This is a genomic window from Mucilaginibacter sp. (assembly GCF_041660805.1).
Taxonomy (GTDB): domain Bacteria; phylum Bacteroidota; class Bacteroidia; order Sphingobacteriales; family Sphingobacteriaceae; genus Mucilaginibacter.
Window position 1 is genome coordinate 519,043 of record NZ_JBAZVP010000001.1, and the last position, 57,671, is coordinate 576,713.

Genomic DNA, 57,671 nt, shown 5'->3' on the forward strand with positions numbered 1-57,671 from the left:
TACCTACAAAAAAGCGACAGACAATTTTGACCGCACCCCAAAACCTGGTATTGGAGTAAACCCGGCTATAAAAGTCCCTGCTATATGGACAGCTACCACATCAAACGGCATAAAAATGATTGGTACGCAAAACAGCGAAATCCCGTCGGTATCAATATCTATATCAATTAAAGGAGGTGGTTTATATGCTGTAGCTAATCCTGCAAAAGCTGGCCTGGCCGGTATAGTTGGCCGTATGATGAACGAGGATACAAAAACCTACACAAGCGAGCAATTTACATCTGAGCTGGATAAACTGGGTAGCAACATCAGCGTGTTTGGCGGCAGCGAAGACATGATAATCAGCGTATCATCATTAACCAAAAACCTGCCTAAAACAATGACCTTGTTGCAAGAAAGGTTGCTGAGCCCTAAGTTTACACAAGATGCTTTGGATCGTATCAAGAAACAAACCATTGAAGGGCTTAAGCAAGCTAAAACACAGCCTGCTGGTGTAGCATCAACCGTGTATAGCAAAATACTTTACGGAACTGATAACGTACGCACTTATGCAACAGGCGGTAACGAAGAAACGGTAGCAAACATAACCCTGCAGGATGTTCAGGATTATTATGATAATTACTTTTCTCCGTCGGCAACCCGGATAGTTGTTGTGGGCGATGTTAATGAAGGTACGGTTAGGGGCAACCTGGCTTTCTTAAACACATGGAAAGATAAAAAAGTAACTATTCCAACCCCGGCAGAAGGTAAAATGTTTGATAAAACCACTTTGTACCTGGTTGATATCCCGGGCGCTGCACAGTCAGAGATCCGGATTGGTTATTTAGATAAGCTTAACTATGATGCAACTGGCGATTATTACAAATTGGGTATTGCCAACTACATTTTAGGCGGTGCGTTTAACAGCCACATTAACCTTAATCTTCGTGAGAAAAAAGGGTGGACCTATGGTGCACGTTCAGGCTTTAGCTCCGGCAAGAACGGCGGCGATTTTACTGCTTCTGCAGGTGTGTTAGCAACTGCTACAGATAGCTCTGTTGTTGAATTTATTAAAGAGATCCGCGATTATCAAAAAAGCGGTATCACACCTGATGAGCTAAAATTCACCCAAACCTCAATAGGCCAGAGTGATGCCCGCAGGTATGAAACCAACGGACAAAAAGCGGCATTTTTATCACGTATATTAGAATATGATCTTAAACCGACTTATGTTGATGAACAAAGCAGGATCTTATCAACCATTGCCCCGGCAGAGATAAACCAATTGGCTAATAAATACCTGAATACCGATAATATGGTGATACTGGTTGTTGGTGATAAGGCAAGAATATTGCCCGGCCTGCAAAAATTAGGTTACCCTATTACTGAGTTAGACAGCGACGGTAAAGCAAAATAATAAGCTTGCCGGTATTAAATATAAAATAAAGAGGCTGTCTCATAAGGGCAGCCTCTTTTTATGTGATCCCATTTGGACAACTTACGCATCAATTTCCTGACTATATGCCATTATATAAGAACTGACTTCAATTGCCCTAAAAGAGCGATACGAATATTTTTACTTGTTTGCGGTCTGGCGCTATCCAACTGGGCACCTATGCATTTTTTTTATAATTTGCGCCGGTTTTCATAGTCTGTATATCCAATTTTATTAATGAACAATAATGAGCTGGCCACCAAGCCACACTACCCCATATTAGACGGTCTTCGCGGTGTCGCAGCCATAATCGTTGTAACATTTCACCTAACCGAGCCATTAGGAACCGGGCACCTGGATATACTGGTCAATCACGGTTACCTGGCTGTCGACTTTTTCTATTTATTATCAGGTTTCGTGATCGGCTATGCTTATGACGACCGCTGGCATAAAATGACCGTCGGCAGTTTTTTCAAACGCCGTATCGAACGTCTTCAACCAATGGTGGTTTTGGGTATGACCCTCGGCGCTCTCGGATTCTATTTTACGGATTCTACGCTATGGCCGCTCATTCATACTATTCCTGTTTGGAAGATGCTGTTGGTGATGCTGATCGGTTACACTATCCTTCCTGTACCATTATCGCTTGATATACGTGGCTGGCAAGAGATGCACCCGCTGAATAGCGTGGGATGGTCATTGTTCTTTGAATACATTGCCAACATTCTTTATGCTGTCTGGATCAGGAAATTCTCCAAAACAGCATTAAGTATCCTGGTAGGCATAGCCGCTGTTGCACTCGCACACCTGGCAATCACAAACGGCGACGTAAGTGGTGGCTGGACACTGAATGTAGAACAGGTACGCATTGGGCTAACCCGTACCATGTACCCTTTCTTTGCCGGTCTGTTACTTTCACGTATAGCAAAACCAACTCAAATTAAAAACGCCTTTTTATGGTGCAGCCTTTTAGTAGCTATTGTACTTTATATGCCGCGCATTGGCGGCGCTGAGCACGTTTGGATGAACGGGATCTATGAATCTGTTTGTATTATCATCGTTTTCCCGCTTATAGTATACCTTGGCGCCAGCGGCGTGATGCAAACCCAAAGAGAGAACAGGATATGCAAATTCTTAGGCGATATATCCTATCCACTTTACCTGGTACATTACCCGCTGGTTTATTTTTACGTTGCCTGGATCAGCAACAATAAAGGCATAACGATTGCACAGGCGTGGCCTTACGCGTTACTTATTTTAACAGGCGGTATAGTTTTGGCCTATGCCACATTGAAATGGTATGATGAGCCGGTTCGCAAATGGTTGCGGAAAAAGCTTGCGTAGAACATCAAATCCTTTCGGAACATCGAACCTTATTTTGACCAGGACAGGCAGAGGCCATCCCTTTCGGGACAGCCTCTTTATTTTGTGTTAAATAATAACTTAATTTTTTATGAACGGGAGGGAGGCATTCTTGTATTCGGGTTTTTTAAGCTGAAGCTTTAGGGCCTTAAAGCTTTGTATTGGCCCCTCTGATGATACCAGGTTAACTACCCAGGCAGGTATGCTGCCTGCAGGGTCAACAGATAAAGTGTATTCTACTTTTATCTCATTATCTTTTAATGGTGATATGATCCATTTTCCTTTGGAGTTTGCTATCCTTACAATACCTTCTTTAATGGGCACCATACCGGCTACAGCAGGGCCATCAACTGTTACCACTTTGGTAACCGCATTCTGTGATGCCGTTAGGTGGGCCACAAAGTCGCGGTTTTTAACGGGCCATGGTAAGCTAACTTCAGAATAATAATAAAGCTCTGCCGGCGACACCTGTTTGAGCATTGTACATGATTTGGTATGATACACCCATTCTGTACAGGTTTTTACATCAAGCAATACCGTAACCATTTGCGATAAGTTTGCCTGAAAATTACACTCCACCCGTAAAGCTTTAACTTTTGAATCGGGTACGGGGCTTGTAAAAACCTTAATTCCGTCATGGTCACTTTTTAGTGTCCAGTTGGGTTGTGCAAAAACGTTTACAGTAGAAATACTGAACAGGAGTAAAAAGGCCAATATTTTAGTATGCATGAAAGTACAATTATGCGGCAAAAATAAATATTCAACTTTTGCCAGATGTCATCACTGCACCATAATCTACTTAAGCCGTGGCTACCAATCTACTTATGCTGCGATAAACATATTCGTTATAAATATGCCTGCGCGCAAACCTGCCCGGCGAATCTGCATTTACCAGCTTAACATAAACGGCTTTTGGCACATCAAAATATTCATATGTGTTGCCGTCGGTAAAGCTCACTTTCAATACTTGTGATTTGTATTCAAAATCAGCAATGGCTGCTGTTGTTGTGGTTAAAGTGTAATCCGCAAATGATTGGTTACGGGTTTCGGGGGCAATGCTTACCAAAAAATGGTATGCCTCTATAATGGTTTTGCTTTTTTCTTCAGCTTCCAGCTTGCTTTCTGCACTATCCTGAAATTTATCAGGGTGCCAGGCTTTCATCAGGCCACGGTAAACAAGTTTTAATTCCTGTAGTTCAGCGGCATCTGTAACCCCTAAAAGTTTGCGGTAATCAACGATTTTTTTCATTTTGTATGCTTATATTTATTGTCGTTGATCAAAGGCAGTGTTGTTATTGCACTTGCATCAGGAAAATAATTTGCAAAGGTACGCTTTTTAAGCCATATGATTTTTACAGCATTTATTAATAATTATTTGTTTATTTGTTGCAATAATTAACTTATGCAATAAATTTTATCCTAATAAATAAATTGAATAACATTCAGGCGGATATTGATGCTATATGCCAGATAGATGCTATAGCCTCAATTTTAGAAGTGATTTGTCGTACAACAAAAATGGGCTTTGCGGCGGTAGCGCGTGTTACCGATACAAAATGGGTAGCCTGCGCTGTACGGGACGAGATTAATTTTGGATTGAAACCGGGCGGCGAACTAAAATTGGAAACTACAATTTGTAATGAGATCCGTCAGCATCGCCAGGCGGTAATAATTGATAATGTTGCCGAAAGTAAATGCTTTGCTGATCATCATACACCGGCAATGTATGGGTTTAAGAGCTATATCTCTATACCCATCACTAAAAAGAATGGCGAATTTTTTGGTACGCTTTGTGCACTTGATCCAAAACCCGCACAATTGAACAATACTGAAATAATAGGTATGTTCAACCTCTTTGCCGACCTGATATCCTTACACCTGGATGCCCTTGAGCAATTGACAATATCAGAATCAAAGCTATTAGAAGAACGTAAAACAGCCGAACTGCGCGATCAGTTTATTGCCATACTCGGCCATGATTTGCGTAACCCGGTGGCGGCAGTGTTAAACGTTGCCCAGCTATTGTTACGCATGCCCCTTGATGACCGCACCAAACGACTGGCCAACATCCTGCAGGATGCATCATACCGCATGAAGGGTTTAATAGAGAACATTCTTGATTTTGCACGTGGCCGCCTGGGCGAGGGCATACAGTTAAACCGAAACGAGAACGAGCCTGTTGAGAAAATACTTAATCAAATTATTGATGAGCTAAAAGTGGCATGGCCCAACAAAGCTATTGAAGCAACCTTTGAACTAACTTGTAGTGTTAACTGCGATGGCCGGCGTATTGCCCAGCTGTTCTCCAATTTATTGGCAAACGCCTTATCCCACGGCACAAAAGACGAGCCGGTGAGTGTATTTGCACGCAGCGGTAACGGTGAGTTTAGCATATGTATAACTAATGCCGGTAAGCAGATCCCTGATGCTGTGATGAAAAGACTTTTCCAGCCTTTTTCCCGTGGAGAAATAGCGCCCGAACAACAGGGACTTGGCCTGGGGCTTTATATTGCCTCAGAAATTGCCCGTGTACATGAGGGCACCATTGTAGTAAACTCCACTGATAAAGAAACCTGCTTTACCTTCAAGATGCCGCTCAAAACGGAATAGTGATAAATAGCGCCGTTAGGTGCTAAAGCTTTGTAGAAATCATTGGTTAAACATTTTAGCGTGCCATCGGTACGCAACCTGACGTAGTTCCGTACCAATGGCACGGTGTTACTACCTGGTTGTTTTTCTACCGACCTTTAACCCCGATGGGGTTTTTCCTTAAATAATGACATTGCCCGGCGGAACACCCTATTTATAGAACTAAACAGAAAAGATTTAGCTCCGCAGGTGCTTCCTTATTGGCACTATTATTAATTTCTCAAGAGGGGAATTTTGTTGGCAATATCAATCTCCCGGACACCCATGATAAACAGACGGTTAATTTGATAAAGCTTTTTATGGATTTCTAAAAATTCAATGTAGTTTTAACTACCTATGAAAACAGAGAAAGAAAAAATGATTGCCGGCGAATATTATATTGCCAATGATGAAACCCTTGCCCGTGAAAGGGCCGAATGTAAAGCCCTGCTTAAACAGCTGAATATTACAGAATATATAGTGGGCGATGGTACTAAAGCTATTTTGGCCAGGTTAATACCCAATGCCCCAAAAAGCCTTTACATTGAGCCGCCTTTCCATTGCGATTATGGCTATAACATTACCTGTGGCGAAAACGTATATTTTAACGTTAACTGCGTGGTATTGGATGTTACGCATGTAAAATTGGGCAATAATGTTTTTTGCGCACCGGCCGTACAAATTTATACCGCCACACATCCTATTGATGCTGTATTGAGGCGAAGCCAGGAAAATGGCAAGCCTGTAACTATTGGTGATGATTGCTGGATAGGCGGCGGGGCAATTATTTGTCCGGGAGTAACTATTGGTAACCGCTGCGTGATAGGGGCAGGGTCTGTAGTAACAAAAGATATTCCAGATGATTCACTGGCGGCAGGCAACCCTGCAAAAGTAATAAGGAAGATAGAACCGCAGGAGAAATTTATATAATTAAAAAGCCCTTGCTTATATAAGCAAGGGCTTTTTTTATTATTGTTTCTTGATCTCCACACGTCGGTTTAAAGACCGGCCTTCTTCGGTGGTGTTATTAGCTATTGGTTTAGTTTCGCCAAAACCTTTGGCAGTTAAAGCATCAATACTAACACCGCTGTTTACCAGGTAGGTTTTCACCGCGTTTGCCCGTTCAAGGGATAGGGTCATGTTATGCTCATCTGTACCTTCGGCGCTTGAATTGCCATTTAACGCAAATTTAGCTGATGGGTCCTTCTTCATTTCGGCAGCAGCTTTATCCAGGATAGGATAGGCTTCTGTTTTTAATATCCCTGAATTAAATTCAAACTGGATGTTTTTAAAGTTATAGTCGGGTTTTTCAACAACAGGGGCCGGAGCTGGTTGTGGAGCCGGAGCGGCAGGTGTTTCTGCAACAGGAGCGGGTGCCGGAGCTGTTTCAACTACAGGAGCTGGTTTTTGAACTAACTTTTTTGATTTGCACGCCGGCAATACTGCAACTGCACATACAATTACAACCGGGAAAAAATATGATCTTAACTGTTTCATAATAAATATAGTTTGGGAGCAAATATAGATTTTTTTAACTCCCAACTGCTCTAATTGCCGCAAGAACTTGTCAAACGCCTGCCATATATGTCGTATTTCCCCCGTTATATTGCCGTTTTTGCCCCTGTAAACTGGCTTAGCCTGATAGTATATTTACATTAAATATTAAACTTAAAAAACATGGAAAAAAGAGCGATTGATCAGTATAAATCTACGATAGAGCTTTTGCTGGCCGTGCTTGGCGGCGTTAAGCAGGAACAGCTAAACCAGGTTCCGTTTGAAGGCAGCTGGACACCCGGACAGGTTGCCGATCATATCCTGAAGTCGCATGCCGGTGTGCCAGATCTACTTAACCAAAAAGCCGAACCTGCTAATCGTGAGCCCGGTGAAAAGGAAGTAGCTATTAAGAAAGTGTTTCTTGATTTTACCATAAAAATGAAATCGCCGGATTTTGTATTACCATCTGATGAGTCCCTGAATAAAGAAGAGCTTGTAAGCGGTATTAAAAACAAATCAAAAGAAATACTGAATGCAATACAGGTAAATGATCCATCGCAGGTATGTACCGGGTTTGAATTACCTGGTTTTGGGCCGTTTACAAGATTGGAGTGGTTGTATTTTATTACCTACCATACCCAAAGGCATGTTTGGCAGTTAGAAAAGATGTAAAGCCCAATGTCATTATTTAAGGAAAAGTAAAATACTCCATTAGAAGTAAAAGCCTTGTAGAAAATATAAATAGTGATTTGTAGCGTGCCGTACGCAACCTGACGTAGTTCCGTACCTACGGCACGGATCGGATAATTTAGAATTTATTCTACAAAGCTTTAACCCCGCTGGGGTTGAAATTAGTTAAGTTAAGACATATTTTTATAAATAGCGCCGTTAGGTGCTAAAGCTTTGTAGAAATCATTGGTTAAACATTTTAGCGTGCCATCGGTACGCAACCTGACGTAGTTCCGTACCTACGGCATGGATCGGATAATTTGGAATTTATTCTACAAAGCTTTAACCCCCGCTGGGGTTGAAATTAGTTAACTTAATAACATTGAGGTAAAGCCCGGCTCCGAATTCAGATGGGCTTCATATCATTTTATTGCCAATTCCATTTTTGCAGGCCTTTTTATTTTGCCTTTGGTTTTCTTTTTGCCAATGCGGTTTAGCCACATCATTACACCTGTTACCGGAAAGATACAGGCAAGGAGGCAAACTATAAAGCTGAGGATCTTTGTAGGAATGCCATATACTGATCCCGTATGCACCGGTTTTACATAGGAGCGTACACGCTGGCCCAGGCTTTTATCTGCAAACAGTTGCGAGGCTACAATTTTGCCATTGTACTGGTCAATACTGTAACTGTCTGACGCCGCTTCCATGGCGCCTTTTTGGAGTATGTTAATGGTATATGCACCGGCGGAATCTCGTGGTGCGCGGATATTATAGCTTTGCGCAGTGCTGATTTGGCCGGCAACCGATTCAAGCGCTGCATCAATTGATAACGGCTTTATACCTGCCTGATATACGGATTGCGGTGCCTTTGGCTCTTCTTTTTTTAACTCGGAACCTGTGATGGCATACAACGCTTTATTAGCCCAGTCAAAAGACATTACCAAGCCGGATAATACCGTAATAATAAGAAAAACAGAGGTATAAAAGCCTGTTACAATGTGCAGGTCATGGGTTAAGCGTTTGCCGCTGCCATTAAACTTAATTTTAAGGCGCTGCCGCATTATATTTTTAGTTTTTGGCCACCATAGTATTACGCCCGTAATTAATATGAACAGGAAGAACAGGGTTGATAACCCAACTATCATATCGCCTGCACTATCTTTACCAGCCAGTAAAAAACGGTGCAACATCTCAACTGTAAAAAGAAATGATTGCCTTTTGCTGAATTGATCAATTACCTGCCCGGTGTAGGGGTTCACATAAATTACTGTTGTGGCTTTTTCGTTTTCTTTGCCCTTGCCTTTTGGTTTGTCCTTACCATCTGCTTTACCGGCTTCTTTAGGCTGGCCTGCTTTTTCTTTATCACCCTTGCCTTTTTTTTCAGGGAATATGGCCCCCATTTCAACAGATCGTTGTGGGTCGGTATATACCATGATAGATACCAGTTTGGCTTTAGGCACTTGTTTTAAGGCAAGCTTTTTTAGCTCAGCTAAAGGCAATCTGGTACCCTGGGGCTTTACATCATATCTTTGCGGGTGCAGGGCATGGTTTATTTCCTTTTCAAAAACCAGCATGGTGCCGGTTATGCATGAGCACAAAATAACTATTCCGGCTGCAAGGCTCAGATAAAGGTGAATGGTACGGAAAAATACTTTCATAGCCTTGTTATTATAAAACCGGGCATGCTAAAAGCATGTCCGGTTGGTGTTGATAATAGGTAGGTGATAAGGTTTAGAACTTATATGTTAATGTTGTTAAAAACTGTCTTGGCGGAATTGGGTTAACACTGTAATTCTCGTGTACATTCCAATTAAGTACATTACCAATATTTGATAGCTTACCAATAATAGAAAGCTTTTTGTACATATAGCCCAGCGATGCATCAACAGTAGTAAAATCTGGTACAGGTAATAACCTTGATGCAGGTTGTGGCGTACCCACAGGCTGTATAACATTAGCGAAACCTGCAGAGCGGTTGCCCAGGTAATAAACTGATGCACCTATTTTGAAGCCTTGCAGCTTACTATCATAAAAATTGTAGAATACACTGGTATTGGCTGTATGCTTAGGTACATTAAGCAGCGGCTGCCCGGCTATAAAGCTACCTACCGAATTTGGGGTATTGGTGTAACGTGCATTGGTATAGCTGTAACCGGCCAATACATCCAGCCCTTTAACAGGGTGCCCTGCTATATCCAGTTCAACGCCATCACTTTTTGTTTGGCCTACTAATGCCTTAATATTTGTGTTGGTATTAGGTGTTACCCCATCTGCCTGGAAAATGGCTGTTTGCGCCAGGTTATTATTAGATATGCGGTAAGCGGTTATGTTTACAGATAAGTTACCATTCAGGAAATCGTTTTTGATACCTGCTTCAAATTGGTCAATTATCGATGGATCTAACGGGTTGTTGTTAACATCGGTACCTGTATTGGTTACAAATGAGTTTGAGTAACTGGCAAAAAGCGCGGTATTTGCAATTGGCTTATAAACTATACCAACACGCGGCGAAAAGGCTTTATCTTCTTTACTTTTAGCAGATAAGATAGTTGCATATGGAGAATAGTTTGTTACACCTGTTGGTGATATGTACTGGTACGACCAGCGGATCCCTGCTAATACCTTAAGTTTTTCTGATATGCTGATCAAATCATTAAAGTAAGCGCCAAACCTGTTGGTGGGTGTTCTTACATTGTAAAATGGGTTCATGGTTGGCATATCTGTACGGGCAGCATATTTGTTCAGATCAAAGATGTTTATCTTGTCATATATCGCGTTCTGTACATTGTTGTTCTGGTCAAGGTAACTTGACTGTGCTTTACCATTAACCGTTACATTGGTTACATAGGTATAATTGTTGTTTTTATATCTGTCGGCATCTAAACCTGCTAATATGTTGTGTTTAATAGGGCCGGTGTTAAACTGACCTGTTATATTAAACTGCCCGGTAAAATAATCTTCCAGTGTTTTAGTACGGTTTAACGGGCGCGACCAATCGCCGACAGCATCTGGCTGTACACGTTCTGTAGTTTGGTACCTGCGATCAAAGAACTGGTATGATATACCACCGCTTATTTGCCAAAGGCTGTTTATCTGGTGGTTGATTGTTGCGGTTGTGGTTGATTGCTTTGTTTTACCGGTTGACCATAGCGCGCCTAAATACCTGCTGCGTGGTACATCGGCAATAATGTTATTAACCTGCCCGGTACCAAAATCAGGGATGAAGTCGTAGTTAAGGTAATCGCCTTCAAGCACAATGTTAGTTTTATCGCTTATCTTGTACAATAAAGACGGGTTTACATAAAACCTTTCAGATTTTACATTGTCGCGGTAGCTTTTAGCGTTTTCATAAGTTCCGTTAACACGGTAAGCTAATTTTGATGAGATTGGCCCATAAATATCAACTGTGGGTTTGTACAGGTCATAGCTGCCATACGTCATAGATACCTGGCCGCCTTGTTCAAACTTTGGTTTTTTGGTAACCATATTTAATACACCACCCGGTGCAACGTTCCCGTAAAGTAAGGCTGCGCTGCCTTTTAAGATCTCAACCCGTTCCAGTGAGCTAATCTCCGGCATAGCGCCCGAATTTACCCTGAAACCATTTTTAAACATATTAGTGCTCGAGAAGTTGTAACCCCTTGCAGCAAAGGTTTCTTGTGTATTGCCACGTGCACTGTACAAGTACAAGCCGTTCACGTTTTTTATAACATCACTTAAGCGTAATGATTGTTGCTGATCAAGCACATCACGGCCTATTACACTAATGCTTTGCGGCAAATCAATAGGGGCAACGTTCATTTTGCCAATGCTCAGGTTTTTACGGTTAATGGTTTTGGTTGATGATACCACCACCTCGTTTAACTGTGTGGAGCTTTCGGTAAGTATGAATTCTACTTTGGTAGTTTCCCTGGCAGTAACCGTAACTGTCTTTTCTTCGCTTTGTGTGCCGGTGTACGAGGTTTTTAGGGTATAGGTACCCGGTTTTATATTGTTAAAGATAAAAGAGCCATTGTCAACAGTAATTGTACTTTTATTTAAGCCTTTTATAGCAACATTTACAAAAGACACCGGTTTGCCATCGCTGGTTTTTACATAACCGGTAATTTTGCCATTATTGCCTTCTTCGTCATCAGCTTTAGCATAATTCAAATTCAGGACTAAAAAAGAAAGAAGTAAAGTAAGTTTTAACAGGTAGTTGTGTAAGGTGTATCGCATATTTCTATTTAGATTGAGTCTAATTAAAGGCAAAAATAGAAACACAATTTTAATCTCCAAACTTTATTTAGAATTAATTTAAATAAAGTTAAAAAACCTGTTAAAACCTATTTTACTGTGGGTAAGTTAAAGGGTTGGTTGTTTATGGGTTGTAATAGCCGATCTATTCCATGCGTTAATGGTAATAATGGCCATTATCAACTGGCTTACATAAACCTCGTCAAATAGGGCTGATACGTTGTTGTAGGTTTCGTCAGATACACGGCCGGTTATCAGCGTTACTTCTTCAGTAAGCGCCAGTATCGCGCGTTCCTGCTCATCAAAGAATGGCGTATCACGCCAGGCGTTCAACGCGTATATCCTTTGCTCAGTTTCACCGGCCTTGCGGGCATCTCTGGTATGCATATCAAGGCAGAAAGCGCAACCATTGATCTGTGATGCCCTGATTTTAATAAGATCCTTGTGTTTTTGGGTTAAAGAGGTCCTGTTTATGTAAGCCTCTAATGCCAATAAAGCCTTGTAACCATTTGGTTCGGCTTCCTCTATTTTTGTTCTGTTGCTCATGATATTTGTTTTTTGTTAAAACAAAGTTGAGCATAAACATCGCCTCAAAAAATGAACTGAGTTTAAGAAAATACGGGTAACTAAACTTTTTTCGCTCTTAACCTGCTTAAGAACTGCGGCGTAAACCCCAGGTACGAGGCCAGCATGTATTGTGGCACACGCTGCATAAAGCCGGGGTAGAGCTTTGAAAAATTGCGGTAGCGCTCTTCATCATTCATATTAAATAAAAAGCCTATGCGCCTTTGCGATGATACAAAGGCCTTTTGCATCATAATACGGAAATAGCTTTCCATTACCGGTACTTGTTCAAACAGGGCAATCCGGTTTTTCTCGGTTAGTAAAAGCACTTCACAAGCTTCAACGGTTTGGATATAGGAGGTGGCAGGCTGCTTGTTTAGCAGGCTGTCCTGGTCGGCAATCCACCAATTCTCCAAGCCAAATGCTATTATCTGCTCATTCAGCTTTTTGTTCACAAAATATTGCCTTATGCATCCTTTTATAATAAAGTAATTCCCCTGGCAAATTTTCCCGGGCTCCAGCAAAAATTCTTTTTTCTTATATTTTTTAAGCTCCAGCATATCGCATACCAACTGTTCTTCATGCGGTTGCAGTTGAACATATCGTTTAATATGAGCTAAAATTTCAGGATACATGTGAATAATATTATGCATACCAAACATACAGCTATATGAAATTAATTTACAAAATATTTGTGCAACCAAAAAGTTGCATTATATTTGCAACCTAAAGGTTGCACTAAATGAGACGAGACGTATTCCAGGCCATCGCAGATCCTACCCGAAGAGAGATCATCGGGATGGTAGCCCATCAATCGCTTAACATAAATTCCGTTACCGAAAAGTTTGATGTGAGCCGCATGGCCATATATAAACATATAAAAATACTAACCGAATGCGGGTTACTTACCATAAAACAACAGGGTAGGGAGCGTTACTGTGAAGTGAAAATGGAACGCCTTGCTGAAGTAAGCGGTTGGGTAGAGGAGTGCCGCAAAATATGGGATAACAGATTAGATAACCTGGATAATTACTTAAATAAACTTCAAAATAAATAACCATTATGGAACAGAAACAAGAAACGGCAACACGTGAGGTGAGTATTTCACGCGTATTTGATGCGCCTCGTGAACTGGTATTTGCAGCATGGAGCACACCCGAACATTTGAAGAACTGGTATGCACCAAATGGCTGTACGGTTGATATTTTTAAAATGGATTTTAAAAAAGGCGGTGTGTTACATACCTGTATCAGAAACCCGGAGTATGGCGACTGCTGGATAAAAGGCATATATGACGAGATAACGGCGCCGGAACGCATTGTGATTACACAAGGCTTTAGTAATGAAGCTGGTGACGCGGTAGATGATTCGCCTGCAGGTAAAGACCCCGAATGGCCTAATGTAACCACACTTACAGTAACATTTGAAGACGTGGAAGGAAAGACCAAATTAACCATCCATCAAAACGCGCCGGAAGAGGTTGCAAAACGCACCGGTGCTTACCAAAGCTGGTTGCAAATGCTTGATAATTTAGCTGCGGAGATAGAAAAATAAATTTTGATGCGATTTTAACCCGGCAAAATTATTTTTAATTGATAGTTTTGCCGGGTGAAGTCACTTTGCTTAATATTCTCGTTATGTGTTATTTTGCTATCTGTAAGGCCCTGCTGTACAGATAATGAATGCATGGGCGATAATGCTGCGGCCAAAGAGCTTAAAGGCAAGCAGCCCGCCGGTAAAGATTGCAAGGGCTGTTCTCCGTTTTTTTCCTGCGGAACCTGTGCAGGCTTTACCATCACCAAACAAATTACTGCCACATTAACGTTAGCTCCCATCAAAAACGGGGCAACATATCCGCCTTATCAGCAACCCGATGTTAAGGAAGTCTTGCTTTCCATCTGGCAGCCGCCAAAATTAGTTTAATGCTTTTGGCCATCTCAATGGCCCATTTTTAAGTATTGATCTAATTACAAAAACACATGAAGAAACTTTTGGTGCTTTTTATAGCATTGTTATATATTTCTGCGGCATATTCACAAAATACATTTAAAGCCGTAATTACAGATGCAGCCACTAACCAGCCGTTAACGGGCGCCTCCCTTGCATTGTTAGGAACAAATATTGGGGGCATTGCTGATACAACAGGACTAATCACGCTTAACAATATCCCTAACGGCAAGCAGATAGTTCAGTACAGGCATATAGGTTATATTACGCGGCAGGATACTTTAACTTTTCCGTTGATGCAGGTACAGCCCCTGATGGTTTTGCTGCAGGCAGAAGGTGAAGAGCTAAACGAGGTGGTAGTATCTGCCACACGCAGCAGCCGTACAATTGCCAATACCGCTACACGGGTAGAAGTAATATCGGGCGAGGAACTTGATGAAAAAAGCAACATGAAGCCCGGCGATATCCGGATGGTATTAGCCGAAAGTACAGGCATCCAAACCCAGCAAACATCAGCAACAAGCGGCAGCTCCAGTATCAGGATACAGGGGCTTGATGGTAAGTACACACAGATCATCCGCGATGGCTTTCCGTTATATTCCGGATTTTCCGGCGGGCTGGGACTGCTCCAGGTGGCCCCGCTTGATCTGAAACAGGTAGAGGTAATAAAAGGGTCATCATCAACTTTATACGGAGGGGGCGCAATTGCAGGTTTGGTTAACCTGGTATCAAAAACGCCAACAGATGAACGGCAATTGAATTTATTACTGAACGGTACATCAGCTTTAGGTGTAGATGCAAGTATGTTTTATGCCGAAAAGTTTAAAAAGACAGGGGCAACCGTTTACGCGGCATACAATCATGGAACGGCTTATGACCCATCGGGAATTGATTTAACGGCAATTCCGAAGTTTAACCGGTTTACCATCAATCCAAAACTGTTCTTTTACTTTAACGATAAAACTACTTTAAACGCGGGGATCAATGCCACTATAGAAAACCGGATAGGCGGCGACCTGCATTATATTGAAGGCGACGGCGACGCACTGCACAGCTATTTTGAAGAAAATAAAACCGGCCGTTACAGTACCCAGGCACAGCTCGATCATAATATCGACAGTAAACAAAAATTCATCTTTAAAAACAGTATTAGCTATTATGACAGGAGTATAGCCCTGCCAGATTACCGTTTCTCGGGCGTGCAGCTATCTACCTACAGCGAAGCCAATTATATAAATAATGGTGAAAAAGCTGATTGGGTAATAGGGTTAAACTACCTTACAGATAAATTTGATGAAGATAAAAACAGCAGTTTTGCCCTGCGCAGCTATAACAATAATACTGTAGGGGCCTTCGTACAAAATACCTGGAATATTAGTCCCCGGTTTATACTGGAAACCGGTTTAAGGGGAGACCATCATAGTAGTTATGGTTTTATGGTGCTGCCGAGGATATCTGGTTTGTGGAAGATCAATTCTCAATTTTCAACCCGGTTAAGCGGTGGGTTAGGTTACAAAGGCCCAAATGTTTTTACGGAAGATGCCGAACGCGTACAGTTTAGGAACGTGTTGCCAATAAATGTGAACAATACACAGGCAGAACGGTCATACGGAGCCAATTACGATATCAATTTCCGTACACCAATTTTTGATGAAAAGGGCAGTTTCAGCATAAACCAATTGTTCTTTTATACCCGTATAGAACACCCCATATTACTCACCCAGCTTGCCAACGGTAATTTACAATACCAGCAGCCACCGGGCGATTTGAACACCAAAGGGCTCGAAACCAATGTTAAAATTACTTACAGCAACTTTAAATTGTACGTAGGTTATACTTTGGCACATGTTACGCAGCATATTGGTAATGTGATAAGTGATTATACTTTAGTATCAAAACACCGGCTAAACAACGTGCTTATGTACGAGATAGAAGACAAATGGAAAATTGGTGCGGAGGCGTATTACTTTAGCCGGCAGAAATTAAATGACGGCGCAATAGGAAAGCCCTACTGGACTACCGGCTTAATGGCAGAAAGGTTGTGGCCGCACTTTTCGTTATTCATCAACTTTGAGAACTTTACAGATACACGGCAAACCCGGTTTGATACCATTTATACAGGTAGCATCAGTAAGCCGGTCTTCAGGGATATTTATGCCCCTTTAGATGGCTTTGTAGTAAACGGAGGTATTAAATTAAAACTATAATAGTTATTTAATATCAGCCATAGCCTTATCTAACAACGTATTAAATTCCTGTGGTTTTTCAATCATGGGGAAGTGGCCGGTTGCATGGATCTCTAAAAGTCTATAAGGGATTTTTTTGGCAACCAGTCCGCTGGTGTCTGTAGGTGTGTAGTCGCTGTTAATTAAGTACAGCTTCTTTTTTACTTGCAGCAATTTGGCGGCCTCGGGGTAATCATCCTGTTGTTCCATACAAGCGGTTGCAATAACGGGATCAGCATGGGCAACATCGTTTAAAACGCGGTCTTTTACCGCCTTAGTAGTTGTTTTATAAAACAATGCCTGGTTAAAGTAACCAAATGTGGTTGCTTTAAAATTGCGTTTCATGGCAGCAATGGCATCGGTATATTCTTTTTTAGCCTTCACGCTATCACCCGTAAAAGGTACGCCTGCCGATTTAAAATTATCAACCCCAACTAAAGCGATCACCCTGCCGGGGATATTAACTGCACCCTGCAAAATAATATCTCCGGCCATGGAGTGGCCTATCAGTACTACATTTTTCAGGTCGAGCTGGGTGATCACATTTTTAATATCCTCACCAAAGGCGGCTGTGGTCCAAACATTCCTGTTCCTGCCTGATTTTCCGAAGCCGGGGAGGTCAATAGCTACAACCCTGTATCTTTTGCTAAAATGAGCTATCTGATCGGCCCAGTAAGTTTTGTTGATACACCAGCCATGCACAAATAGTAATGTGGTATCGCCGCTGCCGGTATCTGTATAATCAATACGCACATTATTGCTTACTATGTTTACTTTAGCTTTTGAATTTTTTTGGGTTTTGTGCTCCGGATTTGTACAGGCAAATGCCACAGAACACAAAACAAACAGGAATAGCCGTTGATGTAACTTCATAATGTGCTGTTTTAAGGTTCTACAACATTAAATAAAAAAGGTTTTTTAACCTAAGCGTTTAACTTTATTTAACAGATCAAATAAGCATGCCGCTACCCGGAAACATAGATAATATTATAAGCCATTTTGATATTAAAGGATCTATCGTAAAGATCCAGCCCTTTGGATCAGGGCATATTAATGATACCTTCCGCCTACAAAATGCTGATGCTGCCCGGCCGGATTATTTGCTTCAGCGCATTAATCACCAGGTATTTAAAAACGTACCGGCGTTAATGGAAAACATTTTGCGGATAACAGAACATCTGAAAGCAAAATTACCGGCTAACAGGGCGGAGTTTGAGGTTATAACAGTAGTTAAACTCCAAAACGGTAACTCCTATCACCAGGATGAAAATGGCAATTACTGGCGGGTTTATCATTTTTTAAAAGATACTAAAAGCTACGACCTGCTGACTAATCAGCAGCAGGCGTATGAAGGCGGTAAGGCTTTCGGTAAATTTCAGTTAATGCTGACTGATTTGGATGCAGGCTTGCTGCATGATACAATTCCCGGTTTCCATGACATGGAACTGCGCCTGAACCAGCTAAAAGAGGCCTTGCTGAGCAATAAGGCCCATCGTGCGGCAGCAATACAACCCGAACTTGATTTTGTAAACCAGCGCGCCCATAGCATGTGCGAAATATTAAGATTAGGCAACACCGGCAAACTACCCTTAAGAATTACGCATAACGATACCAAATTTAATAACGTGTTGCTGGATAAGAATGATCATGCCAAATGTGTGATAGACCTTGACACCGTTATGCCCGGCTATGTGGCCTATGATTTTGGCGATGCTATCCGCACCATCATTAATACCGCCGCGGAGGATGAAGCAGATCTGCATAAGATAGACCTGGATATTCAATTATTTGAAGCCTATACTAAGGGCTACCTGGAACAGGCCGGTAAATTTTTAACACCCATTGAGGTCGATTCTTTATTAATGGGGGTATTAATGCTGCCTTTTATACAAGCCGTACGCTTTTTAACCGATCATATAAACGGGGATATTTACTTTAAGATCCACCACCCGGGGCATAACCTGCAACGCGCGAGGGCGCAAATGCAGTTGATTAATAAGCTGGAAGAAAACCAGGGTAGTTTAAAAGCAATTATTAACGATATTGCATTAACCAAACCTTAAAAGCCAAAACATGAGTGCCAACGTTACAGATGTTAATGACGCCCCGGTGATAGCACCGGTTGCCAAAAACGGCCGGCTAACGTCGGTCGATGCTTACCGTGGCTTTGTAATGCTGCTGATGATGGGAGAGGTGCTATCATTCAGGCATGTTTCTGAATCGTTACCAGGCAATGGTTTCTGGAGGTTTTTATACTTTAACCAGGATCATGTTGAATGGGCGGGCTGCTCACTGCATGATCTGATCCAGCCATCTTTTTCTTTTTTGGTTGGTTTGGCGCTCCCTTTTTCAATTGCAGGCCGCCTGGCTAAGGGAGGCAAGTTTGCCGAACTTTTAAAACACGCGCTGGTACGCTCCTTTATTTTAATTGCACTGGGCATTTTTCTCCGTTCAATGTGGAGTAAACAAACCTACTTTACTTTTGAAGATACGCTTAGTCAGATTGGATTGGGCTATACCTTTTTGTTCCTTTTAGGCTTTTGTAAACCCAAAATACAGGTTGCGGCACTGGTAACGCTTCTGGTTGCCTATTGGGCTGCTTTTGCACTTTATCCGCTACCCGGCGCAGGGTTTGATTATGCTGCCAGCGGGGTGCCAAAAAATTGGGAGCATAACTTTACAGGTTTTGCAGCGCATTGGAACAAGAACACAAATTTTGCCTGGGTGTTTGATAAGCGGTTCCTGAACCTTTTTCCACGCGAGCATTATTTTACTAATAACGGGGGAGGGTACTCAACCTTAAGTTTTATACCAACGCTGGGCACCATGATAATTGGTTTACTGGCCGGTAATATGCTGCGTTCGGGGATGCCGCCGTTTGCACTGGTAAAGCGATTTATAATAACAGGACTTGCTTTAATTGTTTTAGGCGGAATATTGCATTACACAGGTATAAACCCAATAGTAAAACGGATCTGGACGCCTGCATGGGTGTTGTTTAGCGGTGGCTGCTGCTTTTTGTTGTTATCGCTGTTTTATGGTATTATAGATGCAGCTAGGCACCAAAAATGGGCGTTGTTCCTGGTTGTTATCGGCATGAATTCTATTGTAGCCTATGTGCTTTCTGATGGCTTATCATCATTTATAACTAACAGCTTGTATATCCATCTTGGTCATAATTTCAATCAGGTTTTTGGTGTGGCTTATAGCTCACTGGTTAAGGGCGCTTTAGTATTACTGATTGAATGGCTGATACTTTACTGGATGTACCGGAAGAAAATATTCATTAAAATATGAAGCAGATATTAACAACAGTTTCTGTTTGGGAATGTTATTAACCGCATGGAACAGCTAAGCTTTTTTGATGGGGGAGTGCAAAGCCCTAAACTCCCCGCAGAATTGATGGAATACAAACCGGTTTTTTTCACCAAAGAAGAAAGCGCGGACTTGATACCCATATTGAGAGATACCATTAACTGGAACCAGGAAACTATCCAAATGTATGGTAAGCTGCTGAACACCCCAAGGTTGACTGCCTGGTATGGCGATAACAGTAAAACCTACGCCTTCTCCGGTAAAAAATATGACCCGTATCCGTGGACAAAAGAATTGTTATTCATCAAAGCCCGGGTTGATGCCGCCTGCGGAATAATATTTAACAGCGTACTGCTGAACCTTTATCGCAATGGTAATGATTCTGTTGCCTGGCATGCCGATGACGAGCCTGAACTGGGCGTAAACCCTTTAATAGCTTCGGTAAGCTTTGGGCAGCCACGCCGGTTTGATGTAAGGCACAAACAAAACCATAAACTGAAGCATTCGGTTGAATTAGAGAATGGTTCCCTGCTTATCATGAAAGGCGACCTGCAACACAATTGGGAACATCAGATCCCTAAATCTGCAAAGGCGGCAAAAGAGCGGATCAACCTTACTTTCAGGGTGATCAGTTAAAGCTAAAACCTCAATCCAATACCAAAACTAACCAAAAATCGTATTAACTATAAAGAAAATACACTATTCAACTATTTATTAATCAGATGCTAATAGTGATTAAATAAAGTAAAACTTACTCCTATGTTTAATTTTTAACGTAATTTGATTGCCTGGGATTTAGCGGGCAAAAGCTTAGCAGTTTAACAACAGCGCATGAAAATTTGATATCTTTTCATGCCAAAAAGCATTGAAGAATAATTGAAAATATTGTATTATTTTTGATGCAGATAAACACTAATTACCACATATGAAAAAGTTGATCCTGTTAGCATTATGCTTAGGCTTTAGTGCCATAACATTTGCACAAAATGCCATTACTCCGGCCAATGCTGGTGTAACTTACGGCAAAACCGTTACCGCCGATAACGCTTTAAATACCGAAGCTTTAAACACAAGCTTAAGTAAAGATTCTGTTTATAACGGAAAAATTACGGGCACTGTGGTTGAAGTTTGCAAAAAGAAAGGATGCTTCATGAAGCTTTCGCAAGCTAACGGAACACCAATAATGGTTCAGTTTACAGATTACGCTTACTTTATGCCGCAAGACATTGTTGGCAAAACAGTAGTGGTTGAAGGTAAAGCTAAGGTAAAGGAAACTTCAGTTGAGCGTTTAAAACATTACGCTGCTGATGCCGGTAAAACCAAAGACGAAATAGCCATGATCAAGGAGCCTAAGAAAGATATTTCTATAATGGCCGATGGTGTTTTGGTGGTGAAGTAATTCATAAGATAAAATATCTCAAAAGCCTGTAAATTAACTTACAGGCTTTTTTTATGGTTAAATAAAGCTATTTATTACTTGTTCTCGTCGTTGTTGATGACAACACCACAGGTGTTAAGAAGATTGGTATTGCTAACAAATTCATTCCCCTCTTGAGAGGGGGAGCGTCGGTGGTGTGGCTGCAGGGGGTGTGTTATTCGCGTATAAAGGACACACCCCTCCACCCCTCTCAAGAGGGGAATCGCACAACCCGCCGCTTTTTTTTCATCTTCCGAACTCTTGTGGTGTTGTCACCAACAATTGTTTAGCAAGGTAAAAATTGGAATGCATAATGGAATTGTTAACCAAGAGATCAACCTTTCTCCTCAATATTCTCTTTTAGCATTTTCAACTCGGCAATTATTATAAAGCTTACAATTACCAAAAACCCCCATGAGCTGATCTTTTGATAATTGACCATTGCCCAGGTTTTGTGCTGATAGGCGTATTTCCACGCGCCTAATTTGGTGGCAACATTTTCGGCAAGCCAAATGAAAAAGCCAATCAATATAAACGACAGGATCACCGGCATGCGATATGCTTTTTTCTGGATATGGAACAGCACGGTCGATTTTCTGAAAAAGTATAAAATAAGCAGTCCGATGTAGTAGCGTACATCTATAATAAAATGGTTAGTGAAAAAGTTGAGATAGATCAATGCCCCGCAGATACGGGCAGGCCAGTGCCCCGGCCAGTTTACAATTTCCAGATCGAACCGGCGCCATGCCTGGCACATGTAACTGGCAACACTGGCATACATGAAACCGCTGTACAATGGCACCCCGCCAAACTTACTGTAAGCAAACTCCGGGTACGACCATGAGCCGATATGCACCTTAAAAAGTTCCATCATTAATCCCAGCAAGTGGAATACACAAATTACTATTACTTCATCCTTAGTTTCCAGTCCGCCAAAAAACATGGCTGCCTGTATAACAATACAGGCTATCAGCATAAAATCGTATCGGGGTATAAAGCCGGTGAACAGGTGCGACAGCGCCAGCATACTAAACACCAACACAGGGAAGACGCATGACAGTGCCTGCTGCACAGTAAAAATAGCGAAATGGCGGATAAAAGTTTTCAGAGACAAAGTAGATAGGTAAACTCAAAAATAACAAATTACATACTATTTAATGGTTGCGTCTCGCGCTATTGTTGGTGAGGCACCATAGCTGTTCGGAAGGTTGTATTTTCTTAAAAATTGAGAACATGGCGGGTTGTTGGTGAGGACACCAACAACCCGGTGGTAATAATGATTATTTAGGCTAAAGCCCTGTTTATTTATGCTTTATCCGTTGGCTGAAGACAACGGCAATGAAGGATTGAAAGTTCCTGTTCAAAGTTCATTGCCGTCCCATTTATGGGACGGATAAATAAGGATAGAGATGGCTTTAGCCAAATTTATTTGCAGTCGCTTGGCTCCAGCCGAGTGACGATTATTCAACGGCCTCTGGCCGATGAGATTATTTGAAACCGCGGCCGGAGGCCTTATAATATGGGTCACTCGGCTAGAGCCAAGCGACTACATGTACTACTTATACGTAATTGTAGCACCCTTCAACCCCAAAAAATCGGCATACTTCTTTGCAGCTTTTTCTACCGTGCTTACATTAGCGATACTTAACTTTTTAAACGGAATTATTTCCAGTTCGAGCGTGTCTTTCTTAAACGTTCTTTTCCAGATGCCTTCAATTTTTCCGTTGAGGATGATAGTATGATTAAAAATGGTGCCGCGTGGGTCGGCCAGATTGATGTTTTTTGCTGCTATGGTTGCGCCGCGATCTTTGTAGCTTACAATATATTCATCATAATTAGGCAGGAGGTAAGCCGCGTCGGGTTTTATAACGTTGCTATTTGGATGTTCTGTAAACCAGTAAGTGCTACCCTCAAGAGTAAAACTGCTTAGTTTGGTTTTGTTAGCTTCCAGTCCGGCTTTGGCATCTGTGCCGGTGAGGCCGCTCCACCATACAAAGTCAGGCAGGGTAGCGGGGCCGTGCGAGGTAAAATACCGTTCGGCCAGTGTGGCTAAAGCTTCCTCTTTAGAAAGGGTTTTTGTTTTAGGTACACGGTTGTCGAACAATGCATAAGTAAACTGTTTACCCTCGCGGCCACCGCTGCAAATTACCTGTTCCAGTTCCAGGTGCATCATAATATGCACAAAGCGCTGCTCGTTAGTAACGATGCCGTTTTTTTGAAGCATATCCGATATAACATCGCGCGATAATTGGTTATGGCCATCTAAAGCTTTTGCTACTAAATTTTCGCATTTGCTGAGCACACTATCATCCAGCCCAAGTTGCCTGTGCCTTGAAACTGCCGAAGCTTGTATACGGCGGGCGGTGAGCTCCAGCATCCAGCGGATATCCTTTGGGTGCACAAAATGCCAGGTAGGCCGCAGCACATGCGTACGGATAATATCACCAGCCGTAAGCGCTTTATCAATCAGTTCATCAGTACTATCCTTTAACCGCATACCCAGGGCCCATTTTGCGCCGGTATAATCCTGTGCCTGTACAGCACCCATATAGTGCACCAGATCTGCCGGATTGTTAAATACAAGTTGGGCAAGGTGCTGGTTTTGCAGTCGGAGTTGGGTGAGGTTGGCTGTGGGCATAATTAAAGATAGGGATGTTGTTATTTGTTTACAAATGCTTCTATCTTGTCATGCCGAATTTATTTCGGCATCCCTCATGCAATGCTTTTTAACACGCGTTCTTGCGAGGAACGAAGACAACCGACCGTAGGGAGCTAACTTCCACCCTCCGCGTCATTGCGAGGAACGAAGCAATCTCCCGATAGGTTAGTGCTGTGCTATAATGAACGTTAGTCCGCTCATGGCCGCGGAGGCTTATTACTTTTTCCTTGATGAAAAAGTAACAAAAACTAAGCGCAGCGACCTCATGAACGCCACAAAAAAACAATTTGTGAATAAATCAAGTCGGCAAAAAGGCTTCCTGCGCACGGGCCTTACCCTGCAAAGCGGGCAGAACCACGGCTGCTGTATTTTGCCCCGCTGTCGCTCGCTCATGCCTGCGCTTCGGCAAAATCCGCTAATGCCCTTCCCTGCGCACATAGCCATCATTGTTCTGCCCGCTTTCACCCGAAGCTGTTTTGTCTACATGGAGAACACATACAACTTTAGCCGTTGTTATCAACAACTTACGAATGTTTAAAGGCATAAAGGCTTGTTATGCTAATATGCTCTTACAATCTTAAAAATAATAGTTTGTTACAGCAATTGCTAACTTAGTGCTTTATGAAAATACCGGTTATTAAAGGAGTAATAGACAGGCGCATGCTGATAAACTTTGCGGTTGACGCGGAAGTTGCAAAAACAATTGTACCAGCGCCGTTCAATCCAAAAATAGTGAATGGAAAAGCGATTGCAGGCATTTGTTTAATAAGGTTGAAACACGAACGCCTTAAAGGTTTGCCGGCTTTTTTGGGTATGACTTCAGAAAACGGTGCGCATCGCATAGCTGTTGAATGGATGGAGGATGGAATATTAAAAGAAGGTGTTTATATCCCGAGGCGGGATACATCTTCATTTTTTAATACGCTTACAGGCGGAAGGGTGTTCCCAGGCAGGCATTATAGGGCCAAATTTGATGTGCAGGAAACCGACGGCAACTATCATGTAGCATTTAAAAGCATTGATGGAACTTCTGTGAGTGTGGATGCCACCGTTGCAGATTTCTTAAAGGAAGGGTCAGTTTTTAAAGATATGGATGAAGCTTCAGCATTTTTCAAGGCAGGGGCAATAGGCTATTCACCCAACGGTAATAAATATGATGGTTTGTTACTCCACACCTACAAATGGAAGATGGATCCGCTTAATGTAAGTAAAGTAAGATCAAGCTTTTTTGAAGATGAATCCATCTTTCCAAAAGGTTCTGTTCAGTTTGATAATGCGCTGCTTATGACAAATATTGAGCATGAGTGGTCATCCCTAACCGATAAATCTTGTATATAGCGAAATGTAATTTTGTCGACATGGCAGGAAATGCATGTTTGCTATTTAACTCACCCCTTAACTCACCCCGACTACGCTATGCTGGTCGACCCTCTCTGCTGCGCAAAGAGGGTGAGGGAATAGAGATTTAGGATTTTTTAAAATCTTAAACCCTCTTTCCGCTTGCGGAGAGAGGGTGGTCGAGCGGAGCAATGACCGGGTGAGTCCACGTTAGGGATTGCAGCGGATACCGGCCTTGTGGCTAAGGCCAGCGCAGTATAAGCGGAAAGCCCGGGCCGCAGGCAACGCCCATATTAGTTTAAAGTTGAAAGTGAAGAGTAGGTAATTTGCCCAATAACTTTCAACCTTAAACTTTTAACTCCTTTTTCCCTTCGTGACACCAACAACGGCGAAAAATGAAGAGTAGGTAATTTGCCCAATAACTTTCAACCTTAAACTTTTAACTCCTTTTTCCCTTCGTGACACCAACAACGGCGAAAAATGAAAAGTAGGTAATTTGCCCAATAACTTTCAACCTTAAACTTTTAACTTTCAACTCCTTTTCCCCTTTACAAAATTCCACATCCGGCGACTTTTCAACAATCCCTATAAACCAATGCCAATGCGTTAACTTTACCCGATTAATAACACTACTAAAAATTGGCTAAGAGCGAGATAAAAGAAACACCTTTAATGCAGCAGTATAATACTATTAAGGCTAAGTACCCCGGTGCTTTGCTGCTGTTTCGCGTAGGCGATTTTTACGAAACATTTGGGCAGGACGCCGTTAAGGCCTCGGGTATATTGGGTATTGTACTTACGCGCCGTGGTAATGGCGTGGGAACACATATTGAACTTGCCGGTTTTCCGCACCACTCACTGGATACCTATTTATCAAAACTGGTTCGTGCAGGGCAGCGGGTAGCAATATGCGATCAGCTGGAAGACCCAAAAACCACCAAAACAATTGTAAAACGCGGGGTTACCGAACTGGTAACACCGGGCGTGGCCACCAGCGATAATATCCTGCAGCAAAAGAGCAATAATTACCTGGCTTCGTTATACTTCGAGAAAAACAGTATTGGTATTGCCCTGCTGGATATTTCTACAGGCGAATTCCTGACCGCGCAGGGTAACACAGGCTATATTGATAAACTATTGCAAAGCTATGCACCTAGCGAGGTAATATTCCCAAAAAGCCGCCAGCATGATTTTAAAGACACTTACGGCGACCGCTTTTATACCTACACGCTTGACGAATGGCCCTACAGCGGCGACTACGCGCAGGAAACACTTTTAAAGCACTTCGGGGTAAAATCATTAAAAGGTTTTGGGATTGATAAGCTGAACTTGGGCATTGTAGCCGCCGGTGTGGCATTGCATTACCTGAACGAGACCGAGCACCGTAACCTGCAGCATATATCGGCCATTGGCAGGATAGAGGAAGACAGGTACTTATGGCTGGATAGGTTCAGCATCCGCAACCTGGAACTGGTAGGCTCGACAAATGAAAACGCGTTGACCCTGGTTGATGTGCTTGACCATACCTGCTCACCCATGGGCGCACGTATGCTGCGCAGGTGGATAGTGATGCCGCTTAAAGAAATTAAACCGATAAACGACCGCCTTGGCGTGGTTGAATACCTGATAGCGCAGGAAGACCTGCGGGAGGAACTGCAACATTACATAAGGCAGATTGGCGACCTGGAAAGACTGATCTCAAAGATAGGCCTGCAAAAAGCTAATCCGCGTGAGGTTTGTCAGCTTAAAAAGGCGCTGATAGCCATTGAAACCATTAAAAAGCTCACCACCGGGGCAGACAGTGAACCATTAAAAGCTATTGGCGAGCAGCTGAACCCATGTGTGAGCATCTGCGAAAAGATAGCCCGCGAACTGCACCCCGAGCCACCTGTTATGATAGTAAAGGGTTCGGTAATGAACGAGGGTATTAATGAGGAGCTTGACCGCCTGCGTAAAATTGCTTTTGGCGGAAAGGGTTATTTACTGGAGATCCAGAAACGCGAGGCTGAAGCTACCGGCATTCCATCGTTAAAGGTATCGTTCAATAATGTGTTTGGTTATTACCTGGAAGTTACTCACAGTCACCGTGATAAAGTGCCTACAGAGTGGATCCGCAAGCAAACACTGGTAAATGCCGAGCGCTACATAACCCCGGAGCTTAAAGAATACGAGGAACAAATATTAGGTGCCGAAGAAAAGATATTGGTGCTTGAAACCAAACTGTATAACGATCTGCTTTATGCGTTGGCCGAATACATTAAACCGATACAACTAAACGCCAGCCTGATAGCCCGCTTAGATGTGCTGCTAAACTTTGCCAGCATATCTATCAAAAACTATTACGTAAAACCCGAGGTGAACGACAGCCGCGTGCTGGATATTAAGGGCGGCCGCCACCCGGTAATTGAAAAGAACCTGCCGCTTGGCGAAGAATATATCACCAATGATGTTTTCCTGGATTCGGAAACACAGCAGATCATCATTATCACCGGGCCAAACATGGCGGGTAAATCTGCTTTGCTGAGGCAAACGGGCTTAATTGTGCTGATGGCGCAGATGGGCTGTTTTGTGCCTGCTAAAGCGGCTTCCATTGGTGTGGTTGATAAGATCTTTACCCGGGTTGGCGCGTCAGACAACCTTTCATCGGGCGAATCTACCTTTATGGTGGAGATGAACGAGACGGCCAGTATCCTTAATAACTTAAGCGACCGGAGCTTGATCCTGCTTGATGAGATAGGCCGGGGTACGTCCACTTATGATGGCATCTCCATAGCCTGGTCTATCGCCGAATATCTGCATAGCCATACAACAGCGAAAGCCAAAACACTTTTTGCTACACACTACCACGAACTGAACGAACTAAGCAACACCTTTAATCGCATTAAGAACTTTAATGTATCGGTAAAAGAGGTTGGCCAGCAAATTATTTTCCTGCGGAAACTTGTTCCGGGTGGCAGTGAGCATAGCTTTGGGATCCATGTGGCTAAACTGGCGGGGATGCCGCAAAAGGTATTGAGCCGTGCCAATGAAATATTAAAGAAACTAGAACACGAACGCACAGGAGGGGAACATATTAAAGAAAGCATCCGCAAGGTGCAAAAACAGGCAGTGCAAATGCAAATGTTCTCGATAGATGACCCGGTGCTGGTCAAGATCCGCGATACACTGAATAACCTTGATGTAAACACCCTTACCCCGGTAGAAGCCTTGATGAAGCTGGACGAGATACAACGGGTAATAAAAGGGTAGGAGATTTCGGATTTCGAATGTTCAATTTCGGATTTGTTTTTGCTATACTAATCCAGCATGTCATTGCGAGGAGCGAAACGACGCGGCAATCTCTTAGGACGTTCGGCAAACTTTGCATACGACGAGATTGCCGCGCTATTGCTCGCAATGAGATTTGAGGGGAATTGTTGAAATGTTTATAACATCTCTTATCACGGTTATTCCTTTCGGGATATCTTTAGGGCATGTTAATACGTCGCCATACCAAACTGCTTTTTTTAGTTTTTGCCGCTGCTGTTATATTATCTTCTTGTCACTCGCGTAAATTAACTGTCAGGAACCCGCAGGGCGATTATAACTCTAATGGTATGGTTACCAAACGCGGGCCTTACGTAATGGTAAAGCCCGATAAAGAAACCGCCGATAAGTATGCCGAACTAATGGGAGTGAAGCGCAACGATATTCAAAACGGCAGGCTATACACCTTTATTGACGAATGGATGGGCGTACCTTATCGTTTTGGCGGGCTGGATAAGGATGGTGTGGATTGCTCCGGACTGGTATCTTTATTACAACTGCAGGTATATGACCAGCCTGTGCCGCGTACCTGCGCCTTACAGGTAAACAGTATAAAGCGTAAATACGAAGATGAACTAAAAGAAGGCGACCTTGTATTCTTTGACTTCGACGGGAAGCAATACAGCCATGTGGGTGTTTACCTGCAAAATGGTTATATAGTGCATGCCAGTACCCGCAGGGGCGTTATAGTAGTAAAACTGCATGACCAGGGTATTTACAAATATTTCTCACGAGCGGGTTCCGTTATTGATCCAACTACTTCGGCGCAGAATGATTAATTAGTGCCTGTCTTTACTCAACCGGATCAACGGCTGCCTTTGCTATCACCTTTCTTCTTTTTCTGGATTTAAATAACCGGGCCAGCATTGGGGTATCTTTTTGAGGGTTTGGATTGAGCCTTTTTCTAATTATACCAAACATTATTGCCCACAATACAAAACCATATGAAAACAACTGTGGATTAAAGTTAAAGTTAAGGCCGGCTATTGTATAAATAAAAACTGCCGGGATAGCTATAAAATTGAACTTCTGGGCCTTCCATTCCAGGTTTGTTTTAATGTCGCCTGGGTTGATGCATAGTTGCCCTGCATTGCGCACCAAATAGCCTGTTAGTAAGGTGTGGGCAAATAAAGCCATCATCACTACCGTGAAATAAACATAAAAGCCCTCATAGTTTCTGGGGCTTAAGGTCTCGGCCATTACAGATACCCCAAACGGAAACAGCGTTATAAAAAACAAGAAGATAAGATTGTAAACGATGAGTTGTTTGGTATAATCTTTTAAATAGCTGAATAGTTTAAGGTGCTTGGCCCAAAACATACCGGTTATAAAAAAAGCGAATATATAGCCTATCAGCTTAGGTATTAAGTCTATAAAGGCTTCCATTACCTTTTCGTGGCTGGCATGGCGCATCCCTTCGGGGAGCTTTATTTCCAATACCATTATGGTAATGATAATGGCAAAAACCGCGTCGCTGAACAATATTACACGTTCCAGCTGAAACTCCTTCTTAATTTCCTCGTTCTCTTTTATATCCATTTGCTTAAATATAATTTATAATTTTGCACCATGTCAAAACAAAAGCAAGACTATTCTTTCTGGACTAAATACAAGCGCTATGCCGGTACAGAAATTATGCTTTACCTCATCATGATCATTGGTATCATATTAGGTATCATCATTTTTAGCTGATCAATTTTTTACCAGCGTTACATTATAATTGTCGGCATCAACCACTGTCTGGTAAAACTCAACCAGGTCATGATAAGTATCTTTACTATAAGTGCCGTCAATAACCTGCAGGGTACGCTTAAATATCAGTTTGTCGCCATTTAAAACCATTGTTGCCTTAAACGTACCAAAAGGTTTTTCAACAGATACATTTAAAGGGTTAAGATCACTATGGTAACCTGCCGGCAGGGTATAGGTTATCTCATCTTCGTCGGTATAGCCGCTGTTAATATAAACCGGGTTAGTGCGGTTACGTACATCGCGCAGTGTCCTGATGGTGCGGTTAAGCGGATTGAGCGAAAAGTACAGCTTGCCATTTTCGGCAGTAGCAAAATCACGGGCGCTTAATTTTATAGTTTCTGTTGCCGCGGGCAGCTCATTTTTATCCTGCTTATAGTTACACTTTTCAATATCAAGGTTGTTGATGGCATTATATCTTTTTTGCAGGATCTTGATCTGCTCAACTGCGGGCTCGTCAAGCAAATCTTCATGGTTATCATACTGGGTGCCTTTAAAAATAGTAGTTACATCTCCGGTAACAACGCCATTATTATCAATAGTAAAGCCCGCCTTGCGCACCTGTGTATTAATTTGAGCGGTGTATTTTGGCGTATGCATTAGCTTTCCGCCATCCGGTGTGCAGGCTAAAACAGTGCGGTCATCTGTAAAGTCACCTAAAAAACCAAAGGGGATCTTCTGGCTGGTACATTCCAAAAAAGTAGTGTCGTTTTTAAAAGGAAGGCAAAGTATAATATGGTCCCCCTGGTTCATACTGGCAAAATCATCAAGCAGGCTTACCTTTCGGGCTCCTGACTCAACTACGCAATACCACGAATCAATATTGGCAGCCTTTAGCAATGCCTGTGTATAGTTCACCAAAGCTTTGCAATCGCCATAGTTTAGCCTGTCTACTTCTGATGCTAAAAAGGGCTGATAACCGCCAATGCCTATCTGTACACTAATATACCGGGTTTTATTTTGCATGAACTCGTATATCTTTTTAGCTTTCAGTTTAGGATCGGTAATGCCATTGGTTATGGTATTTACCTGCTGTACAGTTGCAGGTGGCAGTGTTTGGCGGTTAGCTAATAGTTTATCATACCTCCATTTACCCAGTTCTTTCCAGTTGGTAAATGTGCCGCTTATGCCCTCGTACTTAAAGTTTTCGGGCGCTATCTTCACTATGCATAAAAATTTATCGCGGTTAGGGCTATAAGGTTCTTCTTTAATTGCTTTTAAATTTTTTACCTGCCATGTGTAAGTTTTTAAGCCCGCCGCGTTTGTTACCGCATCTTTAAAAACATTTGGCGGCAGGTTCACCTCTTTGTACCTGATCTTAAAATCGGGCTTGCAGATAAACGTAAACGAGCTTCTTTCAACCGCCAGTCCCTCCTCTTCATTTGGCTGCCAGTCGTTAAAAATAAGCGACTGTTTAGAGCGTTTCTCGTATTCGTACTCAATAGTATAAGGGTATGAGCCGGTTGATGGGATGTAATGCTTTACGCGCGAGTCTTCAAATAACGACATATCGCTCGCCGCGTTCACATCGGCAAAATCCTTTTCGGCAAATTTACCGGTTGGTTGGCCAAACTCATTATATATGGTGCCTTTAACATACCTGATAACGTTACTGCGATTATGCCATAATACAATGCGGGCGATGTCGTCTCCGTTTTTATTGAGTACGGTTATCGCTGTTTTAATATGATAAATGGTATTATCGGCATCTTTCACCTCAGTGGTTACATCCTTGTTCCTGATAACCGCGCTGGCATAGGGCAGCAGATCTTTAGGTATCAGGTTTACATTATAATCTGCCTGCGCATTTGCAAATGTTATTAGCATCAGCAAACAAAAAGTGGTACAAATAGCTCTCATTACTTTTTCTTAAACACAATTTCTGCTTTTTCTGCTGATATGATTTTGTTATACAATTCTTTTAAATAAGGATATTCCTCAGGCGCGTAAACTGATTTACTGAACTGCGTTATGTTTGAGAAAGTGAAGTAACCGCCTTCTCCCTCAAAGTTAGTAAGGAATTTACCTCCCTGATTAGGCAGACCAATGGCCATGCCTTGCGGGGCGCTTTCCACCGTATAGCCTTCGGGCAGGCGCATGGTTAGCACAAAACGATTGTCTGATGGCATCCCCCAGTCTACCGGATAAGTGCGATCAAGCAGTTTAAATGGATTGGTGGTCAGCCTGTCGAAAATGAACGGATTGAAAGCCAGGCGGGTATGGTTAAGGTTATCAAATGCATTTATTTCAACCTCGTATTTTTCGCTCAACGGCAGGTCAAGGCTATCTAAATTGAGGATCTCCGAGTTGAGGATCTTAATTTTCCCCAGCCGCTCATCCAAATTCTCTACATATTCATCAATAGTATTGAATTTTTTGATGGCCTTGCGTTTCTCATATCCCTGGTAACCACTGGAGTAGGTGGTGATAGTCCCTTTTAACTTGCCATCGTTTTGCAGGGTAAGATCTAACGAGCTGGTGCTCGTCTTTTTGTCTTTTGTGGTAAGGTCAATCCAGTAAGATGGCTTATCAAGGCTCATTACCCTTCCCTGGTCATTCAGGCATTTTACCGGCAGCATCCCAAATGATAATACGGGGTCGGTGGCATCAAGCAGGTAAGTGGTGGTGCCAATAGTTGTACGGGCTATTACGTAATTAAACTCATTTGCAACCGGGTAAAGCTTGTTTACAATACCATTGGTACGGGTTGACAGTAAAACCGCTTCGGCATTAATCCCCGCCGAATTTAGGGCGGTCACCAAAGTAAGGTTAACATCGGCTGCATTGCCGGTGTGGTTATCAAGCGCCTTGCGGATCCCATCATCGCTGCCCCGCGAGTTGAAACCATTCCATTTAATGGTTTTTTGAATATAAGCGTATATGGCTTTTGCCTTTGCCAGTTCTGTTGTTTGGCCTGCTATTACAGGTGTAATATATTGTTTAAGCAGGTCCTTTCGCCTTAGTTGCGAACCAAAAAAATCTGCGCGTTTTAAGTTATAATCTATATCCTTCCATTCCTGGGTTACCTTTATTTTAGCGCCTGTAGTAAGATTTGTATAATCTGTAAGGTTAAAATATATGGCAGACATAAAGTTTTTTGGCGATGTCATATAATCCTCTTCAACAAACGCAGGTATATTATCTATACTATACACAAAATGCGAGCAATCACAAGTTGCACCGTGACTGCTAAAGCAGGCTTTCTCCAGTTCTGATGTGTTTTTAGTAAGTTTAAGTGCACCTCTCATCAGCACATTATAACTCCAAAATGCAGGAATATGCACTTCATACATTGATGTTACTTTAGGGATATCATCCTGAAAGTGCCACGGCTGAAACTTATCCCAAAAAGGAGTTGTAAGGCGGTAACTATAATCAATAATTGCCCCGTTGCGCAGGTTGGGCATGGCAAACTTTTTATAACTCCAGTATTTGTTCTCTTTTACTGATACAATTTTTGATGGGTCAAGCTCGGCAGTTTGTATGTTACCGTTGTCATCCTTGTAAATGGTTACTCCTTTAATATTGTCAAGATCTTCCCAGGTATCGCTCCCGGCACTATAAAAAGGAATTTGTACTGTGCCCTTATCAAAGCCTTTTGCATCAAGTATTTTAATCCTTACATGGTATTCAAACATTATTTTAATGTTATCATCGCCCATTACATTTAACATTGAAGTACCGTACTCATTTAACACCACAGCATGGGCACTGGTATCGGCCTCATATCTTTTCATGTCTATTTCTTTTTGGCTGTAACTACCAAAAGGGAAATTCTGCGCTGATGCAATTGTACTAAGAAGGGTAAGGATCAATAAATTAAGTAAAGGTTTAATCATGTTTATTGTGCATTATTAGGTAGCTATGAATTTAATAAATTTTACCCGTATTTTTAATGAAAAAGTATTCTTCCGATTATTTTTTAGACCTTTGCCAATTGTACTCCTGATCTGTAAAAATGAAATTAAAATTAAAGCGGCCTCTTGCCTTTTTTGACCTTGAAACAACCGGTACAAACATTGGCGCCGATCGTATATGTGAAATATCTGTCATTAAACTTCATCCTGATGGGAGCGAGGAAGTGGCAACCTGGCGTGTTCACCCGGGTATTCCCATTCCGCTGGAATCATCATTAGTGCATGGCATTTATGATGAGGATATTAAGGATGAGAAACGTTTTAAGGAACTGGGACAGGCTATAGCTGAATTTATTGGCGACAGCGATTTAGCCGGATATAACTCTAACAAGTTTGATATCCCGATGCTGATGGAAGAGTTTTTACGTGCAGGTGTGGCCTTTGATTTGGAGAACCGCCATTTTGTAGATGTACAGAACATTTTTCACCAAATGGAGCAGCGCACTTTAAAAGCCGCATACCAGTTTTATTGCGATAAACAGATCATCAACGCCCACTCGGCCGAGGCTGATACCCGTGCTACCATGGAAGTGCTGCTTGCACAGATAGAGAAGTACGAGAACATGGAGTGGGAGGATAAAAAGGGCAACAGAAGCGTACCTGTTGTGGGCGATGTTGAGGCATTGCACAAGTTTACTAACCTGAGCCGCCCGGTTGATTTTGCCGGCCGCATGGTGTACAACGAAGAGGGAGAGGAGCTGATAAACTTTGGCAAGCACAAAGGCAAAAGAGTTGAGGATGTGTTGAATGCCGAGCCCAGCTATTATTCATGGATGATGCAGGGCGATTTCCCGTTGTATACAAAACGCAAGCTGGAAGAAATTTACAAACGCTGGAATGCCAAAAAAGTAGCCGAAAGGCAACAGGCTAAACCTGCACAACCGGCAGCCGCACCTGCTAATACGCCCAGACAAGAGCCTGCTAAACCGGCTTTCCAAAATAACAGCCCTAAAAGCACACCGCAGATAAACAATAATCAGCCGTTTAAAAAGAAAGATGAGCCAGCCAAACCGGTTGACGATGATATGCTTAAACAACTGGCCATGAAATTTGGTAAGGGGTTGTAAATTGTGTTCTCGCAAAGACGCCAAGACGCTAAGGTTTTTTCCCCTTTCCACGCGTCATTGCGAGGAACGAAGACAACCGACCGTAGGGAGCTCATTAATTCCATAAAGAAAGATCAAAATCATTAATAATCCCCGATAGAAAAGTAGGCGACCTTGTGAGCAATATACACCCTTGTGCGTCATTGCGAGGTACGAAGCAATCTCCCGATAGAAAAGTAGACGACAGTCCTGTTTGAGATTGCTTCGCTTATTTCCACCCTTCTAGTAATTGCGAGGAACGAAGCAATCTCCCGATAGGTTAGTGCTGTGCTTTAATGAACTTCAGTCCGCTCATTGCCGCGGACGGCTATTACTTTTTCCTTGATGAAAAAGTAACAAAAAATCAAGACGAAAAAATCCTTCCCCGCACAAAGCCTTTACCCATCGGCCCCGGTTTTTCGTCGGGCCAGCGCTCTTCAAATTTGCGCCTATGCATTGTTACTTCCCTACGCGTCATTGCGAGGAACGAAGCAATTTCCCGATAGAAAAGTAGGCGACAGACATGTCGGGGATTGCTTCGCTATCGCTCGCAAAAACGGTATTGTTTCCGCAGCCGTCCACCCTGCGCGTCATGCGAGTTTTAAAATCCGTTTGGCCTCTGAAGGATAAATGACATATGCCGGGTCATCCTGAGCTTGTCGAAGGACGTGCGCAAAAGCCCACCCCGCAATGCTTCGACAAGCTCAGCATGACCCGATTACTAAACCTTTACAGCAATGACATGCCGTAATCAATCCCTAATCACAATTTCGCAAAAACTCAATATTCCTCTTTAACCCCTCAAACTTGGTGCGTTTTACCGCGGAGTTTTTAAATACTTTTTGGAATACATCTGTAGTAATATCTTCCCAATCCTGCCTGTTCATTCCGTGCAGTTGGGTATGCGGCTGAAACGCCGGTTCGGTATGCAGAACAGAGAAGCGGTTCCAGGGGCAAACATCCTGGCATATATCGCAGCCAAACATCCAGTTATCCATTTTGCCTTTAAATTCCTGCGGGATCTCGTTCTTAAGCTCTATAGTGAGGTAAGAGATACAGCGGCTGCCATCAACCACGTAAGGGCCAACAATGGCATCGGTAGGGCAGGCATCAATGCAGCGGGTACAATCGCCGCAATGGTCGGCTGTGGGTTCAATATCGTATTCCAGTTCAATATCAACAATCAGCTCTGCTAAAAAAAAGAACGAGCCTGTTTTTTTGCTGATGAGGTTGGAGTTTTTTCCTATCCAGCCTAAGCCCGCTTTTTTGGCCCAGGCTTTATCCAGCACAGGTGCGGAATCTACAAAAGCCCTGCCGCCAACTTCACCAATTTTTTCATTAATGATCTGTAATAGTTGCTTGAGCTTGTCTTTAATAACGGAGTGGTAATCAGCGCCGTATGCGTACTTGGATATCTTGGGTGCCGATGGGTCGGACTGGATAGTATCGGCGTAGTAGTTTAACCCTAATGATATAACCGACTTTGCGCCATCAACCAAAAGGCGGGGGTCCAGGCGTTTATCAAAGTAGTTTTCCATGTACTGCATTTCGCCCTGCATGCCCTTTTTTAACCACGTTTCAAGCCGTGGAGCCTCTTCTTCTAAAAACTCAGCTTTAGAAATTCCGCAAAACAAAAAGCCCAGGTTTTTGGCCTCGGTTTTTATCATTTGCGAATATGCCCACTTGTTTTGCTGCATTTTGTACAAAGATACAATATGCAAAAGGTTTTTTTAAGCAGGGAAAAACCGAAGGTTTGGTTATGTTATATGTAAAAATATTTCGTTTAAGAAAAACTGGTATGATTTTTTATATAGTAATAGTAATAGAAACTTAGTTTATGCTAAAATTTATAAAAGATTTAGAACCACACGTAGTTGGCATACATGCTACAGGAGAGGTTATCAAAGAGGATATTGACACTGTTTTAATACCCCGGATTGATGACCTGGTAAAACGGGAGGGAGAGATAAACTACCTGTTGGTTTTAGAAACTAATGTGAAGAATTTTAGCGCCGGGGCCTGGTGGGGCGATTTAAAATTGGGGTTAAAAAACTTTACTAAATGGAACAAAATTGCAGTAGTAAGCGATCAGAGGGGAGTTGAATGGTTCTCTGATGTTTTCCGGTTTTTTATCCCCGGGAAATCAAAGGGCTTTCCGCTTGACCAGTTAGATGAGGCTGTAAAATGGGTAACCGAAAAAGACTAATACATACACTCAATATAAATTATAAATACCATGGAAAATACACTTGACGGATTTGACCGGGCCAATGACCAGGGAAAAAATCATGATATTAAAGGGAATGTTGCAAATGCAGGTAATGACACATTAAAAAAGAATACAGACGACAAAGACCTCGCTAAAAAAATTCCAACCGTTACCCCTGAAAATGATAATGGAGAATTAGAAAATCCGACAGACCAGAGTTCTTCAAATAAAGGGCAGGGCCCGGCCGGCGAAAACTTATAAAATGCAAAAGCCCTTTCCAAAAACAGGGCTTTGTGTTTTATAAAATTAGGAAGCGCTTATCTAAAAAAAGCAGGGAGAATTAGAGATAATTAGAGATTTTTAGAGGTAAATCCTACTATTTATTATGATACAACCTGGAGTTTGAGTAGGTGGCCTCGCTGCTTATTTTATTATTATGGATCTTGTAAACGCTGCAATACCTCAGATCGTAACGGATGGGGCTGTTATATTTTTCCTTTAAACCTACCACATCGTACTCTACCACCACTGTCGAATCGTTGGCTATCATATTATCAACCAGATACTTAGCATCAGGCGATATATAAAATAACTGATGAAACAACTGGTCGGCACCCTGTGGCCCAAAGGATACGCCATCCCAATCACTTGTGGTAATGCGCGCTTTGGTCTCGTACTGGGCTACTAACCCTTTGAGGTCGTGTGAGTTAAGTAACTGGAAGTGTTCATTTATGACTTGCCTGGCTGCAATGGTTGGATCAAGTTTAGTATCAATTTTATTATTAGTACAACTTGACAACAAACCCAATATAACTGTAGCTAACAAAGCAGAATGGAAGTTAAAAATCATGGATAAATATACTTATTTGATGCATATAACAAACCCCCTTTTGAATATTCAAAAGGGGGTTTGTTATGTTTAATTTCTTGTATTAGAAACTGTTACGAACGCTATTGCCAAATGTTTTGGTGCTCCAGTAACCACTATCCAATATGCGGCGTACAGTCATTAAAGGGTAGTCGGGGTCGCGTTTATCAGCAAGCTGAAAAGCAATTTTAAAGCCTTTATTTTGTATTTCGGGTAAAACAGGTTTTTTCCATATACCAAAAGGGTAAGCAAAGTAATCTATCTTTTTTCCGGTAATTTCTTCCAGTTTTTTGGTTGGTTTATCTATTTGGGTAACCCAATCGTCCACAGGCCTTTCGGTTATTTTTCCGTTCTTACCTATAATCTTTAAAGTAGAATTATGTGAGAATTTATCTACCCTGTGATGGTCCCATGTATGGCTGCCAATTACGTTGCCATCATCAGATAGTTTTTTAACCATCTCGGCCGTCATGTAATGCGGACGGCCTATTGATACGGTCATTACAAAGAAAACACCTTTAAACCCGTATTTCTTCATTTCAGGCGCGGCTATGGTAAACTGGTCAATATCAGTGTCATCAAACGTAAGCATGATGGGTTTTTTTGGCAGTGGCGCGCCTGTTGTTAAATAATTGTATAACTGATCTGGCAGGATAGTATGATAACCGCTATCGGCCAGCATTTTCATGTGCTCTTTAAAAGCGGCTATTTGTACAATGTAATCCTTAGCACCTTTAGAATCAGTTGCTTTCCAATCGCGTATTTGATGGTAGCAAACTACAGGCACCTGTTTACGGGCCATAATAGCAGCTTTGTTAATAGGAGGGTTGGCAATTCTGGCTACGGGCGATTCTGAAACCGCAGCGGGTTTATCGGTAGTGCTTTTATCTGATGATGGTTTGCTTTGGCATGAAATGATGCCCACAATACCAAATAACGAAACGGCAAAAAATTGCTTTAACATATTCAAATGAGATAGTTTTTGTTAATTAGAAATGAATGCGCTAAAATAAATAATTATGCAAGGATATATCAAAGCGTGGATAAATAATTACACTTATAATTAAAGTACTATACGTTTACCTTCGGCAATGGACCTTTTGGCGGCGTCAAGTATCTGCATTACTACCATATTGTATTTTAATGATGAGCGGTCTGTTAAACCAACCAGCCTGTTTTGCAATACCACCTGCAGGTAACTGATAGGATTATCCATAGGGGGGATAATATTATCGGCTACTTTAACAGTAGAGGCATTTTGATTTAAACGCGACACAATGTTCTTATTATCAAGCGCATGCATGTATCCATCATCGCCAAAAACCTCCAGGTCTTTTATGGAGAAAGGCCAGTTCCATGATGCTTCAATAATGCCTGTTGCGGTAGGATATTCCACTACAACGGTCACATCATCCTCCACTTTAGGGTAGGCTTGTAATTTAAAGTGGCGGGCAACCGCAGTTACCGCTATAGGTTTCTGGCCTTCCATTAACCAGGTCATCAAATCGGCACCATAGCAGCCAAAGTCAATAAGGGCACCGCCACCGTTTAGCTCCGGGTCTGTAAGCCAGCTTACAAATTCTTTACTGCAATTGATCTCTTTAGGCCCCTGATGGCCATCATGGACAATAATTTTCCGGATCGTTCCCAAGCTGTCATGAGCCGCCATGTTATATACATGTTGGTAAGACGGGTACCAGGTGGTTTCGTAATTGGTTAATAATTTAATGTAATATTTAAGGGCCAAAAACTCCATACGCTTAGCTTGCGCAAGGGTAGCTGCCAGCGGTTTTTCAACCATTACAGATATCCCCAAAGGGGCGCATATTTCAACTACATCAATATGTTTGGCAACCGGGTTATATCCTAAAACAGCGTCGGGCTTTTTTGCTATGGCCATTTTTTTCAGGTCATCAAACATAATAGAATCCGGCAGCTGATATTGTTGCTGAAATTTGGCGCGCAAATTTTTATCAGCTTCAGCGATACCAACAATATTTACAAGCCCCTGCCTGTATTGGTTGAGGATAAGATGAACGTGATCATGAGATAAGCCGGCAATACCATATTTTAGATGGCTGAGCATCTGCGGTTTACGCGATGCCGACTTTAGCTCATTCTCCTTTGCCGTTGTATCTTTTTTTGCAGGTGTAGTTTGCGAATAAACAACCGATTTGAATGACACCGACACCATTATCAGGCACAGTAAAACTCTTAAATATTTCATCATACTATTACTTTTCGGTCGATAACGAATAAGGTACGTCTGCAGGTTTTGTACCCCTTGTTTTATTTGGAGTTGCCGACATGTTAAAATTAATAACACCACCCTGCATTAAAGCTTTGTGACTTAACCAGGTATAATCATACGGTTTCCCGTTAACATTCAGCAGGTTAACATATTTATTTACAGAGCTGTTATTAGCCGCGTTTATAACAACCGTTTTGCCATTCTCTAAATTAAGAGTCACCTTTTTAAACAAAGGCGTGCCTAAAACATACTGGTCGGTAGCAGGGCATACCGGGTAAAAACCCATAGCCGAAAATACATACCAGGCAGATGTTTGTCCATTATCTTCATCACCGCAATAACCATCAGGTGTTGCTTTGTAAAGTTTGTCCATTACCTCGCGTACGTGCAGCTGTGTTTTCCAGGGCTCACCCGCGTAGTTGTAAAGATAGGTCATATGCTGAATAGGCTGATTACCATGTGCATACTGGCCCATACCGGCTATCTGCATTTCACGGATCTCGTGGATTACTTCGCCATAGTAACTGTCATCAAATATTGGTGGAAGTGTCCATATCGAATCAAGTTTTGAAACGAATTTTTTCTTGCCGCCCATCAAATCTATCAATCCTTGTATGTCATGAAAAACGCTCCAGGTATAGTGCAGGCTATTGCCCTCTGTAAAGGCGCCACCCCATTTGAACGGGCTAAACGGACTTTGGAACTTACCGTCTTTGTTTTTACCACGCATCCAGCCTGTTGAAGGATCAAACAGGTTCTTATAATTCATGCTGCGTTTTTTGTACAGATCAGTCTCAGAAGCAGGGCGGCCTAATGCCTTACCCAGTTTGTAAATAGTAAAATCGTCATAAGCATACTCCAGGGTACGGGCAGCATTTTCGTTTATTTTAACATCATAGGGCACATATCCCAATTCGTTATAGTATTGCACCCCATCACGACCTGTTGCTGCCGGGCCGTCATTATTAGCGCCGTGTATTAAAGCATCGTAAAGTGTATTTATCTCATAACCACGGCCGCCTTTTAAATAGGCATCAGACACTACAGATGCCGAGTTATTGCCCACCATTACATCAGAATAGCCGGGGCTGCTCCATTCAGGTAACCATCCGCCTTCTTTATAATCATTAACAAGGCCCATCTGCATTTCTTTGTTTATGGATGGATATACCAGGTTCAGGAACGGATATAATGCCCTGAAGGTATCCCAAAAGCCAGTACCCGCAAATTTATAACCCGGCATAACTTTCCCATTTTGCGCACTCCAATGCATAATATCGCCTTTGGCATCTATCTCGTACATTTTGTTAGGGAAAAATAGCATGCGGTACAGGCAGGAGTAAAACGTACGTACCTGGTCAACCGAACCACCTTCAACCGACAGGCGGCTTAGGGTTTTGTTCCATGTAGCTTTTGCTTTTTGTTTAGTGATATCAAAACTATCGGTACCAACCTCTCTTTTGAGGTTAATTTCGGCTTGCTCAATGCTGATAAATGACGATGCTACACGCAGGTTAACTTTTTCGCCTTTAGCAGTTTTAAAGCCAATAACGGCCATTACGTGTTTCGCGGTGAGTTCTTGCCCGTCGGTTAGCGTGGTATCGTTATAAGTTTGTGATGTAGCGATAGGTTTATCTACATATATCACAAAAAAGTTCTTGAAGTTTTTAAGCGGCCCGCGTGCATATTTGGTAGAGTAACCAATTATCTTTCTTTCGCCCGGGATAACTTTGATATATGAACCCTTGTCAAAAGCATCAATCACAATAAATGAGCTATCGGTTTTTGGGTAAGTAAATCTGAATTGGGCGCTGCGTTCAGTAGGAGTGATCTCGGTAGTAATATCATGATCTGCCAGATAAACGCTGTAATAATATGGTTTGGCAACCTCGGCTTTGTGTGAGAACCAGCTTTCGCGCCCTTTTTGCGATACTTTTAGTTTGCCGGTAACAGGCATAATAGCAAATTGCCCATAATCATTCATCCATGGCGATGGCTGGTGCGTTTGCTTAAAGCCGTTTATTTTATAAGCATCATAAGTATATTGCCAGCCGTCGCCCATTTTACCGGTTTGTGGTGTCCAAAAGTTCATACCCCATGGCAAGGCAATGGCAGGGTAGGTGTTACCGTTACTAAGGTCGTACTTTGATTGGGTACCCATTAACGGGTTTATCCATTCAACCGGATCAGTCACTTTTGTAACTTGTTGTGCAAATGTTTGAGCGGTGAATAATATAGCAGATAAAATAAGGAAACTTTTTTTCATAGAATTAAGATGCTGTAGTTTGATTTATAAAATGATTATAAATCGACCGTAAATATAAAAGACTGGCGTGTATTGCCAGTCTTTTATATTGATTTTGTTACCAACCCGTATTTTGGGTGAGGTTTTTGTTGGTATTAATTTCACGTTGCGGTATAGGCCACAAGTAATATTGAGCCTTCATGGTAACACCCTGCTCGTTAGGGGTTGATGTAGCATCGCCAAAAGTATTATTTATAACATTGTAAATTTTGTGCGTACGCTGTATATCAAAATAAGCTTTATCCTCGTAAGCAAGTTCATGATACCGCTCTTTCCAGATTGCTTCTCTGAACTGGTCTTTAGTTAAACCGCTAAGAGCCGGCAATTTTGCCCTTGTTCTGATAAAGTTTACTTGTTGGTACGCCTGAGGGGTAGGTCCATTTACTTCGTTGGTTGCTTCTGCATAAATCAGCATAGCTTCCGGCAGCCTCAAAAATGTCCAGTTCTCATCGCTTATACCATTGCCGGTGGCACTTTCCACATGGAAGTACTTATATAAAGCGTGTGAACCAAAAATAACTGTTTTGCTTGGGTCGCCAAATTGCGGATAGCTGGAAAAGTAAAACTGGCGCTCTTGTGTGCGCAAGTCACCGGTTTCATAGCTGGCAACAAACTGGTTTGTAGGCATCATTGCACCTAAGTGGTCGCCGTAGGCACCCACAGGTAAGTTAAATGGTACGGTAAGCTGCGGAATTGCATTGTCACGTACACCAACCAGGTATTGGGACTGGAAAATCAGTTCGCCTTGATTTTTGTGTGCGTTGTCATGTAAAAAAGCATAATTATCAAACAAAGTGTATGAAGGCAATACCAGTTCTGCAGTAGCTGCGGCCTTAGCATAATTCTCTGTTTTGTTGAGCGGGAAACCAGCAGTAGTTAAGTAAACACTTGCTAAAAGTGTATTAACCGCACCTAAAGAAACTTTGCCTGTTTGGTCTGTAGCTGGTAAACCGGAGGCCTGCGCTGCTGTAAGGTCTGCAATAATCAAATCATAAATAGAAGCTACGGGGTTACGTGATGGATAAAGATCAGGATCGTTAACACTTACAGGTTTAGTGATCAATGGCACATCACCATATAACCTAACCAGGTGATAATAAAAGAACGCCCTCAGGAAATAAACCTCGCCTAATAGTTTGTTACGATCAGCATCGGTCATGGAAACAGTCGGAATTTGCTCTAACGCTAAGTTTGTTTGCGCTATGGCGTTATAACTACCGCGCCATACAGTTTCAAATCCCGGGTTAACCGCATCTGTACGCTGGTTAATAACATTGCCATTATTAACACTTTGCCCCAGTGAAGTAGCATGGCCGGCAAAAAGTTCAATAGTAATAAAAGGACTTTCGCCATAAGCATCGCCATTTTGAAAAAAGTATAAAGAGGTATAAATACCATTAACGAATGTACGCGCCTGTGAAGCATTCTGAAAATAGCCGGTTTTTACGAAATCGCTCTTGTTCTTTTCGTCCAGATATTTTTTACAGCTGCTAAAAGTCATGGTAAGGATAAGTATTAAACCGATCCCTAATTGCTTTAAGTTAAATTTCATAATATATTTATGTTTAACATTAATTAAAAACTTGCATTTAATCCAAGTAAGAAGGTTCTTGGTTTTGGATAATCAAAAAACTGTATGTTTTGGGTAAAGTTGCTTGGTGGGCCCTGATTAAAGGCTACGTTACCATTATACGTTGAAACCTCAGGATCATAACCAGAGTATTTGGTTATTAAAAATAGGTTCTGCGCTTGTGCATACAGTCTTAACCTGGTTAATTTGATCTTTTTCAAAAAGTTGTCTGAAAAATTATAACCCAATGTTACCGAACGGCCCCTTATAAAATTACCGCTTTCAACCTTTGTAGAATAGATCTCGGTTTGGTAACGTACATAAGCTGGCCTGCTTTCTGCAATGTTTGTATTTTGATTAGTTGGGGTCCATGCGTTTAATACTGTAGCATAGCTATTTGCCTGCCCGATACGATCTTGCGCAGAGTGCTGCGTTAAGTTCATTATCTGGTTGCCATAGTTAAACTGCAATTCAACACCAAGATCAAAGTTTTTGTAAGCTACATTGTTGCTAAATGTACCATAGCCTTTAGGTATAGACCTTCCTAATATTACTTTGTCATCAGCAGAAACCCTTCCATCGTTGTTGGTATCCTGGATTTTCAGATCGCCCGGAAGCAAGCCATATGTAGCTGCAGTAGCGGCTTCAGATGTACCCCATGTACCTAAAACTTTATATCCGTAAAAACTGCCAGCAGGTAAGCCAACACGCATTAAGTTAAACTGAGACAGGAAAGTTGGATCAAGGAAGATATCATCATTTGATTCACCCAGTGACAATATCTTATTGTTTAAGAAAGAAATATTGAAAGATGAATTCCAGGTGAAGTTATCGGTTTTAACGTTTACCGTATTCAGGGTAAGCTCTAAACCTTTGTTTTGCAACTGGCCTATGTTTTTAAATACACTTGTAAATCCGCTTGTTTCCGGCAGTGGTGCATTCAATAAAAGGGCCTTTGTTTTCTTTAAATAGGCGTCGGCCTCTAAAGTTATACGGTTATTAAATAAGCCGAATGATACACCAATATCATACTCAGCTGTTTTTTCCCATTGCAGATCTTCATTACCAATACTGGTTTGGTTGGTGCCGATAGCCTGTGTGCCGTTAAACACATAATTGGTGGTATTGATGTTTGCAAGGGAACGGTATTGCCCAATTTCGGAGTTACCTGTAAGACCATAGCTTAACCTGAATTTCAGGTCAGAAATGGTTTTGTTGTCTTTAAGGAAATCTTCCTGTGATACCCTCCAGGCAAATGCAGCCGATGGGAAGAAACCGTATTTAACATTCTGGCCAAAACGAGATGAACCGTCTGTACGGCCGGTTACCGTTAACAGGTACCTATCATTGTAGTTATAGTTCACTCTACCATAATAGGATTGCATTTGCCATGCGGAATAGCCTGATGATGGCAAACCAGGTATTGAGCCTGCACCTAAATTATAGTACTGATAAAAATTATCAGACAGATTACGGGTTGATGCGCCTACACTTAATTGTTGAAAATTCTGGCGCTCCGTACCTGCTACAACGTTTAAGGTATGTAATTTATTGAATGTATGGTTATAGGTAAAATATGCCTGCCATTGCCAAAATGTATTATTGTTTTCGTTGATAGAGGCAGAGCTGTAAGATTGATCGGCAGTTGGGCCGCCAACAAGGCCACTTTGCGCACTTGGGTAATAATTGGCAGCTGTAGTAACGCCTAATACACTCTTGAATTGTAAATCTTTAAACAGGTTAATATTTGCGTAACCATTACCGCTAAATACACGAAGCCTGGCTAAACGCTGGATTTCTAAGGTCTGTGCTACAGGGTTGTCACCACCTTCTAAGTTAGGGTAATCTGTTCTTTTACCATAGCTGCCATCAGGATATCTAACCGGGATAAACGAAGGCATTTCTATCATGGTACGTGGGATATTGTTACCACCGGTACCATAGCTGCCCAATTGTTGGTCTTGTGTGTTATAGTTTAAAGTGGTACCAATTTTTAACCAGGGTTTTACCTGGTCATCAATTGTTAAACGAGCGTTATAACGTTTTAAACTACTGTTTAAAATAATACCTTCATCGTCAGAATAGTTTAAAAATAAACCATAGTTTATATTTTCAGAGCCACCGGTAACGCTAAGGTTATGGTTTTGACTGTATGAGGTACGTGTAGTTTCTTTTTGCCAGTCAACATCATATAACGGGTTTAAGTTGCTGTCAAAAAGCTTTCCTATTAATGCTGTTCTTTGCAATACCGGGTTCCTACTGGCGTAGTTACCTGCTGCCCATCCTACGGGATCGTATTTTTGAATGTTGGCATAAGCCTGGTCTTCAATAGCCATAAACTGCTTTGAATTAAGCACAGGTATTTCCTTAGCCATCTTGTTCATACCCACATACGCATCGTAGCTAACGGTACTTGGCCTGTTTTTTGCGCCACGTTTAGTGGTGATCAGGATAACACCATTTGCACCACGGGTACCATATATTGCTGTTGATGATGCATCTTTAAGCACATCAATACTGGCCACATCATTTGGGTTAATGGAATTTCCGCCCTGGCTCCATACAATACCATCTACCACATATAATGGGTCTGTCGAGGTGTTGATAGAGCTGTAACCACGTATACGTATCTTAGTATCACCACCCGGCTCACCCGAGTTTACAGATACGTTTACACCTGCAATTTTACCGGCTAATTCTTGTTCAAGATTGGTTTGCGGGCGCTCTTGCAATGTTTTTGCACTAACACTACCCACAGATCCGGTTAAGTCAACCCGTTTTTGGGTACCGTAACCTACAACAACCACCTCGCTTAACGCTTTAGGCACCTCGGCCATTACAACATCAATTGTTGCACGGTTAGCAATTGCAATTTCTTGTGTAGTATAGCCAATAAAGCTAAATACCAATGTGCCGTTACCATCAGGGACTGATAATTTGTATTTACCATTAACATCAGTAGTGATGCCTATTGTGGTACCTTTCAATTTAACATTCACGCCCGGTAGCGGGCCCTTGGCATCGGCTACCGTTCCCTGCACGTCTATAGCGACAGCGGCGTTTGATGCGTTAGGATCATCCTTTCTTTTTACTACAATTGTTTCCTGGAAAATTTTGTAGGTAAGTGGCTGATCCTTAAAAGCTTTGTCTAAAGCTTCGGTAAGCGGGACATTTGTTACATCAATATTTATAGCGCTTGCTCTTGAAACATCTTGCTTATCATACATGAAATGATAATTAGTTTGTTTCTCTATCAGTCTCAGTATTTTTTCAACAGATATGTTCTTCTGCCGAAGGGATACGATCTGGCTGTAGCTTTTTGCGCTAACATTGGTGAGTGCTGCAATTATTAAAATAGCAGTAAGTTTCATAACCAAAATAATTTTGGAAAGTTTAGACCACACCACAGGCACGGCCTTAGAATTAAAATTCATAAGTTTGTTGAGTTTGGGTTAAACATTAAGTTTCAATTCGTCAATTGTAATCGTTGGGAAGCCCAGATATATAGCCGGGAAAGTGGGTCGAAACACTTCCCGGTTTTTTATTTATATGCTAATGTGCATGTATGTTTTAAGTACAACACAACAAGGCTTGCCAATAGAGCTAACTTGTCTGATGTATTTCTTCCGTCATAACGTGTTTTTTTTAGGTGAATAATTAGATATATATAGTTGTTGAATGTGCTTAATTGGTTAATCCACAATAATGTTTTTGCCTTCTATATGCACAGCAATACCTGTGTATTGAATCATTTTAAGTAGTTCGGATGCTTTCACGTTGCGCGAAAGCCTGCCTGTAAATTCTCTTAGCGGTAATTTCCCTTTATAGGTTATATTTACATCATACCAGCGTGCTGCCTGGCGTAGTATCACATCAATACCCGCGTCTCTGAATTGAAAAATGCCATTTTTCCAGGCTACTTCATCGTCTACATCAATATCTGATGTTACTTTTGTGTTGCCGGTTGCATTTATCTGTGCTTGCTGGCCCGGTTTTAATTTATAGGTTAACGAACCACTTTTTATATTAACAGCACCCTCAAGCAGGGTGGTTTTCATCAGTCTTTCGTCTCCGTAAGCCATCACATTAAAATGCGTACCTAACACTTCAATATCTGCGCGGTCTGTTTTTACTCTAAAAGGCATCAACTTATTTTTGGTTACTTCAAAGTATGCTTCTCCTGTTATCTCAACATCCCGTGTGTTGCCTGTAAAGCGGGTAGGGAAGCGTATGGATGATGCTGCGTTTAGCCATACTTTGGTGCCATCGGGCAGTATAACCTGGTATTCCCCGCCTCGTGGGGTGTTTATAGTATTAATGGAAGGGGCCGCATTATCATCAGCCATGTTTGATAGGTTGTAAACCAGCTTACCATCGGCAGTTTTGTTTACAACGGTATTTCCCTGTTTAGCAAGTGTACCATTTTGAGCATTGTCTAATATGATAGTTTTGCCGTTTGCCAGTGTTAAAACAGCCTTGCTACCACCAGGTAGCGCATCATGCTGCGGAGGATTGATTTTAGCGATTGATTTTTTAACAACAGGCTTATCCTTATGTAAATAGCTATAAAAGCCAAAGCTTAGAAACAATAACCCTACCGCTGCAGCCGAAAATTTAGCCCATAATAATAAATTATAATTAGGTTTTTTCGGTTCTGTTGGTTCTTGTGCATTACCCGAAGCTAAAATGTTTTTTAATATCAGTTCGGTTTTAGTGGAGTTAAACAGGGGTGCATCCAAATGCAGATCATTCCAGGCCGTTCGGATAAGATCGGAAAGTTCCTGATCCTTTTTGCCGGCTGTTATTATAGCAAACAACTCGTCTCTCTCCTGCGGAGTAGCCATTTTGTTATAATAACAATTAAAAAGGTACGATAACCTTGACCTGGATGTATTCATTTTATATCTTTTTCAATAATTGGTAGTGAAAGGTTGGGGAACCTTTATTGTATGACACCAGATAAGATGAAAAAGGGGGTATTGCTTTTGAAATTTTTTAAAAAAATAATATCGACAGCAAAATCAAGGGCATAACATTACTGTTTGACTGTAAAAAATTGGTGATAGAGAGGGTAGCAACCTGCAAATATTTCTTTACAGTTTCACGCGATAACCCCATTTTGTTGGCTATCTCATCATATTTTAAACGATCATGCCTGCTTAACAGATAAACCTTTTGTTGTTGTGGGGGCAGGTGGTCAATAGCCTTATCAAGCAAGTTGTAATAATCGTTGTTATCAATAATATTGGCAGTTTCTAAAGCAACTTCGTTGTCCTCAATACTTTTTTGGGCGATGCGTTCTTTTGCTAATTTGCGTAAGCAGTTTAAAGCATGGTTTTTTGAGATGACAAACAGGTATGCTTTAAAATTTTTAACCGAGGTAAGGGCCTTACGGTTAAGCCAAATTTTCAGGAAAGCATCTTGTACTACCTCTTCAGCGAGTTCGACCGAATCTGTTATGCGATAAATATGTGTACCCAAATGCTGATGGTATGTATTGAAAAGCTCGCTAAAGGCATGCTCATCGCCACTTGCCACCTGCAAGAGTAACTCTTTTTCGCAAGGTAAAGCCAGATTAGACATAGGTAGTATTTGGTAGTGCCAAGTAATGAAAAAATTACAAAAACTGCAACCAATAATTCTCTATTGTTAAAAAAATTTCGTGTTGTGTAAAATTAACACATTTATAATATCCTGATTTATAATAAATTAACTATTTTAAAATTTTAAAAAGAAACTTATCTTTTTAAAATAATGAAGGGTTTCCGCCCAACTTTATCTTCCCCAAATGCTTATAAGCACTTTCTGTAGCCTCACGACCACGGGCTGTACGCATCAAAAAACCTTCCTGGATCAAAAAAGGTTCGTAAACTTCTTCAATAGTTCCTTCTTCTTCGCCAACCGCGGTTGCAATTGTTTTTAACCCTACAGGGCCGCCTTTAAACTTATCAATAATTGTAGCCAATATCTTGTTATCCATTTCATCCAGGCCATGCTCGTCAACATTCAATGCATTCAAAGCATATTTGGCAATGGCGGTATCAATATTCCCATCGCCTTTTATTTGTGCAAAATCGCGGGTACGGCGTAATAAGGCATTGGCAATTCGCGGGGTGCCACGGCTGCGGCGGGCAATTTCATATGCTCCTTCATCACTAATAGGTGTACGCAATATAGCCGCAGAACGCAATACAATAGTGGTTAACAGTTTGGCATCATAATATTCCAGCCGGCTATTAATTCCAAAACGGGCACGCAGGGGGGCAGTTAATAAGCCCGATCGTGTAGTAGCACCAACAAGGGTAAAGGGGTTTAAAGAGATTTGTACTGACCGCGCGTTAGGCCCGCTTTCAAGCATAATATCTATTTTAAAATCTTCCATTGCAGAGTACAGGTACTCTTCAACCAGCGGACTTAAGCGGTGTATCTCATCAATAAAAAGTATATCCCCGGTTTCCAGGTTAGTTAATAGTCCGGCTAAATCGCCGGGCTTGTCCAGCACCGGTCCTGATGTTATCTTGATACCGGCCCCCATTTCATTAGCTATGATATGAGAGAGGGTGGTTTTCCCTAAACCCGGAGGGCCATGCAGCAACACATGGTCAAGCGCCTCGCCGCGTTGGCGGGCAGCCTGTACAAAAACCCTAAGGTTGGCTAATATTTTATGCTGACCGGTAAAATCTTCAAATACCTGCGGGCGTAATACTTTTTCTATATCGCGTTCGGCAGGGGATAGGTTCTCACGATCGGGATCAAGATTCTCATTCATTGCCAACGAAATTAGCATTTATTTTTTAAAGGTTAAAGCAAAAAGCAGAAAGCGCAGAACTGTGCTCCGTTTGAAAAATATTACATCTTTAAGCTTAGGTTTTGCACTTTTAATGTGCTTTCGGATATTTTCTAAACCAGCTGTTTATCTTCATTTGTAATACACCAAATACAGCTTCTTTAAAAATACCTTTTGACATTTTAGAGGTGCCAACCGTTCGGTCGGTAAATATGATGGGGATCTCAACCACTTTAAAACCATGCTTAATAGTAGTGAATTTCATTTCTATCTGGAAAGCATAACCAACAAATTTTACTTTATCCAGTTCAATTGTTTCAAGAACTTTGCGTTTGTAGCACATAAAACCAGCTGTTGAATCTTGTATAACAATGCGGGTAATAAAGCGCACATAAACCGATGCAAAATAACTCATAAGTACCCGGCTCATTGGCCAGTTAACTACGTTCACACCTTTTATATACCTCGAGCCTATGGCTGCATCGGCGCCTTCAATACATTTTTGCCTTAATCTTAGCAGATCATCGGGGTTGTGTGAAAAATCGGCATCCATTTCAAAAACATAATCATAATGCCTTTCAATAGCCCATTTAAAGCCGTGAATATATGCCGTGCCTAAACCCAGTTTGCCGGTACGTTCTTCCAGAAAAAGCCTTTCAGAATAGTCATGCTGTAAACTCTTTATGATTTTACCGGTGCCATCAGGTGAGCCGTCATCAACTATCAGCAAATGGAAATCATGAGGCAACGAAAATACCTTATGAATCATCCGCTCAATGTTTTCTTTTTCGTTATACGTGGGTATAATTACAATACTATCGGGCACTTGGGCAGAATTTAGTTTAAAGTAAATGAACGGCGCTAAAATAATTGAAATTAGCCCGGCTTTAAAATAAAAAAACAGGAAAGCGTTGTACTTTCCTGTTTTAAATGATAATATTTTGTTTTACAGGTTGTGTGTATCTGCAATAACCTGGTTGTCAACGTAAGGGTCGGTAATATAGTTCCTCTCTTTTAATCGGGGAGAAATAATTAAGAATGCAATTATAAACACACATATAAATGCTACAAAGAACCATTCGTAGTTGGCACCTTTTAAATTCCTGGCCCACCAGCCGCCATCTTCAATAAGCCCATTAACAACGGCAGTAATAAGGTTACCAAACGATACAACCAGGAACCAAATACCTGACATGGTACTCTTCATTGATTTTGGGGAGTGGGTATAGGCATATTCTAAACCTGTAATAGACACCAGTACTTCGGCTGCTGATAATATCATAAACGCCAGTACTTGCCACCACATTGATGGTGTACCACCATTTTCGATGCTTACATGTGTAAAACCTATAACTACAAATGATAATGCCGTTAGAATTAAACCAGCGCCAAGCCTGCGCAATGGTGTTGTTTTTAATCCGATTTTATCTAACCGTGGATAAACCACATAGTTAAAAAATGGTATAAATAACAATAGGAAGACGGTGTTAAATGTCGACATAGAACCTGGCTCTATTTTAAACGATGTAAAGCCGAGATTGATGTTTCGGTCCATTTTTTCGGCATAAAGTGTCCATTCTGAAAGGCATTGGTCCCAAACTGCCCAAAAAGCGAGGGCAAAAAAGAACACTGCGATGACGCGATAAACAGCTTTAACTCCTTCAACGCGTTCAGGATCGTAACTCTCTTTGGCAATATCAAGTAAAGATTGACCCGGTTTCCTTTTGCTCAAATGGGTTATTGCATACCAGGTGATAAATACCAGGTTATTACGGTTTACGCCTTGCGGTGGAACCTTTACGTATTTTTTGCGGCCCATAAAAAATATCACAGTTGCCAATGCCATTAATATTCCGGGGATACCAAAAGCCCACTTAGCGCCATAGTATTTGTAAATGGTAGGGATAGCAATTGTTGATAGCATTGAGCCGGCATTGATACTGAAATAAAACCAGCCATAAACCTTTGAAAGCAGGTCCTGGTTGCTGGCATCGAACTGGTCGCCCACGTTGGCCGAAACACATGATTTAATACCGCCTGCCCCGATAGCTACAACCAGCATTCCAATCTCAAAACCGTCGAGATTTGTATCAAACATCGATAGCAAAAGGTGTCCAAAACAGTAAACTATAGAGATATAAAGGATTAGTTTGTATTTGCCGGTATACCAATCGGCCACCATGCCACCTACAAATGGTAATGCATAAGCCACCATTACAAATAAGTGGTTCAACTTATTGGCATGCGCATCGGCCTGCTGCGCTAATGCAGCATCGCCAGCTGGGTTAAAAAATTGTTTTACCAAAAATAATGTAAGTATGGAACGCATCCCATAAAAGCTAAAGCGTTCTGCAGCTTCGTTCCCGATAATAAACGGAACACTATTTGGGAATCTTGACTTTGTTTTTGCCGGAGCGGTTGCTTGTAGGTTTTCTGCCATACTTTTAAAACTATTTTTTGCCTAAAATACTATATTTAAATTAAACCGAAATTTTATACCGAAATTATTACAGGTCTTGCTGTATTGTTTGGAATTGTGAGTGATACTTACTGTTTAATTCTCTTTTTTGTTGGAACCGCGCCTTTGTCAATAATTGCCTGTGCCTTAGGGTCAACATAATTTGCATCACGTTCTTCCGGTATATTGCGCATATCCAGGTTATCCACAAATGCCCACTTGCCGTTTTTTAATTGATAGCCGTCATAACTTAAATCGGGGCCGAAAGTTTGCGGCATATCTTTCATCTTTTTATCAGGAGGTGATAAATGATCAAATACTATCAAATTTTGACCGGGCACATATCTTAGCAGCATAGATGCCTGCCTGGTATATTCAAAAACTACACGTTTGCGGTTTTTGCCGTTACCCTCAAACACCGGCATGCCCAGTACAGGTTTATTTTCGCGGTTAAAGGATAATACCTCAATTACCTTTTTGGTTGATTTTATTGTATTGCCTTTCCAGCCCAGTAACACATAATAAGCCTTATCGGCATTGGTGGCGCGTATGATCTTGTAGTATTGCGCACCATACCATTTGTGATTATCAGTTACCGAATCTTCGGGGTTTTTTAACATCGGGGAGTAGTCTTCCAGCGGGTACATCAGTAACCTGTCACCGGTGTTCATTTGTATGGTGCCGTAAAAGCGATAGCTGCCATCCTCGTTCATAACATGCCAGCTAAATATCCGGAAACGGTTGTCAGGTGCATTCAGCACACTAATGCTTTTAACAGAATCAAATGAATAATTGAAGGAATGCGGCGTTTTTAAGGCGCCAACCAATGTTTTAATAAAATTATAGTTAGCATTCTTTCGCTCCAGATCAATGGTATCATTAATGAATTTTTTGCCTAACGATACCAGGCTATCCCGGTAAATATTCAGTTGCTTAATATTCTGACTTTCATCAGAATGCTGTGCAAAAGTAAAGTTGCAAATTAATAAAGAAGCAAAAATTAAAAAGATCCCTTTCATCAATGGTTATATACGATAAAATACAGCGCTTATTATCAGGTAGTTATTATATTAAATTTTCAATAACCATAGCGCTGGCACCGCCGCCGCCATTACAAATACCTGCCGCGCCAAATTTACCATTATTTTGCTGCAGCACATTTATTAATGTTACTATGATGCGTGCACCTGATGCACCCAGCGGATGGCCCATTGCAACTGCGCCACCATTAACGTTAACCTTTGTAGTGTTTAAGCCCATTAGCTTATTATTTGCTACAGATACAACAGAAAAAGCCTCATTTATTTCAAAAAAATCTATCTGATCTGCTGATAAGCCAGCTTTGTGCAATGCCAGCGGGATGGCCTTTGATGGTGTAGTGGTAAAATACTCTGGTGCCTGCTGTGCATCGGCAAAAGAAATAATTTTTGCCAGTGGTTTAATCCCCATAGCGTCGGCTTTATCTTTGCTCATTAGTACTAAAGCAGCCGCGCCATCATTTAAGGTTGATGCATTGGCTGCAGTAACCGTCCCTTCTTTTTTAAATACAGGCTTTAGAGTAGGGATCTTATCAAACTTCACAGCTTTAGGCTCCTCATCATCGGCAAACCAAGTAACATCACCCTTTTTATCTTTTAGCTCAACCGGGGTTATTTCTGCTTTAAACTTGCCTTCGCTTTGTGATTGCTGCGCCCTTTTGTATGATTCTATCGCGAATGCGTCCTGCTCCTCGCGGGTTATATTACAATCAACAGCGCAAAGCTCAGCTGCGGAGCCCATGTGATAATCGTTATAAACATCCCAAAGGCCATCTTTTATAAGCCCGTCTGTTATTTGTCCGTTACCTAAACGGTAGCCGTTGCGTGCCTTATCCAGGTAATAGGGCACATTGCTCATGCTTTCCATACCACCGGCAAGTACAATATCATTATCGCCATTGGCAATACTTTGTGCTGCCAGCATTATCGCTTTCATACCCGATGCACATACCTTATTGATAGTAGTTGCGGGCATATAAGGTAAGCCGGCAAAAATAGCAGCCTGTGTAGCCGGTGCCTGGCCTAAATTAGCTGATAGCACATTGCCCATATATACTTCCTGTATATCTGCAGGCTGCAGGCCTGCTTTTTCAACTGCCGATTTTATAACAATGGCGCCTAATTGCGTGGCCGATAATGATGCCAGACTGCCGCCGAAACTGCCAATAGGGGTACGGGTAGCCGATACGATATATACTTCTTTCATGAAAAATGTTTTATAAATAACTGGTGGGACAAATTTAGCTTTTTTGTTTAAAGCTTAACGCAGATTAGACAAATTATTATGCATGCATATTAATTTGTCTTTCTTTTCCGGGCAGATTTCTTCCGGTCGTTCAGGGCCTGCTGCAGCAAATATTCAATTTGCCCATTGGTGCTCCTGAACTCATCGGCGCCCCAGTTCTCAATTTCTTTGAGTACATCGGGGTTTATCCTTAATATAAATGCTTTTTTTTCTGCCATGTTATATTAATGTGCTGCGGCACTTGCATGTGCCTGCCGTACTAAAATTAAGTTTACACCTATTAAAGCCAATAATGGTAACGGTGGAAGGTCATTTATTTTGAAGCTTTGATCATAAGAAACCACAAAAGGCTTTTTAAAACCCCATGCCTTTTGCGTTATCTGCAATAGGTCTCCATACATATCATGGCTAAACATTAATGATCTGGAGAAAAGTTTTTTGTACAAATAAGTCCCTTTAAAGCCTGTATCCATTTCAAGATTAACGTTCCTTTTCCATGTTTCGGGTATAAGGGTGCCTATGGTTTCTTCTTCGCCTTTGTTTATAAGAAGATTGCGTTTAAACCAGCCTTTGGGTTTAATTGTCCAGATGCCTTGTGCCGTTTCAATTATTGCATAACGTTTATAACTGTTTTTATAGCTCAGTTTACCATACACAAATTGCCCGTCGGTTAGTTCAAAATAGGGGAAGAACCATTTATGCCTGGTTATAAACAATTCATTGGTTTTTATCTGATCAAAACTCCTGAAATAGTTCATACTATTTAATGATATAATGTGCCTGTATTTACTATTGGCGATACGCTTTTGTCGCCGCAAAGTACTACCAGCAGGTTGCTTACCATGGCAGCCTTGCGTTCTTCATCCAGCTCAATAATATTCTTTTCTTCCATCTTTGTTAATGCCATCTCTACCATGCCAACGGCACCTTCAACAATTAGCCTGCGGGCTGCTATAATAGCTGAAGCCTGCTGGCGTTGCAACATGGCGTGAGCAATCTCAGGTGCATAAGCCAGATGCGATATGCGAGCTTCCAATACCTCTATACCAGCACGGTCAAGGCGCTCATTCAATTCTTTTTCCAATAAAACGCTTACGTGCTCAGCACCACCGCGAAGGGTTATACTTGCACTTTCATCCTCAATATGGTCATAAGGGAAGGAGTTAGCCAGATGCCTGACTGCAGCCTCGCTTTGTATATTTACATATTGTAGGTAATTCTCTACCGCGAAAACAGCTTTTGCGGTATCTTTTATTTGCCATACAATTACAGCAGCAATTTCTATAGGGTTACCTACACTGTCGTTCACTTTTAATTGCTGCCCATTTAAGTTAAATGCCCTTAATGATACTTTCCTTTTTACAGTGAAAGGATTTACCCAAAAAAAGCCGTCGTGCTTAACAGTGCCGGTATATTTACCAAACAGGGTAAGCACTTTTGATTCGTTCGGATTAACTATGGCTAATCCGGGTAAAACTAGTACGAAGTTTATTACGCAAATAATTGCCCCTGCAACTGGCTGCTCTGCCCAAAAGCAAAGTGCAGCACCGGCAGCAAGCACAAGTACTACAACAAAGGCTAAATAGCCGGATGGTGCTGTGATAACTTTTTC

The 57,671-nt window shown here is 41.7% G+C and carries 51 protein-coding genes (2 of these 51 only partly in view); 21 read left to right on the top strand and 30 right to left on the bottom strand.

Annotation, left to right across the window (positions count from 1 at the left end; all coding sequences use genetic code 11):
* Both WC743_RS02360 and WC743_RS02365 read left to right on the top strand, forming a co-directional pair.
* Positions 1-1,396 carry the 3' portion of a M16 family metallopeptidase gene (locus WC743_RS02360; RefSeq protein WP_373010139.1) on the top strand. The gene continues 1,460 nt to the left of window position 1, outside the view, so only the last 1,396 of its 2,856 coding nucleotides appear in the window; its start codon lies off the left edge, out of view; its stop codon occupies positions 1,394-1,396.
* A 255-nt stretch (positions 1,397-1,651) separates the two neighbouring features.
* On the top strand, positions 1,652-2,758 hold the full coding sequence (locus tag WC743_RS02365) for an acyltransferase family protein (protein WP_373010140.1): 1,107 nt from the start codon (positions 1,652-1,654) through the stop codon (positions 2,756-2,758).
* Between the two features lie 99 nt (positions 2,759-2,857).
* Here WC743_RS02365 and WC743_RS02370 read toward each other — a convergent pair whose 3' ends face one another.
* Together WC743_RS02370 and WC743_RS02375 are read right to left on the bottom strand one after the other, a co-directional pair.
* Entirely contained in the window at positions 2,858-3,505 is a 648-nt protein-coding gene (locus WC743_RS02370; RefSeq protein ID WP_373010141.1) for an START domain-containing protein, read from the bottom strand.
* A 70-nt stretch (positions 3,506-3,575) separates the two neighbouring features.
* Entirely contained in the window at positions 3,576-4,025 is a 450-nt protein-coding gene (locus WC743_RS02375) for a KTSC domain-containing protein (protein WP_373010142.1), read from the bottom strand.
* A 182-nt stretch (positions 4,026-4,207) separates the two neighbouring features.
* Here WC743_RS02375 and WC743_RS02380 point away from each other — a divergent pair, with 182 nt between their 5' ends.
* Positions 4,208-5,386 carry an ATP-binding protein gene (locus tag WC743_RS02380; RefSeq protein ID WP_373010143.1) on the top strand — a complete coding sequence of 393 codons (1,179 nt, stop codon included), beginning with the start codon at positions 4,208-4,210 and terminating at the stop codon, positions 5,384-5,386.
* Positions 5,387-5,761: 375 nt separating this feature from the next.
* Positions 5,762-6,334: a sugar O-acetyltransferase gene (locus tag WC743_RS02385; protein ID WP_373010144.1), complete on the top strand. Its 573-nt coding sequence runs from the start codon at positions 5,762-5,764 to the stop codon at positions 6,332-6,334.
* A 39-nt stretch (positions 6,335-6,373) separates the two neighbouring features.
* Here WC743_RS02385 and WC743_RS02390 read toward each other — a convergent pair whose 3' ends face one another.
* A complete protein-coding gene (locus WC743_RS02390; RefSeq protein ID WP_373010145.1) occupies positions 6,374-6,901 on the bottom strand; it encodes an OmpA family protein in 528 nt (175 codons plus the stop codon).
* A gap of 180 nt (positions 6,902-7,081) precedes the next feature.
* Between WC743_RS02390 and WC743_RS02395 the strand changes: the two genes are divergently transcribed.
* The gene (locus WC743_RS02395) at positions 7,082-7,570 is read left to right on the top strand and encodes a DinB family protein (RefSeq protein ID WP_373010146.1); all 489 of its coding nucleotides are present in this window, start codon (positions 7,082-7,084) and stop codon (positions 7,568-7,570) included.
* A gap of 419 nt (positions 7,571-7,989) precedes the next feature.
* On the opposite strand, the gene WC743_RS02400 is transcribed toward WC743_RS02395, so the two are convergent.
* The 4 genes from WC743_RS02400 to WC743_RS02415 form a co-directional block, all read right to left on the bottom strand.
* On the bottom strand, positions 7,990-9,228 hold the full coding sequence (locus WC743_RS02400; RefSeq protein ID WP_373010147.1) for a PepSY-associated TM helix domain-containing protein: 1,239 nt from the start codon (positions 9,226-9,228) through the stop codon (positions 7,990-7,992).
* Between the two features lie 73 nt (positions 9,229-9,301).
* Positions 9,302-11,788, bottom strand: coding sequence for a TonB-dependent siderophore receptor (locus tag WC743_RS02405; protein WP_373010148.1), 2,487 nt, complete (start codon positions 11,786-11,788; stop codon positions 9,302-9,304).
* A 126-nt stretch (positions 11,789-11,914) separates the two neighbouring features.
* Positions 11,915-12,352 carry a carboxymuconolactone decarboxylase family protein gene (locus WC743_RS02410; RefSeq protein ID WP_373010149.1) on the bottom strand — a complete coding sequence of 146 codons (438 nt, stop codon included), beginning with the start codon at positions 12,350-12,352 and terminating at the stop codon, positions 11,915-11,917.
* Positions 12,353-12,432: 80 nt separating this feature from the next.
* On the bottom strand, positions 12,433-13,005 hold the full coding sequence (locus WC743_RS02415) for a Crp/Fnr family transcriptional regulator (RefSeq protein WP_373010151.1): 573 nt from the start codon (positions 13,003-13,005) through the stop codon (positions 12,433-12,435).
* 107 nt (positions 13,006-13,112) lie between these two features.
* Here WC743_RS02415 and WC743_RS02420 point away from each other — a divergent pair, with 107 nt between their 5' ends.
* Genes WC743_RS02420 through WC743_RS02435 form a run of 4 tightly spaced genes read left to right on the top strand, consistent with a single transcriptional unit; the run spans position 13,113 to position 16,524 of the window.
* Complete coding sequence (locus WC743_RS02420; protein ID WP_373010152.1) at positions 13,113-13,427, top strand: ArsR/SmtB family transcription factor; 315 nt, start codon at positions 13,113-13,115, stop codon at positions 13,425-13,427.
* Positions 13,428-13,432: 5 nt separating this feature from the next.
* The gene (locus tag WC743_RS02425; protein ID WP_373010153.1) at positions 13,433-13,924 is read left to right on the top strand and encodes an SRPBCC domain-containing protein; all 492 of its coding nucleotides are present in this window, start codon (positions 13,433-13,435) and stop codon (positions 13,922-13,924) included.
* A gap of 54 nt (positions 13,925-13,978) precedes the next feature.
* On the top strand, positions 13,979-14,293 hold the full coding sequence (locus tag WC743_RS02430; RefSeq protein ID WP_373010154.1) for a DUF6660 family protein: 315 nt from the start codon (positions 13,979-13,981) through the stop codon (positions 14,291-14,293).
* 56 nt (positions 14,294-14,349) lie between these two features.
* The gene (locus WC743_RS02435) at positions 14,350-16,524 is read left to right on the top strand and encodes a TonB-dependent receptor domain-containing protein (protein WP_373010155.1); all 2,175 of its coding nucleotides are present in this window, start codon (positions 14,350-14,352) and stop codon (positions 16,522-16,524) included.
* Positions 16,525-16,527: 3 nt separating this feature from the next.
* Here WC743_RS02435 and WC743_RS02440 read toward each other — a convergent pair whose 3' ends face one another.
* The gene (locus WC743_RS02440; RefSeq protein ID WP_373010156.1) at positions 16,528-17,415 is read right to left on the bottom strand and encodes an alpha/beta fold hydrolase; all 888 of its coding nucleotides are present in this window, start codon (positions 17,413-17,415) and stop codon (positions 16,528-16,530) included.
* A gap of 86 nt (positions 17,416-17,501) precedes the next feature.
* On the opposite strand from WC743_RS02440, the gene WC743_RS02445 reads away from it, so the two are divergent.
* From WC743_RS02445 to WC743_RS02460, 4 genes are all read left to right on the top strand, one after another.
* Positions 17,502-18,605 carry a phosphotransferase enzyme family protein gene (locus tag WC743_RS02445; RefSeq protein WP_373010157.1) on the top strand — a complete coding sequence of 368 codons (1,104 nt, stop codon included), beginning with the start codon at positions 17,502-17,504 and terminating at the stop codon, positions 18,603-18,605.
* 10 nt (positions 18,606-18,615) lie between these two features.
* Positions 18,616-19,839, top strand: coding sequence for an acyltransferase family protein (locus WC743_RS02450; protein ID WP_373010158.1), 1,224 nt, complete (start codon positions 18,616-18,618; stop codon positions 19,837-19,839).
* A 45-nt stretch (positions 19,840-19,884) separates the two neighbouring features.
* Positions 19,885-20,493 carry an alpha-ketoglutarate-dependent dioxygenase AlkB gene (locus WC743_RS02455; RefSeq protein WP_373010160.1) on the top strand — a complete coding sequence of 203 codons (609 nt, stop codon included), beginning with the start codon at positions 19,885-19,887 and terminating at the stop codon, positions 20,491-20,493.
* A 289-nt stretch (positions 20,494-20,782) separates the two neighbouring features.
* Entirely contained in the window at positions 20,783-21,256 is a 474-nt protein-coding gene (locus tag WC743_RS02460) for a DUF4920 domain-containing protein (RefSeq protein WP_373010161.1), read from the top strand.
* Positions 21,257-21,608: 352 nt separating this feature from the next.
* Here WC743_RS02460 and WC743_RS02465 read toward each other — a convergent pair whose 3' ends face one another.
* Together WC743_RS02465 and WC743_RS02470 are read right to left on the bottom strand one after the other, a co-directional pair.
* Complete coding sequence (locus tag WC743_RS02465) at positions 21,609-22,388, bottom strand: DUF817 domain-containing protein (protein ID WP_373010163.1); 780 nt, start codon at positions 22,386-22,388, stop codon at positions 21,609-21,611.
* A gap of 441 nt (positions 22,389-22,829) precedes the next feature.
* Positions 22,830-23,912: a winged helix DNA-binding domain-containing protein gene (locus WC743_RS02470; RefSeq protein WP_373010164.1), complete on the bottom strand. Its 1,083-nt coding sequence runs from the start codon at positions 23,910-23,912 to the stop codon at positions 22,830-22,832.
* Between the two features lie 202 nt (positions 23,913-24,114).
* On the opposite strand from WC743_RS02470, the gene WC743_RS02475 reads away from it, so the two are divergent.
* The 4 genes from WC743_RS02475 to WC743_RS02490 all read left to right on the top strand — a co-directional run bounded on the left by WC743_RS02475 (position 24,115) and on the right by WC743_RS02490 (position 29,356).
* Positions 24,115-24,471, top strand: a complete 357-nt coding sequence (locus WC743_RS02475; protein WP_373010165.1) for a hypothetical protein — start codon at positions 24,115-24,117, stop codon at positions 24,469-24,471.
* Between the two features lie 83 nt (positions 24,472-24,554).
* The gene (locus WC743_RS02480) at positions 24,555-25,271 is read left to right on the top strand and encodes a DUF2071 domain-containing protein (protein WP_373010166.1); all 717 of its coding nucleotides are present in this window, start codon (positions 24,555-24,557) and stop codon (positions 25,269-25,271) included.
* 639 nt (positions 25,272-25,910) lie between these two features.
* Positions 25,911-28,520 (top strand): DNA mismatch repair protein MutS, encoded by a 2,610-nt coding sequence (gene mutS / locus WC743_RS02485; RefSeq protein WP_373010167.1) that lies wholly within the window; start codon positions 25,911-25,913, stop codon positions 28,518-28,520.
* A 224-nt stretch (positions 28,521-28,744) separates the two neighbouring features.
* Positions 28,745-29,356 carry a C40 family peptidase gene (locus WC743_RS02490; RefSeq protein WP_373010168.1) on the top strand — a complete coding sequence of 204 codons (612 nt, stop codon included), beginning with the start codon at positions 28,745-28,747 and terminating at the stop codon, positions 29,354-29,356.
* Positions 29,357-29,369: 13 nt separating this feature from the next.
* Here the strand turns inward: WC743_RS02490 and WC743_RS02495 are convergent, their stop codons facing one another.
* Positions 29,370-30,116, bottom strand: coding sequence for a TMEM175 family protein (locus WC743_RS02495; protein WP_373010169.1), 747 nt, complete (start codon positions 30,114-30,116; stop codon positions 29,370-29,372).
* 30 nt (positions 30,117-30,146) lie between these two features.
* Here WC743_RS02495 and WC743_RS02500 point away from each other — a divergent pair, with 30 nt between their 5' ends.
* Positions 30,147-30,269: a hypothetical protein gene (locus WC743_RS02500; protein WP_373010170.1), complete on the top strand. Its 123-nt coding sequence runs from the start codon at positions 30,147-30,149 to the stop codon at positions 30,267-30,269.
* Here WC743_RS02500 and WC743_RS02505 read toward each other — a convergent pair whose 3' ends face one another.
* Positions 30,270-32,153, bottom strand: coding sequence for a DUF3857 domain-containing protein (locus tag WC743_RS02505; RefSeq protein ID WP_373010172.1), 1,884 nt, complete (start codon positions 32,151-32,153; stop codon positions 30,270-30,272).
* 32 nt (positions 32,154-32,185) lie between these two features.
* Positions 32,186-34,165, bottom strand: coding sequence for a DUF3857 domain-containing protein (locus WC743_RS02510; RefSeq protein ID WP_373010173.1), 1,980 nt, complete (start codon positions 34,163-34,165; stop codon positions 32,186-32,188).
* Positions 34,166-34,284: 119 nt separating this feature from the next.
* Here WC743_RS02510 and WC743_RS02515 point away from each other — a divergent pair, with 119 nt between their 5' ends.
* The gene (locus WC743_RS02515) at positions 34,285-35,310 is read left to right on the top strand and encodes an exonuclease domain-containing protein (RefSeq protein WP_373010174.1); all 1,026 of its coding nucleotides are present in this window, start codon (positions 34,285-34,287) and stop codon (positions 35,308-35,310) included.
* A gap of 776 nt (positions 35,311-36,086) precedes the next feature.
* Here the strand turns inward: WC743_RS02515 and queG are convergent.
* The gene (gene queG, locus WC743_RS02520) at positions 36,087-37,025 is read right to left on the bottom strand and encodes a tRNA epoxyqueuosine(34) reductase QueG (RefSeq protein ID WP_373010175.1); all 939 of its coding nucleotides are present in this window, start codon (positions 37,023-37,025) and stop codon (positions 36,087-36,089) included.
* A gap of 140 nt (positions 37,026-37,165) precedes the next feature.
* On the opposite strand from queG, the gene WC743_RS02525 reads away from it, so the two are divergent.
* Positions 37,166-37,534 carry an STAS/SEC14 domain-containing protein gene (locus WC743_RS02525; RefSeq protein ID WP_373010176.1) on the top strand — a complete coding sequence of 123 codons (369 nt, stop codon included), beginning with the start codon at positions 37,166-37,168 and terminating at the stop codon, positions 37,532-37,534.
* Positions 37,535-37,564: 30 nt separating this feature from the next.
* Complete coding sequence (locus tag WC743_RS02530) at positions 37,565-37,798, top strand: hypothetical protein (protein WP_373010177.1); 234 nt, start codon at positions 37,565-37,567, stop codon at positions 37,796-37,798.
* 115 nt (positions 37,799-37,913) lie between these two features.
* Here WC743_RS02530 and WC743_RS02535 read toward each other — a convergent pair whose 3' ends face one another.
* From WC743_RS02535 to WC743_RS02610, 16 genes are all read right to left on the bottom strand, one after another.
* Positions 37,914-38,387, bottom strand: coding sequence for a nuclear transport factor 2 family protein (locus tag WC743_RS02535; RefSeq protein WP_373010178.1), 474 nt, complete (start codon positions 38,385-38,387; stop codon positions 37,914-37,916).
* An 82-nt stretch (positions 38,388-38,469) separates the two neighbouring features.
* The gene (locus WC743_RS02540) at positions 38,470-39,369 is read right to left on the bottom strand and encodes a polysaccharide deacetylase family protein (RefSeq protein ID WP_373010179.1); all 900 of its coding nucleotides are present in this window, start codon (positions 39,367-39,369) and stop codon (positions 38,470-38,472) included.
* 99 nt (positions 39,370-39,468) lie between these two features.
* On the bottom strand, positions 39,469-40,635 hold the full coding sequence (locus WC743_RS02545) for a Gfo/Idh/MocA family protein (protein ID WP_373010180.1): 1,167 nt from the start codon (positions 40,633-40,635) through the stop codon (positions 39,469-39,471).
* Between the two features lie 4 nt (positions 40,636-40,639).
* Complete coding sequence (locus WC743_RS02550) at positions 40,640-42,922, bottom strand: GH92 family glycosyl hydrolase (protein ID WP_373010182.1); 2,283 nt, start codon at positions 42,920-42,922, stop codon at positions 40,640-40,642.
* Positions 42,923-43,019: 97 nt separating this feature from the next.
* Positions 43,020-44,513, bottom strand: a complete 1,494-nt coding sequence (locus WC743_RS02555; RefSeq protein WP_373010183.1) for a RagB/SusD family nutrient uptake outer membrane protein — start codon at positions 44,511-44,513, stop codon at positions 43,020-43,022.
* Between the two features lie 23 nt (positions 44,514-44,536).
* Positions 44,537-47,965: a TonB-dependent receptor gene (locus tag WC743_RS02560; protein ID WP_373010184.1), complete on the bottom strand. Its 3,429-nt coding sequence runs from the start codon at positions 47,963-47,965 to the stop codon at positions 44,537-44,539.
* A 258-nt stretch (positions 47,966-48,223) separates the two neighbouring features.
* Positions 48,224-49,375 carry a FecR family protein gene (locus WC743_RS02565; RefSeq protein ID WP_373010185.1) on the bottom strand — a complete coding sequence of 384 codons (1,152 nt, stop codon included), beginning with the start codon at positions 49,373-49,375 and terminating at the stop codon, positions 48,224-48,226.
* A gap of 151 nt (positions 49,376-49,526) precedes the next feature.
* Positions 49,527-50,114, bottom strand: coding sequence for an RNA polymerase sigma factor (locus WC743_RS02570; RefSeq protein WP_373010187.1), 588 nt, complete (start codon positions 50,112-50,114; stop codon positions 49,527-49,529).
* A 163-nt stretch (positions 50,115-50,277) separates the two neighbouring features.
* Complete coding sequence (ruvB, locus tag WC743_RS02575; RefSeq protein WP_373010188.1) at positions 50,278-51,300, bottom strand: Holliday junction branch migration DNA helicase RuvB; 1,023 nt, start codon at positions 51,298-51,300, stop codon at positions 50,278-50,280.
* Between the two features lie 109 nt (positions 51,301-51,409).
* Positions 51,410-52,144 (bottom strand): polyprenol monophosphomannose synthase, encoded by a 735-nt coding sequence (locus WC743_RS02580; RefSeq protein WP_373010189.1) that lies wholly within the window; start codon positions 52,142-52,144, stop codon positions 51,410-51,412.
* A gap of 120 nt (positions 52,145-52,264) precedes the next feature.
* Positions 52,265-53,758, bottom strand: a complete 1,494-nt coding sequence (locus WC743_RS02585) for an MFS transporter (RefSeq protein WP_373010190.1) — start codon at positions 53,756-53,758, stop codon at positions 52,265-52,267.
* A gap of 107 nt (positions 53,759-53,865) precedes the next feature.
* Complete coding sequence (locus WC743_RS02590; RefSeq protein ID WP_373010191.1) at positions 53,866-54,795, bottom strand: hypothetical protein; 930 nt, start codon at positions 54,793-54,795, stop codon at positions 53,866-53,868.
* 46 nt (positions 54,796-54,841) lie between these two features.
* Positions 54,842-56,020 carry an acetyl-CoA C-acyltransferase gene (locus WC743_RS02595; RefSeq protein WP_373010192.1) on the bottom strand — a complete coding sequence of 393 codons (1,179 nt, stop codon included), beginning with the start codon at positions 56,018-56,020 and terminating at the stop codon, positions 54,842-54,844.
* Between the two features lie 89 nt (positions 56,021-56,109).
* Positions 56,110-56,277: an Arc family DNA binding domain-containing protein gene (locus WC743_RS02600; protein ID WP_373010193.1), complete on the bottom strand. Its 168-nt coding sequence runs from the start codon at positions 56,275-56,277 to the stop codon at positions 56,110-56,112.
* A 6-nt stretch (positions 56,278-56,283) separates the two neighbouring features.
* Positions 56,284-56,817 carry a hypothetical protein gene (locus WC743_RS02605; protein ID WP_373010194.1) on the bottom strand — a complete coding sequence of 178 codons (534 nt, stop codon included), beginning with the start codon at positions 56,815-56,817 and terminating at the stop codon, positions 56,284-56,286.
* 5 nt (positions 56,818-56,822) lie between these two features.
* Positions 56,823-57,671: the 3' portion of an SPFH domain-containing protein gene (locus WC743_RS02610; protein WP_373010195.1), read on the bottom strand. Its footprint extends 9 nt past the window's final position; 849 of the gene's 858 nt are visible here — the last part of the coding sequence; the start codon falls outside the window, past its right edge; its stop codon occupies positions 56,823-56,825.

What these genes read in the sequence shown, in the direction of transcription:
- WC743_RS02365 (WP_373010140.1), top strand. Translation starts at nt 1,652, where the DNA reads ATGAACAATAATGAGCTGGCCACCAAGCCACACTACCCCATATTAGAC.
- WC743_RS02370 (WP_373010141.1), bottom strand. Translation starts at nt 3,505, where the DNA reads ATGCATACTAAAATATTGGCCTTTTTACTCCTGTTCAGTATTTCTACT.
- WC743_RS02375 (WP_373010142.1), bottom strand. Translation starts at nt 4,025, where the DNA reads ATGAAAAAAATCGTTGATTACCGCAAACTTTTAGGGGTTACAGATGCC.
- WC743_RS02385 (WP_373010144.1), top strand. Translation starts at nt 5,762, where the DNA reads ATGAAAACAGAGAAAGAAAAAATGATTGCCGGCGAATATTATATTGCC.
- WC743_RS02390 (WP_373010145.1), bottom strand. Translation starts at nt 6,901, where the DNA reads ATGAAACAGTTAAGATCATATTTTTTCCCGGTTGTAATTGTATGTGCA.
- WC743_RS02395 (WP_373010146.1), top strand. Translation starts at nt 7,082, where the DNA reads ATGGAAAAAAGAGCGATTGATCAGTATAAATCTACGATAGAGCTTTTG.
- WC743_RS02400 (WP_373010147.1), bottom strand. Translation starts at nt 9,228, where the DNA reads ATGAAAGTATTTTTCCGTACCATTCACCTTTATCTGAGCCTTGCAGCC.
- WC743_RS02405 (WP_373010148.1), bottom strand. Translation starts at nt 11,788, where the DNA reads ATGCGATACACCTTACACAACTACCTGTTAAAACTTACTTTACTTCTT.
- WC743_RS02410 (WP_373010149.1), bottom strand. Translation starts at nt 12,352, where the DNA reads ATGAGCAACAGAACAAAAATAGAGGAAGCCGAACCAAATGGTTACAAG.
- WC743_RS02415 (WP_373010151.1), bottom strand. Translation starts at nt 13,005, where the DNA reads ATGTATCCTGAAATTTTAGCTCATATTAAACGATATGTTCAACTGCAA.
- WC743_RS02420 (WP_373010152.1), top strand. Translation starts at nt 13,113, where the DNA reads ATGAGACGAGACGTATTCCAGGCCATCGCAGATCCTACCCGAAGAGAG.
- WC743_RS02425 (WP_373010153.1), top strand. Translation starts at nt 13,433, where the DNA reads ATGGAACAGAAACAAGAAACGGCAACACGTGAGGTGAGTATTTCACGC.
- WC743_RS02435 (WP_373010155.1), top strand. Translation starts at nt 14,350, where the DNA reads ATGAAGAAACTTTTGGTGCTTTTTATAGCATTGTTATATATTTCTGCG.
- WC743_RS02440 (WP_373010156.1), bottom strand. Translation starts at nt 17,415, where the DNA reads ATGAAGTTACATCAACGGCTATTCCTGTTTGTTTTGTGTTCTGTGGCA.
- WC743_RS02445 (WP_373010157.1), top strand. Translation starts at nt 17,502, where the DNA reads ATGCCGCTACCCGGAAACATAGATAATATTATAAGCCATTTTGATATT.
- WC743_RS02450 (WP_373010158.1), top strand. Translation starts at nt 18,616, where the DNA reads ATGAGTGCCAACGTTACAGATGTTAATGACGCCCCGGTGATAGCACCG.
- WC743_RS02455 (WP_373010160.1), top strand. Translation starts at nt 19,885, where the DNA reads ATGGAACAGCTAAGCTTTTTTGATGGGGGAGTGCAAAGCCCTAAACTC.
- WC743_RS02460 (WP_373010161.1), top strand. Translation starts at nt 20,783, where the DNA reads ATGAAAAAGTTGATCCTGTTAGCATTATGCTTAGGCTTTAGTGCCATA.
- WC743_RS02470 (WP_373010164.1), bottom strand. Translation starts at nt 23,912, where the DNA reads ATGCCCACAGCCAACCTCACCCAACTCCGACTGCAAAACCAGCACCTT.
- WC743_RS02475 (WP_373010165.1), top strand. Translation starts at nt 24,115, where the DNA reads ATGAACGTTAGTCCGCTCATGGCCGCGGAGGCTTATTACTTTTTCCTT.
- WC743_RS02480 (WP_373010166.1), top strand. Translation starts at nt 24,555, where the DNA reads ATGAAAATACCGGTTATTAAAGGAGTAATAGACAGGCGCATGCTGATA.
- WC743_RS02490 (WP_373010168.1), top strand. Translation starts at nt 28,745, where the DNA reads ATGTTAATACGTCGCCATACCAAACTGCTTTTTTTAGTTTTTGCCGCT.
- WC743_RS02495 (WP_373010169.1), bottom strand. Translation starts at nt 30,116, where the DNA reads ATGGATATAAAAGAGAACGAGGAAATTAAGAAGGAGTTTCAGCTGGAA.
- WC743_RS02500 (WP_373010170.1), top strand. Translation starts at nt 30,147, where the DNA reads ATGTCAAAACAAAAGCAAGACTATTCTTTCTGGACTAAATACAAGCGC.
- WC743_RS02505 (WP_373010172.1), bottom strand. Translation starts at nt 32,153, where the DNA reads ATGCTAATAACATTTGCAAATGCGCAGGCAGATTATAATGTAAACCTG.
- WC743_RS02510 (WP_373010173.1), bottom strand. Translation starts at nt 34,165, where the DNA reads ATGATTAAACCTTTACTTAATTTATTGATCCTTACCCTTCTTAGTACA.
- WC743_RS02515 (WP_373010174.1), top strand. Translation starts at nt 34,285, where the DNA reads ATGAAATTAAAATTAAAGCGGCCTCTTGCCTTTTTTGACCTTGAAACA.
- queG (WP_373010175.1), bottom strand. Translation starts at nt 37,025, where the DNA reads ATGCAGCAAAACAAGTGGGCATATTCGCAAATGATAAAAACCGAGGCC.
- WC743_RS02525 (WP_373010176.1), top strand. Translation starts at nt 37,166, where the DNA reads ATGCTAAAATTTATAAAAGATTTAGAACCACACGTAGTTGGCATACAT.
- WC743_RS02530 (WP_373010177.1), top strand. Translation starts at nt 37,565, where the DNA reads ATGGAAAATACACTTGACGGATTTGACCGGGCCAATGACCAGGGAAAA.
- WC743_RS02535 (WP_373010178.1), bottom strand. Translation starts at nt 38,387, where the DNA reads ATGATTTTTAACTTCCATTCTGCTTTGTTAGCTACAGTTATATTGGGT.
- WC743_RS02540 (WP_373010179.1), bottom strand. Translation starts at nt 39,369, where the DNA reads ATGTTAAAGCAATTTTTTGCCGTTTCGTTATTTGGTATTGTGGGCATC.
- WC743_RS02545 (WP_373010180.1), bottom strand. Translation starts at nt 40,635, where the DNA reads ATGATGAAATATTTAAGAGTTTTACTGTGCCTGATAATGGTGTCGGTG.
- WC743_RS02550 (WP_373010182.1), bottom strand. Translation starts at nt 42,922, where the DNA reads ATGAAAAAAAGTTTCCTTATTTTATCTGCTATATTATTCACCGCTCAA.
- WC743_RS02555 (WP_373010183.1), bottom strand. Translation starts at nt 44,513, where the DNA reads ATGAAATTTAACTTAAAGCAATTAGGGATCGGTTTAATACTTATCCTT.
- WC743_RS02560 (WP_373010184.1), bottom strand. Translation starts at nt 47,965, where the DNA reads ATGAATTTTAATTCTAAGGCCGTGCCTGTGGTGTGGTCTAAACTTTCC.
- WC743_RS02565 (WP_373010185.1), bottom strand. Translation starts at nt 49,375, where the DNA reads ATGGCTACTCCGCAGGAGAGAGACGAGTTGTTTGCTATAATAACAGCC.
- WC743_RS02570 (WP_373010187.1), bottom strand. Translation starts at nt 50,114, where the DNA reads ATGTCTAATCTGGCTTTACCTTGCGAAAAAGAGTTACTCTTGCAGGTG.
- ruvB (WP_373010188.1), bottom strand. Translation starts at nt 51,300, where the DNA reads ATGAATGAGAATCTTGATCCCGATCGTGAGAACCTATCCCCTGCCGAA.
- WC743_RS02585 (WP_373010190.1), bottom strand. Translation starts at nt 53,758, where the DNA reads ATGGCAGAAAACCTACAAGCAACCGCTCCGGCAAAAACAAAGTCAAGA.
- WC743_RS02590 (WP_373010191.1), bottom strand. Translation starts at nt 54,795, where the DNA reads ATGAAAGGGATCTTTTTAATTTTTGCTTCTTTATTAATTTGCAACTTT.
- WC743_RS02595 (WP_373010192.1), bottom strand. Translation starts at nt 56,020, where the DNA reads ATGAAAGAAGTATATATCGTATCGGCTACCCGTACCCCTATTGGCAGT.
- WC743_RS02600 (WP_373010193.1), bottom strand. Translation starts at nt 56,277, where the DNA reads ATGGCAGAAAAAAAAGCATTTATATTAAGGATAAACCCCGATGTACTC.
- WC743_RS02605 (WP_373010194.1), bottom strand. Translation starts at nt 56,817, where the DNA reads ATGAACTATTTCAGGAGTTTTGATCAGATAAAAACCAATGAATTGTTT.